The sequence below is a fragment of the Streptococcus sp. 27098_8_113 genome, assembly GCF_041432545.1.
Taxonomy (GTDB): Bacteria; Bacillota; Bacilli; order Lactobacillales; family Streptococcaceae; genus Streptococcus.
On record NZ_JAPVZU010000012.1, the window covers coordinates 1 to 57,671 of the forward strand.

A 57,671-nucleotide genomic window follows, 5' to 3' on the forward strand; every position below is an offset into this window, starting at 1 on the left:
GATTCAGCAGCCTAATGTCATCGATCAGGATATATTTGCGGCAGCGCTTGAGAATGTCCGCAAGAAAAAGCCTAATTCTTTCTACGACGACATTTGTTTTCAAAGATTACCAGAGGAGCGGGCCATTCAGGTCTTACACATAGGAAGTTATGACAGTGAGCCAGCCTCTTTTGAGAAAATGGATGAGCTGGCAAGCAGCTTGGGACTGGAAAGATGCGACCAAGTTCACAGAGAGATTTACTTGAGCAACAAAAATAGGACACCAGAAGAAAAGTTGAAAACCATCTTAAGGTATTCCGTCAGATAGGAGGAATTTGTCATGCCAAGACCTACAACAAAAAACGATTTGCTAGTTGCTGCTACAGAAAATTTTGAAAAACTCAATCTGCTCATTTCGAACATGACAGCGGACGAGTTGGCGAGACCCTTTGATTTTTCAAAGGATGAGAAAAAGAAAGAAGCCCACTGGAAGCGTGATCGGAATCTGAGGGATGTCTTAATCCATCTTTATGAATGGCACCAACTGCTACTTAACTGGGTGCAGGCCAATCAAAGGGGAGAAGAGAAGCCTTTCCTACCAGCTCCCTACAATTGGAGAACTTATGGTGATATGAATGTCGCATTTTGGGAAAAGCACCAGCAGACCTCTCTTGAGGAGGCAAGTTCTTTACTGGCTAGTTCACATAAAGCTGTCCTGGACCTAGCCGCAACCTTAACCAATGAAGAATTGTTTTCCAAGGGAGTTTATAAATGGACGGGCGGAACGACCTTGGGTTCTTATTTTGTCAGCGCCACATCCAGCCACTATGATTGGGCTATGAAAAAGCTTAAAGCTCATCAAAAGAATTGTAAAAGGAATCCTATCTAATAAAGTTTTCTAGGACTTGAGACTGATTTTTAGCACTCTTGCAAAAAGAGTGCTAATTTTTTGGTTTTTTGTCTTGACATTCATTTTTAAGAGTGTATAATAGAATCATAACTTAGCACTCGATGTATTAGAGTGCTAAATATAAAAAATAAAATCTCGCCAGTGGCTGGAAATTTTCTAAAGAGAGGTGAGGTCCTTGGTAACAGAACGCCAAAATGAGATTTTAAATCTAATTATTGATATCTTTACCAAGACGCATGAGCCTGTCGGTTCTAAAGCCTTGCAAGAGTCTATCCAGTCCTCGAGTGCCACCATTCGAAATGATATGGCAGCCTTGGAAAAGGAAGGGCTACTAGAAAAGGCTCATACATCGAGTGGCCGCAAGCCCAGTGTCGCTGGTTTCCAGTATTTTGTCCGCCATTCCTTGACCTTTGATCAGCTGGCGGAAAATGAGCTCTACGAGGTTGTCAAAGCTTTCGACCAAGAGTTCTTCAAGCTGGAGGATATCCTGCAGCGGGCAGCGGACGTCTTGGCAGAGTTGAGTGATTGCACGGTTGTAGCTCTTGACGTCGAGCCTAGTCGGCAACGGCTGACGGCTTTTGATATCGTTGTTATTAGCCAGCACGCAGCCTTAGCTGTCTTTACTCTGGATGAGTCCAATACCCTGACCAGTCAGTTCATGATTCCTAGGAATTTTCTCCAGGATGACCTACTGCGCTTGAGGGATATGATTCAGGAGCGCTTTCTGGGACAGACGGTCTTAGATATTCACTACAAGATTCGGACGGAGATTCCGCAGATTATCCAGCGTTACTTTACGACGACGGACAATGTTCTCGATCTCTTCGAGCATATTTTTGCTCAGATGTTTTCGGAGAAAGTAGCTGTAGCTGGCAAAGTCCAGTTGCTACGTTTTGCGGATCTTGAGGCTTATCAGTTCTTTGATGATCGTCAGAAGGTGGCTTTTGAAATCCGTGATAGTCTAGCTGAAGATCAGATGCAAAATGTCCGAGTCGCAGCTAGTCAAGAGGACTGTCTGGCCAATCTAACCCTGATTTCCAGCAAATTCCTGATTCCCTATCGGGGCTTTGGTATGCTGGCGGTGGTCGGTCCAGTCAATCTGGATTACCAGAAGGTAGTCAGCCAACTCAATGTTGTCAATCGAGTCTTGACGATGAAACTCACAGATTTCTACCGATATCTGAGTAGCAATCATTATGAGGTGAGTTGAACATGAAATTACATAAATTCCTAAAAAGGAGGCGAAAAATGTCTGAGGAAATAAAAAACGAAGAAGTAAAAGAAGAGGAAGTGGTAGAAGCTACTGAAGAAAAGGTAGAAACCGCTGAAGAAGCTGATGAAACCACTCCTGAAAAATCAGAACTAGAACTTGCAAATGAGCGGGCAGAAGACTTTGAAAATAAATACCTTCGCGCTCATGCAGAAATGCAAAATATCCAACGTCGTGCCAATGAAGAACGTCAACTCTTGCAACGCTATCGTAGCCAAGATTTGGCAAAAGCGATTCTCCCTTCTTTGGACAACCTAGAGCGTGCCCTTGCCGTTGAAGGATTGACAGACGACGTCAAAAAAGGATTGGAGATGGTGCAAGAAAGCCTAATTCATGCTCTTAAAGAAGAAGGCATCGAAGAAATCGCAGCGGACGGAGCATTTGACCATAACTACCATATGGCTATCCAAACTCTCCCAGCAGACGATGAACATCCAGCTGATACCATTGCACAAGTCTTCCAAAAAGGCTACAAACTCCATGACCGCATCCTACGCCCAGCCATGGTGGTAGTCTATAACTAGGCTAGAAAACTTAAATAATCTTGTCCGAAATGACAATAAACTATGAAGAAAGATAAAAAAGTAGTTCAGCTTTGCAATAGTGAGCGAAGCGAACAAAAGACGATACTCTTCGCCGTGGCGCTATTTGCGCAAACTTTGAGACCTTAGGATCAAAGTTTAGTCAAAGAGATTGACGAAGTCAAGCTCTGACGGCGCCGCCACTTAAGAAGAGTATCAAAAAGAAAAAACAACAAGGAGAAAAATACATGTCTAAAATTATCGGTATTGACTTAGGAACAACAAACTCAGCAGTTGCAGTTCTTGAAGGAACTGAAAGTAAAATCATCGCAAATCCAGAAGGAAACCGCACAACTCCATCTGTAGTGTCATTCAAAAATGGTGAAATCATTGTTGGTGACGCTGCAAAACGTCAAGCAGTCACAAACCCAGATACAGTGATCTCTATCAAATCTAAGATGGGAACTTCTGAAAAAGTTTCTGCAAACGGTAAAGAATACACTCCACAAGAAATCTCGGCCATGATCCTTCAATACTTGAAAGGTTACGCTGAAGAATACCTTGGTGAAAAAGTAACCAAAGCAGTTATCACAGTTCCAGCTTACTTCAACGATGCTCAACGTCAAGCAACTAAAGACGCTGGTAAAATCGCTGGCCTTGAAGTAGAACGTATCGTCAACGAACCAACTGCAGCGGCTCTTGCTTACGGTTTGGACAAGACTGACAAAGAAGAAAAAATCTTGGTATTCGACCTTGGTGGTGGTACATTCGACGTATCTATCCTTGAACTTGGCGACGGAGTCTTCGATGTATTGGCAACTGCAGGGGACAACAAACTCGGTGGTGACGACTTTGACCAAAAAATCATCGACTACTTGGTAGCAGAATTCAAGAAAGAAAACGGTATTGACTTGTCTACTGACAAGATGGCAATGCAACGTTTGAAGGATGCAGCTGAAAAAGCTAAGAAAGACCTTTCAGGTGTAACTTCAACTCAAATCAGCTTGCCGTTCATCACTGCTGGTGAGGCTGGACCTCTTCACTTGGAAATGACTTTGACTCGTGCTAAATTCGACGATTTGACTCGTGACCTTGTAGAACGTACAAAAGTTCCAGTTCGTCAAGCCCTTTCAGATGCAGGTTTGAGCTTGTCAGATATCGACGAAGTGATCCTTGTCGGTGGTTCAACTCGTATCCCAGCCGTTGTTGAAGCTGTTAAAGCTGAAACTGGTAAAGAACCAAACAAATCAGTCAACCCTGATGAAGTAGTTGCTATGGGTGCTGCCATCCAAGGTGGTGTGATTACTGGTGATGTTAAAGACGTTGTCCTTCTTGACGTAACGCCATTGTCGCTTGGTATCGAAACAATGGGTGGTGTCTTCACAAAACTTATCGATCGCAACACTACTATTCCAACATCTAAATCACAAGTCTTCTCAACTGCGGCAGACAACCAACCAGCTGTTGATATCCACGTTCTTCAAGGTGAACGCCCAATGGCAGCAGATAACAAGACTCTTGGACGCTTCCAATTGACTGATATCCCAGCTGCACCTCGTGGTATCCCACAAATCGAAGTAACCTTTGACATCGATAAGAACGGTATCGTATCTGTTAAGGCCAAAGACCTTGGAACTCAAAAAGAGCAAACAATCGTTATCCAATCAAATTCTGGCTTGACTGACGAAGAAATCGACCGCATGATGAAAGATGCAGAAGCAAACGCTGAAGCAGATAAGAAACGTAAAGAAGAAGTTGACCTTCGTAACGAAGTTGACCAAGCTATCTTTGCGACTGAAAAGACCATTAAGGAAACTGAAGGCAAAGGCTTCGACGCAGAACGCGACGCTGCTCAAGCTGCCCTTGATGAACTTAAGAAAGCCCAAGAAGACAACAACTTGGACGACATGAAAGCAAAACTCGAAGCTCTTAACGAAAAAGCGCAAGCATTGGCAGTGAAACTCTACGAACAAGCCGCAGCAGCTCAACAAGCCCAAGCCCAAGCAGGAGCAGAAGGCGCACAAGCAACAGGAAATGCAGGCGATGACGTCGTAGACGGAGAGTTTACGGAGAAATAAAATAGTCCAGTGGACTATTTTATCCCGAGCTTTAAAATCAGAAGAGCGAGGGCGTTAAGAATGACGAATCACTAAAGTGATTGTCATTCTACGGCAATCGCTATGGCGACTTGCCTAAACGCCTTACTAGTTCAAAAACAAAGTATAATCGACTTTGTTTTTGAACGTCGTAATGATAGGAAGAAATCCAGAGGTTGCAACCCAGCCTCTGTTTTTCGGTAAAAAGAGTTGGAACGTAAATTTTTGGTTTTTCTTTAAACTAAGTTAGAAGGGAACTGAACCCGACCTAAATCGAGGTTTCGTTCCGCAATATTAACAGAAAGGAACAAGGGTGTTCGTAATTGAACCCGAGCGGAAAGCTTGGAAATTAGATAAACCTCCTAAGAAATCAGGATTTCTTGTCGGTTTCCTAAATTTCAGTCGCTTTCTGTTCGCTCTTGGTATCTTAAATGAACAATACTGAATTTTATGATCGTTTAGGTGTCTCTAAGAATGCTTCTCAGGATGAGATTAAGAGAGCCTATCGGAAATTATCTAAAAAATATCACCCAGATATCAATAAAGAGCCTGGGGCGGAAGATAAATATAAGGAAGTCCAGGAGGCTTATGAAACGCTGAGCGATGAGCAAAAGCGGGCGGCCTATGATCAATACGGCGCAGCGGGTGCCAATGGTGGCTTTGGCGGCGGTGCAGGCGGTTTCGGAGGCTTTGATGGATCTGGTTTTGGTGGCTTCGAAGATATCTTTTCTAGCTTCTTTGGCGGTGGTGCGACTCGTAATCCAAACGCTCCGCGGCAAGGAGACGATCTCCAGTATCGGGTAAATCTCCGCTTTGAAGAGGCTATTTTCGGTACAGAAAAAGAAGTGAAATACAATCGTGAGGCTAGCTGTCGGACTTGTCATGGTTCAGGTGCCAAGCCAGGAACTAGCCCAGTAACTTGTGGCCGCTGTCACGGCTCTGGTGTTATTAACGTCGATACTCAGACACCGCTGGGCATGATGCGTCGACAAGTGACTTGTGATGTCTGTCACGGTCGCGGACAAGAAATCAAAAGTCCATGTGAAACCTGCCATGGAACAGGACACGAAAAGCAAGCGCATAGCGTTCATGTAAAAATCCCCGCTGGTGTGGAAACAGGTCAACGAGTTCGCTTGGCGGGTCAAGGTGAGGCAGGCTTTAATGGCGGTCCTTACGGAGACTTGTATGTAGTGGTGAACGTTGAGCCAAGCGATAAATTTGAACGTGACGGTTCTACCATTTACTACAAGCTCAACCTCAACTTTGTACAAGCAGCTCTGGGCGACAGTGTGGAAATCCCAACTGTGCATGGAAATGTTGAATTGACAATCCCAGAAGGAACCCAGACGGGCAAGCGTTTCCGTCTGCGTGGTAAGGGAGCACCAAATCTGCGCGATGGAAGTGTAGGTGACCAATATGTCACTGTCAATGTCGTAACGCCAACAGGCCTCAATGACCGTCAAAAGGCGGCTCTTAAGGATTTTGCAGCGGCTGGAGACATCACAGTGAGCCCTAAGAAGAAAGGCTTCTTTGATAAGATGAAAGATGTCTTTGAAGGGGAATAAAGAAGGATAGGCTAGGGCAAAAGTCCTAGCCTATCAATTGTCTTTGGAATGTCGAGCAAGACGCAGTGGTTGAGTGGGCTCTACTACGCTGATTTTATCAGCTTTTACAGCCCTACTCAACTGTGCGGAGGTGGGACGACGAAATCGAATTCTAACGAATTACCGATTTCTGTCCCACTCTCTTTTTTTGTACTATTTTTAGAGATTTAATCTCTATTTATAGGACAAGATAGAATGAATTGACAAGGCAAGCTCGTGCAAGGTAGAATGATTTTAAGTGAATCTTTCTTTTTTTATGCAAAAATGTAAGCGATTACCTTTTGAAAGGAGCGACTAGGGAGGAGGCAGCAAGTGCACGAAAAAAGAAAAGAAGAGAAGGAGTTAAGGTAAAAATGCAATTTGATAAGAAACAAAGATTTAGTATCCGTAAGTTGAGTTTAGGCGTTTGCTCTGTTTTGGTCGGAATAGCGCTGTTTGGGGCTGGTCATGCGTTAGCAGATGAAAACAGTTCAGCAGCCTCACAAGCTACTACTAGCGTCCTTGCCAAGGAGGAGGCTCAGACGGAAGCAGCAGCTGAAGAGACGAAAGTCAGTGAAGCACCTGTCGAGGCTGTCCAAGGTCTGGCGACAGAAGCTGAAAAGCAAGCTCTTGCTTCTGAGGCTCCAGTAGCTGAGAGCAAGGAAGTAACGGCTGGTAAGGAAAAAGAAGTCAAGGAAGAAGCGCCTGCCAGCAAAGAGACAAAAGTCGTAGAGGACTTACCAAGCCAAGAAGATAAAAAGCTCAAACCGAAAGAAATCAAGTTTGATACTTGGCAAGAACTGCTTGACTGGAAGCCGGGAGCTCGTGAAGATGACGAAATCAACCGGGCTAGCGTGCCTCTGGCTGAGCGTTATCAGGGGCACCAAATCAACCAGCAAGCCAATCCAGAGGCGAAAGTACAGGCTCTGTCCAATATGAACTCTAAAGCCAAGGATCATGCTTCCATTGGGGGCGAGGAATTCAAGGCCTATGCTTTCGATTACTGGCAATATCTACATTCCATAGTGTACTGGGATGGTTTAGTTCCGACGCCAGATGTTATTGATGCGGCTCATAGAAATGGTGTACCAATCTACGGAACCCTCTTCTTCAATTGGTCGTCAAGCGCTAAGGATCAAGAACGTTTTGCAGAAGCCTTAAAAGAAGATTCTGAAGGCTCAAAGACTTTTCCAATTGCTCGTAAATTAGTCGAATTGGCTAAATATTATGGCTATGATGGCTATTTTATTAACCAAGAAACGACAGGTAGCCAAGTAGAACCACTCGGTCCTAAAATGCGTGACTTCTTGCTCTATACCAAAGAGTACGCACGTTCTTTGAATTACCCCGTTAAATATTCTTGGTATGATGCCATGACCTATGAATATGGTCGTTACCATGAAAATGCCCTTGGCGAATATAATTATCAATTTATGCAGCCTAAAGATGGAGAAAATCCAGTGGATACCTTCTTTGCTAACTTTAACTGGGGCAAGGCAGAGACAGACTATTCCATCAGTACAGCAAAATGGATCAAACGGGATCCTTACGATGTTTTGGCGGGGATAGAGCTGCAAAAGGGTGGTTCTTACAAGACTAATGTGGACTGGGATGCGATTTTGGACGAAAATGGCAAACTTCGTCTGTCTTTAGGTTTGTATGCGCCTGATACGATCACTGGTCTAGGTAAGACAGGTGAGGGCTACCATACTCATGAAAACTACTTCTGGACAGGCTTTCAAGGCGATCCTAGCAAGGGTAAACCAGCAGACCAGTCTTGGTATGGGATGTCCAACTTGGTGGTTGATAAGACCGCTATCACCAAGCCTGATTTTAATACTTCCTTTAATACAGGACACGGAAAACGTTGGTTTGTAGATGGGAAAGTCTCAAAAGATGGCGAATGGAACTATCGTTCTGTGTCTGGATTCTTGCCGACTTGGCGCTGGTGGATTCGACATGCGGAAGGCAGTGCACCGCTCAAAGGACGCTATGACTTTGACGAAGCGTATAACGGAGGAAATTCACTGGCTTTTGAGGGCGATTTGGCTGCCAATAGCAACCAGAATGTCATGCTCTACTCGACCAAGATTCCAGTTAGTGACAAGACCAAGCTGACCCTGACCCATAAGGGTGGCCAAGGAACAAGCACTTGGGTGGCTCTTGCGACGAAGCCAGACTATTCTGAGTACGAGTGGAAAGAACTCAGTCCGAGCAAGGACTGGAAGACAGAGACCTTTGACTTATCTTCATTAGCAGGTAAAACCATTTATGGCGTGAAAATGTACTTCGACCCTGACCAGGATGTCAAGGACTATAAGTTTAACCTAGGTCAATTGTCCATCTATGCCAATCAAGAGAAGCCAGCTGCACCAAAAGATGTGGTGGTCAAGGCTAAGCGTCTTCAAAATGCGCAGGAAGCAGAAGCTTTACTACAGTTTAAAGGCAGTGCAGATGCGGATTACTACGAAATCTATGAAAAAGACGGCGACCAATGGCGTCTAGTGACAGGAACCTCTAGCACATCCGCTTATTTGGCTAAGGTGAGTCGTTCAGCTAGTGCTAAGGGCAGCAAGCAAGAGTTGAAAGTCGTTGCAGTAGGAAAGAATGGTTTGCGTTCAGAGGCTGGGACAGTTGACTTTGACTGGGGTATGCAGGTTTCTGATACAAGCTTGCCAAAACCTTTGGCAGAAAATGTGGTGTTGGGTGCAAAAGTAATTGGTACAACTTTCTCTGATGCGGATGGTAGCGAAGGCGTCGAAGGAATGCTGAATGGCACCATTACCAGTCTGTCAGACAAGTGGTCTTCTGCCCAACTCAGTGGTACGGTAGATATTCGTTTGACTCAGCCTCGGACAGTGACTCGCTGGGTTATGGAGCATGCTGGAGCAGGCGGAGAGTCTGTTGACGACGGCAAGATGAATACACGCGACTTTGACCTGTATTATAAGGATGAGGCGGGCGAATGGAAATTAGCCAAGGCCGTTCGTGGCAATAAAGACCATGTGTCAGATATCGTCTTGGATAAGCCAATTCGAGCACAAGACTGGCGTTTGGATGTCATTACAGCCGACAATGGAACTCCATGGCGGGCAATCCGAATCTACAACTGGAAGATGTATGAAAGCTTGGATACGGAAACAGCTAACGTGCCGATGAAAGATGCTGCTGCGCGGGTTCTTGGAAATGGACATGTCCAAGTAGGCTTCAAAGATGTGCCAGCTAAGACGACGGTATCCCTCTATGACAGCAGCGATGCGACAAAACCGATTGCAACTATGACGGCGGATAAAGACGGCAATCTCATCTTCAAACCACTTGCTTTTGCTAAACTCCCTAGCCTCTTGTATTACCGCTCACAAGTAGCTGGTAAAGATATTAGTAATGTACTAGCTATTGAAGTGCCTAAAGAAGACAAGGAAATTTCGAAGGTTGAGCTGGAAACAGCACCAGAAAGAAAAGTCTATCGTCAAGGAGATGCTCTGTCTCTGAAAGGCGGTACAATTCGTGTCAGCTTTAAGGACGGCCAGCCAGATCAATTGGTTCAGCTTTCAAACAGTGGGGTGGAAGTGACGGGCTATGATCCATCTAAGCTAGGAGAGCAGCATTTGCAACTGTCCTATCTGGGACAAAAACTGGATCAAGTGCTGACGGTCTTTGTTGTTAGTCATAGCGAAGCAGGCGAAAAGACTCCTGTAGGCCTAGAAGTGATCGAAAAACCTAAAACAGAATATATCGTGGGAGAAAGCCTTGAGACTACAGGAGGACGTTTCCGTCTGGTCTTTGATGATGAAACGACCGAAGAGCATAGTTTTGATGAAGCCGATGTCCAAGTCTCAGGCTATGATAGTCACAAAGAAGGCCGTCAAACTATTTCGGTCAACTATCGTGGTGTGACGACAACGTACGATGTGTTTGTATCATCAAAACCAGCCTTGAACGATGAATATCTGAAGCAAAAACTAGCAGAAACAGCGGCTGTTCAAAATAAGATCGACTTTAGCTTTGCGACTCCAGAAGTCAAAGAAGCCTTGCTCAAGGAAATTGCATCTGCTGAGCAGATTCTAAAAGATCACGATACAAGCACACAAGACCAAGTCGATGAAAGTCTAGCAAAACTGACTCAGGCATTTAAGGCTCTGGACGGACGCAAGAATTTTGCGGACAAGACGGCTGAATTGGATACTTTGAGCAAAGAAGCGCAAGCCTTGCTGGAGCAAAAACCAAACCATCCATCAGGCGATGCCCTCCTCAGCCTGTTGAGCAAGAATAAAGACTTGTTGGCTTCAGCTGAAGTGACACCAGCCTCACTTGAAACTGCTAAAGCCTCTCTGCAAGCTCTTATTACCCAGCTTCAGGAAGATAAGCCAGCTGTATTTGTAGATGAATCTACGGGTGTGGAAGTTCAATTCTCAAACAAGGAGCCAACTCCGATCAAGGGCTTGAAAGTAGCAGTTGTTGAGCTAAATGCTGCCGAAAAAGAAGCCTTGGGTAGCAGACTTGGTAAGGTTTATGATGTGGCAGGAGTGGATAAAGCCGGGCACGACGTTGCTACTCAATACACTAGTCTGGTTAAAATCCCTGTAGAAGCTGGCAAGGAAGTCGAGCAAGTTCTTTCCTTCGTAGACAATCAGCCAGGCCAGCCTCTTGACTTTGAGCGTGTCGGTGATACAATTGTCTTCACAGCGTCTCACCTTGCTCACTATGCTGTGATTTACAAGGCTGAAAAGAGTGATTTGCCAGGACAAGATAATCCAGCAGAAACTCCAAAACCAAGTCAACCACAGGGACCAGAAACTACTCAGCCAGCAGGGGAAAATAAACCAGCAACTGAAGGACAAAAACCAGAGCTAGGTCAGACAAAACCAAGTGATGAAGTCGAAAAACCAGAGCTAGGTCAAATAAAACCAAGTGCTGAAGCTGAAAAATCTGAAAGAGGTCAGAAAGTGCAAGAACCACTGGCACATTCTAAGGAATCAGGCTTGGCAACAGCTTCACCAGAGCAGGCAGAGGCTCCTAAGGCGCCTCAACTGCCGAAGACAGGTACATCTACTAGCCTTTTGGCTTCTGTATCAGGACTTTTAGCCCTTGTTGCTAGCTGGCTTCTATTCACACGAAAAAAAGAAGACCGATAATTTAGCGCTTTTGTCCAGTTTAGAAAAGTAAGCTAGACAAATCGTTAATCTAAATGTTCTTGCCCTGAAAGGAAGCTAGAATTTCCTCTTGGCAGCGGTGGCAGGACAATTTAATCAAAAACTTGGAGAAGACTATTTAGTCTTCTCTTTTTTGATTTTGGTGGCTTATCTAGTTTGCCTCAGGCTTTCAAACGAGATGAATAGAGCAAAATGGCTCGATTGTTTTGCCCCCAGCTTTAGTGATAAATCACCTTATAAAAATATGGCTCTAGATTTAATCTATTTGTCATTTAACTATAGAATCTTGTGGAGACAATATTGATGAAAGGCAGGGGATACACTATAATAGAAGAAAAAGAAATCGCTTACATAATAAAGTGGAACATTTTAAAAGGAGATTTTATGATGATCTTTAATAGAAAGCAACGTTTTTCTATTCGGAAACTTTCAATCGGGGCAGCATCTGTCCTGGTCGGCTTTTGTTTGGCAGGACAAGTCGTTTCAGCTGACGAGGTACAAACAGCGCCTACAAGTCTTGTAGCTACGACAGGACCGGCTGTAGCCAGTGCAGGAGAAGGGGTGCAGGAAGTTGTTCCTGTGGAAGCCCAGGCTAGCAGTGAGACCTTGCCAGAAGCAGTTGCTAAAAATAGTGAGGAAGTTAAGCCTCAAGCTGTGCCAGCAGAAAAACCAGTAATAGAGGAGCCAAAACTAGATACAGTCGCTGAAAAATCAGTGACTGCAACAGAAAGTGCTTCTACGAATTCTGATGAGTCTAAGGTAACCCTGCCTAGTGAAACTCCTAAAACGGAGAAAGCTAGTCAGGTCGATGAAAAGCTGGCTATGCGGAAAATGGTTTCGATTGATGCAGGCCGTAAGTATTTTAGCCCTGAGCAGCTGAAGGAAATCGTAGACAAGGCGAAACGCTTTGGCTTCACGGACATGCATTTGCTGGTGGGGAATGATGGCCTACGCTTCCAATTGGATGATATGTCCTTGACTGTTGGTGATAAGACTTATGCCAGTGAGGATGTCAAGAAAGCCATTGAAAAAGGAACCAATGCTTATTACAATGATCCAAATGGCAATCACTTGACGCAAGCTCAAATGACGGACTTGATTGACTATGCTAAAAAGCAAGGTATCGGTCTCGTTCCGACCATCAATAGCCCTGGCCACATGGATGCTATCTTGCATGCTATGAAGGAGTTGGGAATTCAAAATCCAAACTTTAACTACTTTGGTAAGGAATCTGCACGGACAGTTGATCTAAACAATCAGACAGCTGTTGATTTTACCAAGGCTTTGATTGACAAATATGCAGGCTATTTTGCAGGGAAGACGGACATTTTCAATATTGGTTTGGACGAGTATGCCAATGATGCGACCAATGCGAAGGGATGGCAGGTTCTACAAGCAGACAGGTACTATCCAGGAGAAGGTTATCCAGAAAAGGGCTATGAAAAATTCATCGCTTATGCCAATGACCTAGCTAAAATTGTTAAGAGTCATGGCTTGAAGCCAATGGCCTTTAATGATGGTATTTACTATAATTCTGACCAAACTTTTGGTGAGTTCGACAAGGATATTATTGTTTCTTACTGGACTGGTGGCTGGGGCGGTTATGATGTAGCTTCTTCTAAACTTTTGTCTGAAAAAGGCCATCAAATCTTGAATACCAATGATGCTTGGTATTATGTCTTGGGACGCAATGCAGATGGCCAAGGCTGGTACAATTTGGATCAAGGCTTGAAGGGAATTGCCTCCACTCCAATTACCAGCGTTCCTAAATCAGAAGGGGCAGATATTCCGATTATGGGAGGCATGGTAGCTGCTTGGGCTGATGAGCCTTCTGCTCGTTTTTCTGCATCTCGACTCTATAAATTGATGCGTCGCTTTGCTGATCGTAATGCAGAATATTTTGCAGCTAATTACCAAGATGCAGCTGCAGAGTTAGAAGCTATTCCAAGTGACTTGGCAGCTAAATATACAGAGGAAAGTATTGCTCGACTCAAGGAAGCTGAAAAAGCAGTTAGAGCCTTGGATGAAAACCTGAGCCGCGCGCAACAAGGCACCATCAATCAGGCTGTTGCTGAGTTAAAAGCAGCCCGTGAAAATCTAAAACCAACAGAAGCTTACCAAAAGATTTTGGACAAGCAAGCAGAACGTGAAAAAGTAGCCAAGAACAAGGTTATTTCCATTGATGCAGGCCGTAAGTACTTCTCGCTAGATCAGCTCAAGAGAATTGTCGACAAGGCTAGTGAGTTGGGCTACTCTGATGTGCACTTGCTGGTCGGAAATGACGGTATGCGCTTCATGCTGGATGATATGACCATTAAAGCCAATGGGAAGACTTACCAGAGTGACCAAGTCAAGGAAGCTATCACTGAGGGTACTAAATCCTACTACGATGATCCAAATGGCAATGCTCTGAGCCAGAAAGAAATGGATGAGTTGATCAGCTATGCCAAACAAAAGGGCATCGGGGTGATTCCAGCACTCAATAGTCCTGGTCACATGGACGCTCTTCTGGTGGCTATGGAAAAATTAGGCATTCAGAATCCGCAGGCTTATTTTGACAATCTTTCTAAGACCACTATGGACTTGGAAAATGAAGAGGCAAAAGCCTTCACCAAAGCCTTGATTGGCAAGTACATGGATTACTTTGCAGGAAAATCAAAGATTTTCAACTATGGTACAGATGAGTATGCCAACGATGCGACCAATGCTCAGGGTTGGTATTATCTGAAATACTACAACCTCTATGGCAAGTTTGCAGAATATGCCAACACGCTTGCTGCTATGGCTAAAGAGCGAGGCCTTCAACCAATGGCTTTCAACGATGGCTTCTACTACGAAGACAAGGATGATGTTGAGTTTGACAAGGATGTCTTGATTTCTTACTGGTCTAAGGGATGGTGGGGTTACAACCTTGCCTCACCTCAGTATCTAGCAAGCAAGGGCTATAAATTCCTCAATACCAATGGGGACTGGTACTATATCTTAGGGCAAAAACCGGAAGATGGTGGTGGTTTCTTACAGAAAGCACTTGAAAATACTGAAAAGACACCATTTAACCAACTAGCCTCTACCAAGTATCCAGAAGTCTCTCTCCCAACAGTCGGCAGCATGCTTGCTATCTGGGCAGATAGACCACAGGCTGAGTACAAGGAAGAAGAGATTTTCAAATTGATGACAGCATTTGCTGATCACAATAAAGACTACTTCAAGGCCAACTATGAGTCTGTCCGAGATGAATTGGCCAAGGTTCCTAGCGATTTTAGCATCTATACGCCAGAGTCTGTTGCTAGTCTGAAGGCTGCCCAAGCTGATATCGACTGGGAATTGAATCGGAATAAACAGGCTGAGGTAGATAAACTGGTCGCTAAACTTCGAGCTGCGCGTGAAAATCTGAAGCCACTTAGCCACAATGGCAGCACAGCTCAGGATGAGAAAGCTGCTTTAGTTGAGGATAAGCCATATCTGGATATCCAAACAGAAGAGCTTGCTTTTGAGACAAAAGAAATATTGAATCCAGAGCTTGAAAAAGGCCAACGAAAAGTTGTTCAAACAGGAAGCAAGGGCGAAAAAATGAATCTAGTGGAAGTATCTGCGCTAGATGGCAGCCGAAAGGTTGTTGAGTCTTCCGTTTCTAAAGCACCAGTGGATGAGCTAGTAGAAGTGGGCACTAAAGAAACGAAACCTAGTCTTGGTCAAATCGAAGTGCCGATTGTTCAGCCTGCTCCATCAGTGACTCCTCTTGTCAAAGATAAGCCAGCTGAGCGCCCAGTAACCCCAGTAACCCCAGCAACTCCAACTACTTCAGCGCCTTCAGCAGAGCAGAAAGTAGCTGAGACAAAGGTTGCTAAATCTTCAGAGTCTTCTGTTTCTAAAGCCGCTAAACTTCCTCAAACTGGAACATCATCAGATTGGGCGATGACTTTACTAGGCACTGTCCTGGCCTTCCTAGGCTTAGCTGGAAGCAAGAAAAAGGAGCAATAATCCTTCTGACGGATTATCTATGATCTACCATTCGGGCTTGGCGTGTTAATAGCTGAGCCCGATTGTACTTGATTTGACAAGTAGGATTTTCCTATACCAGTGTAGGGAAATGCGATAAGGATTCTGAAAGGAGCAAAAATGACAGAACTTCAAGATTTTATCGAGCAAGTTTTCAAGGAGCAATATGAGGCTTCTTTTGGGTCAGCTAGGCTTGAAGAACTGGAGCCCAAGGATTATTATCTGACACGGGAAGAGGAAGGGCGCTTAATCGCCTTGCTCCATGCTCAGCAGGTGTTGGAAAACATCCATATCAAGACCTTAGTGGTAGATAAGGGACACCAGAAAAAGGGCTTGGGAGCTAGTCTGCTGGCAGAATTAGAAGAAAAGGCTGAGAAAGCGGGAGTCAGCAGCATCACCTTGTCCACCAAATCTTATCAGGCCAGGGATTTTTACATCAAGCAAGGCTATGAAATCTATGCCAGTCTGGAAGATGTGCCCCAAAAAGGTGTGACCAAATATCATTTTATCAAGTGGTTAAAGTGAGCTATTCTAAGATGAATGGAAGTCAATGGCAATCACCATTAAAGTTTACAAAAAATAAGCTTTGCTAGTCTAGCAAAGCTTATTTTTTAGTTGTCTTCGTCTGGTGTAAGCACCATCGGAATGATAATCGGTTCGCGCTCGGTGCTTTCGTAGAGGAAAGGACGCAAGGCGTTGACGATAGCGCCGCTGACAGATTGGACGCTGGCGTCTTTATTCTTGAGTGCAATGCGAATAGCATTGAAGAGGATACGCTGGCTTTGGCGGATGAGATCACCTGATTCGCGCATGTAGATAAAGCCACGGCTGAGAATATCTGGACCGGCTAAAATCATCTTGGACTCAAAATCAACTGTTGCGACAGCAAGAACCACACCGTCCTCTGACAGGTCTTTACGGTCGCGCAGGACTGCAGCTCCGATTTCACCAATGCGGTTCCCATCAACATAAATATCTTGAGCGTTGAAGCTACCAGCAATACGAGCTGAGTCAGCTGTCAGAGCCAGCACGTCACCATTGCTCATGATGAAGATATTGTCTTTTGGTACTCCGGTATCAACGGCTAGACCTGCATGGACTTTCTGCATGCGGTATTCACCATGGACTGGCATAAAATATTTAGGTTTGATCAAGCGAAGCATGAGTTTCTGCTCTTGCTGGCCACCGTGTCCAGAGGTGTGGATGTTGTTAATCTTACCGTGAATCACTTCGACGCCAGCCTCGGAAATGATGTTAATCAGCTTGTTCACGCTGGTCGTATTTCCAGGGATTGGGCTGGATGAGAAGATGACCGTATCTCCCGGCTGCAGCTGAACCTGACGGTGGGTACCATTAGCAATCCGTGACAGTGCTGCCATGGGCTCACCCTGACTTCCGGTACACATAATCAGCACTTCGCCAGCTGGATAGTCCTTGAGTTCATTTGGCTCGATGAAGGTATCTTTAGGAACCTTGATATAGCCCAGCTCAATCCCGTTGACAATGGCCTTTTCCATGGAGCGGCCAAAGACCGCAATCTTACGCCCTGTCTTGACAGCAGCTTCAGCAGCTTGCTGGAGGCGGAAGATGTTTGAAGCAAATGAAGCGAAAATAATCCGTCCATGAATGCCTTCGATAATCTTCATGATAGACTGTCCAACCACTTTTTCGGAATTGGTAAAGGTCGGAACTTCAGCATTGGTCGAGTCGGACAGGAGGCAGAGGACGCCTTCCTCGCCCAGAGCGGCCATGCGGTGCAAGTCTGCTGGTTCGCCGACTGGTGTAAAGTCAAACTTGAAGTCACCGGTACAGACAATCTTACCTTGCGGCGTATGGATGACAATCCCCAAAGGTTCTGGAATCGAGTGGGTTGTGCGGAAGAAGGTCGCCTTCAGATTTTTAAAGGTCAACTCTGTATTTTGATTGATTTCATAGAGCTTGGCATCACGCAAAAGTCCATGCTCTTCTAGCTTGCCCCGAATGAGAGCCAGAGCCAAAGGGCCAGCATAGATGGGAACATTGGCTTGCTTGAGCAGGAAAGGAATGCCACCGATGTGGTCCTCGTGCCCGTGGGTGATGAGGACAGCTTTCACGCGGTCGATATTTTCTACGATATAAGAGTAGTCGGGGATAACATAGTCGATACCCAAGAGGTCGTCTTCAGGGAATTTAATCCCAGCATCAACAATGATAATCTCATCTTGATACTCAATTCCGTAGGTGTTTTTACCGATTTCGCCCAGACCGCCGATGGCGAAAACACCAACTTCTTCTTTCTTTAAGTTATATGCCATAGGTTACAACTCCGTCAATTCGAAGGCGCCTGACTCTTTTTCGTATTCAAGGTGTTTGTCAGACAAGAGCTCGATAAATTCGATATTGTAAGGAGTCTTTTCTTCGACCAATTTGCGGGCTTTGATACGACCTTCTAATTCATTGGATGCTTCTACATCTAAATAGAGGGCACGTGTTTGTTCACGGCGTGGACTGCGTTCTTTTGTTTCTTGATAAAAAACTTTGTAAATCATTTTATTTCCTTCCATTTTTCACGATCAAGCTATAGAAAACGACAGCTAATCAGCTGTTTTCTTTTATTCAGTTTTATGAGTAGTAGATTGACCTTGATTCGATATAATTCTACCCAATTATATCATAAAACCAGCTTTTAGTAAAAGACATAGCCGAGAAAATCTTGTGGAGATTTTCAGAAAAGCTTTTGAGGACAATCTGGGTCATCAAATGACTGCCTCTCTCTATCCTTGTCGCTGCTTTTGTAGTATAATAAGAAGCAAACACTCGAGTAAGGAAGAAAATGATGAACATTTTAGCGATGGATACGTCAAATAAGGCTCTATCTCTAGCGATTTTAGAGAATGAGGAGCTCTTGGGGCAGGTGACGCTCAATATCAAGAAAAATCATAGCATCACCCTTATGCCGGCTATCGATTTTCTGATGAATAGTCTGGATATGAAGCCGACGGATTTGGATCGTATCGCGGTGGCGCAGGGACCGGGCAGCTACACAGGTCTGAGAATTGCGGTGGCGACAGCCAAGACTCTGGCTCATACCCTCAAGATTGAGCTGGTCGGTGTGTCTAGTCTGCTGGCTTTAGTCCCAGAGCAGGCGGAAGGTTTGGTTATTCCCATCGTGGATGCCCGCCGCAATAATGTCTATGCTGGTTTTTACCAGTCTGGTCAGGCTGTACGGCCTGAGGCTCATCTGCCTTTGGCAGAGGTTTTGGAAATGGCTGGCGCTGCTAATCAGCCAGTTACTTTTGTCGGAGAGATAGCAGTTTTTGTGGAGCAGATTGAAGCGGCTCTTCCTCAGGCTGCCATTCGGTCAACGTTGCCAGATGCCGCAGCTGTTGGTCGTCTCAGTTTAGACCTGCCAGCCCAGTCTATTCATGACTTTGTTCCTAACTATCTCAAGCGTGTAGAAGCCGAGGAAAATTGGCTCAAGACCCATCAGGAATCCAGCGATTCTTACATTCAGCGCTTATGATTGAAATGAGAAAATGGAGCGCTGACTCGGATGCGGACGCGGTACCTCTCGCAAAAGAGCTGGAACAGCTCTTACTTGCAGTCTATGAGGTCAGTCCTTGGACTGCAGGCCAAGTAGAAGAAGTTCTGCGCTCGAATGTGAATAGCTGTGCGCTAGCAGAAGATGGGAGTCAGCTTGTTGGTTTTTTAGTCTGGCAGGAGACCGATTTTGAAGCAGAAGTTCTGCAGATTGCTGTATTGCCTAGCTATCAGGGGCAGAAAATCGCAACAGCCTTGTTTGACTTTTTGCCAGCTGACAAAGAAATTTTCCTCGAAGTGAGGGAGTCAAACAAGCCAGCTCTGCTATTTTACAAAAAAGAAAAATTTGAAGAAATCGCGCGGCGGAAGGCCTACTACCATGCTCCGGTGGAAGATGCGATTGTTATGAAAAGAGAGATCCATGAAAGATAGATATATTTTAGCTTTTGAGACGTCTTGTGACGAGACCAGTGTGGCGGTTCTGAAGAATGAAACCGAGCTTTTGAGCAATGTCATTGCCAGCCAGATTGAGAGCCACAAGCGTTTTGGCGGAGTGGTACCAGAAGTGGCCAGTCGTCACCATGTGGAGGTCATTACGGTGTGCATTGAGGAGGCCTTGGTAGAAGCAGGGATTAGCGAGGAGCAAGTCACAGCGGTGGCCGTCACCTACGGTCCTGGTCTGGTTGGGGCGCTTTTGGTCGGCTTGGCAGCGGCCAAGTCCTTTGCCTGGGCTCATGATATTCCCTTGATTCCGGTCAATCATATGGCTGGGCACCTGATGGCTGCCCAGAGTGTGGAGCCCTTGGAGTTTCCCTTGCTGGCTCTCTTGGTCAGCGGCGGCCATACTGAACTGGTCTATGTCAGTCAGGCTGGTGACTATAAGATTGTGGGGGAGACCCGCGATGATGCGGTCGGTGAAGCCTATGATAAGGTCGGTCGCGTCATGGGGCTGACCTATCCAGCAGGCCGTGAAATCGATCAGCTGGCTCATGAGGGGCAGGACATTTATAATTTTCCGCGAGCTATGATCAAGGAGGACAATCTGGAATTTTCTTTTTCCGGTCTCAAGTCGGCCTTTATCAACCTGCACCACAATGCCCAGCAAAAGGGAGAAGACTTGTCTAATCAAGACCTGTCAGCAAGCTTTCAGGCGGCGGTCATGGATATTCTCATGGCCAAGACTAAGAAAGCGCTGGAAAAATATCCGGTCAAGGCTCTGGTCGTGGCGGGCGGTGTTGCGGCCAATCAAGGCCTGAGAGAACGCTTGGCAGCTGAGATTCAGGATGTCAAGGTGATTATTCCGCCACTTCGCCTCTGCGGTGATAATGCTGGTATGATTGCCTATGCCAGCGTCAGTGAGTGGAATAAGGAAAATTTTGCCAGTTTGGATCTGAATGCAAAGCCAAGTCTAGCTTTTGAAACGATGGAGTAAAGGAGAAGAATGCGCGGACAGACATTTAAACAAGGGGCACAAGCGGCAGTACCAACGGCTCTGGGCTATATTGGGATTGGTCTAGCTTGCGGCATCATGGCGGCACCTCATATGAATCCCTTGGAGATGGGGCTGATGAGTATTTTGGTTTATGCCGGCAGTGCCCAGTTTGCCATGATTGGCTTATTTGCCCAGCAGGCGCCAGTCTTGGCCATCGCACTGACTGTTTTTCTGATAAATATTCGGCATCTTTTGCTCTGTCTGCATGCATCGACTCTTTTTCGTAAGGCTAGCTTGATGCAGAATATTGTCATTGGCTCTTTTTTGACGGACGAATCTTATGGGGTCTTGATGGGAGAGCAGGTGCATACAGAAGAGATTGCGGCTAGCTGGATGATGGGTAACAATTTCATGAGTTATACTTCTTGGATTTTGGGTACTATTTTAGGAACTGCCCTCGGCGCCCTTCTGCCCAATCCTGAGAGCTTTGGCCTAGACTTTGCCCTAGTCGCCATGTTTATTGGTATTTTCTCCTCTCAGTTTACAATCATGCTGCGACGGGTCAATATAAAGAAGCTCTTTTTGGTCTTAGGTGTGGTGGGCCTTGCCTACTTGATCCTGACCATGCTGCTTCAAAATTCGCTGGCGGTGCTTTTTGCAACCTTGCTAGGCTGTACAGTGGGGGTGATTTTGGATGATAAGTAAGTATATTTTGTTGGCTATTCTTTTGTCAGCCCTAGTCACTTGGATTCCGCGGGTTTTACCCTTTATCCTAGTCAAGTACAAGGGGCTTCCGCCTATGGTAGAGCGTTTCCTCAAATATCTGCCAGTTTCTATTATCTTTGCCCTTATCTTATCCAGTGTTACTAATGCTAAAACAGGTCAGTTGCCGAGTTTTAAATGGCTGGATTTGCTGGCTGTTTTTCCGACGACTTATGTGGCTTTTAAGTATAATAACTTAATTGCAACTGTTGTATTTGGTGTAGTCTTGGTGGCCTTGCTGCGCTATTTGGCCGGATCTCTTGGGCTATAAAGAAGGAAAAAGACAGATTGAATCAGTCGATTCGGTCTATTTTTTTGTCAAATTCTAAGAATTATCTGAAAATATAATATTTTATGCTATAATGGAACCAATCAAAATCATGGAGGTTCGGAAATGGCAGAAGCAGGGCATAAATTTTTAGCAAAATTAGGAAAGAAACGTCTTCGTCCTGGTGGTAAGCTGGCAACCGACTGGCTGATTGAGCAGGGGCAGTTTTCCAGCGATAAGAAAGTTCTAGAAGTTGCCTGCAATATGGGGACTACAACAATCGAGCTGGCTAAAAGATATGGCTGCCAGATTACTGCAGTTGATTTGGATAAGGCTGCGCTGGCTCAGGCTAAGCTTAATGGAGACAAGGCTGGTGTGAGTGAACTCGTCACATTTGAGCTGGCGAATGCTATGAAGCTGCCTTATGATGACAATTCTTTTGATATTGTTATCAATGAAGCCATGCTGACTATGCAGACGGATAAGGGGAAGGCCAAATGTATGGAGGAGTACTACCGGGTGCTGAAGCCAGGTGGAGTGCTCCTCACCCACGACGTCATGCTCAAGCAAAAAGATGAGAATGTCCGAGAAGAGCTATCTCGTGCGATTAATGTCAATGTGGGGCCTCTAATCGAGGGATCTTGGATTCAGCTGGCACATTCTCATGCTTTTGACCGTGTGGACACCTTTGTCGGTGAAATGACCTTGATGAGCCTTCGAGGGATGATATATGACGAAGGACTGGGTGGCACACTGAAAATCTGCTTTAATGCCCTCAAGAAAGAAAATTACGGCCAATTTATGAAGATGTTTAAGATGTTCCAAAAGAATCAAGAAAAACTGGGCTTTATTGCTATGGTTTCTCGTAAGTAATTGCTAGCCACTTTGGAAAATTTAAAGTGATTTAAAAAATTTCATAATAAAGCTTGACTCTGCCCCAAGGTCAGGGCTTATACTATAAGGGCAAGGAGGTTTTTTATGTATCATATCAAAGAAGCTGCGCAGCTTTCGGGTGTCTCTGTCAAAACCCTGCACCATTATGATAAAATTGGTCTTTTGGTCCCTGCCAAATCAGAAAATGGCTACCGAACTTACAGCCAAGCTGATTTAGATCGCCTGCAGGTTATCCTATACTATAAATATCTAGGCTTTTCCTTAGAGAAAATAGCAGAGCTGCTGAGTCAGGACGATCAAGCCTTATTGCCGCATCTGGTGAGGCAGTTAGAGTATTTGCAGCAGGAAAGAGACCGCTTGGATACCTTGATTTCTACCTTGCGAAAAACCATCCAAGAAGAAAAAGGAGAAAGAAAGATGACAATGAAAGAAAAATTCGCAGGATTTACCTACGAAGACAATCAAAAATACCACCAAAAAGCAGTCGAAGAATACGGTCAAGAAGTCATGTCGGAAGCACTAACTCGTCAAAATGGACGGGAAGAAGAATCTGCCGCAGCCTTCAATCAAGTTTTTCAAAGTCTGGCAGAGAATATGCAGCAAGGCTTGCCAGTTGAGGCAGCAGAAAATCAAGAACAGGCAGCTCAACTCTTGCAGGCCATCCGTACTTATGGCTTTGACTGCTCTATAGAAGTATTCGGTCATATCGGTAAAGGATACGTCTACAATCCAGAGTTTAAGGAAAATATCGACAAATTTGGCCCAGGCACAGCCCAGTATACATCAGATGTCATTGCAGCTTACGTTCGGACAAATGCAGAAAAAATAGGCTAGGAAATTCCTAGCCTATTTTTTACTTCAAATCATAAAGCCAGTCGTCACCGTCTTTGTAGTAAAAGAATTCACTTAAATCGTTTTCTAGAAAAACGCGAAGCATGTCAGACATATCATCGGTTGCAAGTTTCAGATGAGACAGATTTTGCAAATCTTCCCACCAAACCTTTCCTTCATCTGAGGCTTGCAGCACACCAGAATAGTGCTTTGTCTTGTAGAGCAGAACGACATAGCGAAAATCCTTATCATCATACCAATCCTTTATGCCACAAAGTTGGGGTTTGGATATGGTCAATCCAGTTTCTTCTTTGACTTCTCTGATAACTGCCTCGGTAAAAGATTCACCGCGCTCTACATGCCCGCCGGGAAAGTAGTGCTAACATATTAGAATTTTTAACACTTAATTCAAATTTTATATTTTATTAATCAAGTCGACGTGATGGAATCCATTTATTTAACTCTTCAACTAATTTATATACATAAGTCACAGGACATTGTGTTGCGGATGAAGGTTTTGACTCACTTTCATAATGTTTGGATAAATTCTTAGCATTTTTTAGAGCTGTATGTTGATAGGGTTTTAAAATTCTGTATATGTCAGGATCATTCTTTTTATAAGAATCGGGAAAACCTTCATCTTTTTTAGATTTAAAGATGTCATTTAATTTTTTAATGTATTGATCACGAGTAATCTGAGAATTTAAAAATTCAAAATGTAGAATATACCAGAGTTCGAAAGATTCATTGCTATAAGCAATTCCGAAGTTATTGTTTTGAGCCGATTGCACTGCGCTATTAAAATTATCTTTTGGGAAACTATCTCTATCAAATACACACCAAACTTGATCATAATCATTTGTTTGTGATTCACTGATGGCATATTCTACAAGCCTTTTAGTATTATCTCCAATTCCCCTTGATTCTATTTTTATATTTGTTACTTCAAATTGATTAAAATAATTTGGTTCTGTTCTTTCTCCTTCGCATACAATCAATATTATCGGTAATTGTTCTTTTGTACCAGTTTTTATGTCTCTTGAGAATTTCTTCTTACCCATAACAAATTAATCTCCCGAATTAGCTTTGAAAATTTTATGAATCATATCATTTCTAACGTAAGGAATAGCTCCATACTTGCCTTTTAAATAGTTTTTCGCATATCTTTCATCACTACGAACAACGGAACCATTAAATTTATATTCTGACAGAGCAGTCAAATGACTAATTTCAAGTTCATCTTTTTCTACAAACCAGATTTGGTCTCTTCTTAATAATTCCTGATCAAGAATATTTGAATTATGGCTCGTGATAATTAATTGAGAATGAGTGTTTTCAATATCATTAAAGAGTTCAATTAAATATTTAGTAACTAGAGGATGCAACAATGCATCTGCTTCATCAATTACTAAAACTCCCCCTTTTTCTAATACGGTAATAATTGGACCTGCTAAACTTAAGAATACTCGAGTTCCACTAGATTCAAACCTTTCTACATCAAATAGCTTGCTATCAACAATCATTCCTTCTGAATCATAAATATTATGCTTTGATAAAAGGCGAGTCGCTTCGTTTCGTGCTTCTTCTCGTGCTTTTTCAACAATCTCTATAGGGATTTCTGCATCGGAGTCACCAAAAGGTTTTATTTCAAATTTGTGTTGTTTGATATCCAAATCAGTAATATTGAAATCAACAACCTTGAGTAAATCTAGTACCTTTGATTTATAGCCTTTATTTTCTTTAATTATGTTTTTAGTAAATTTAGCATTATTTCCATAACCAGATAAAAAATTAATATTTTCTGTAAGATATTCAATAATATCTTCTGCTATTTTTGTATTTGTTACAGAAAGAACAGTTAAAAACAGTGAATTAGAATTTGTTAGGCTAAACTTTAAATTTAACTCCTCTTCAGTCTTAAAGAAATCAGAGGAGTAGGCTAGAATCTCATCAGAATTTCTTTTAAAAATTAGGTCATCATCTATAACTAAACTTTCTGATGTTACATCTCCTTGAAAAAGAGAAAAATTATACGTTATAATTTTTTTATTCATAAGAAAGGAAATTTCAAATTCTATAGGACTATCTTTGCTCGAGTTATCTAAAGAAAAGGTCAAATTTTTAAAATTTCGTTTACCTTCTTGAGATTCTAACATTGAACGTTGAAGAAAGGTAATAATAAATCCTAAAGCGTTCAACAAATTACTCTTTCCGCTAGCATTTGCTCCAAAAATACTAGCAGATTTTAGTAAATGAAAATCTGCTTCAATTTCAATTCGGTTATTTAATAGTTCCTGTAATTTTTCTGAAGATACCATACTAAATGTCACTTCATTTTTGAAAGATGTAAAATTTTTTGCTTTAAATTCTATTAGCATATTTAACCTCCGAGATTTTTTCTCGCTATAATTGTAACATTTTTTAAAAAAATTAGATAGTATTCTATTTGTTTAATTCGAAGCTTTTTCTAATAATTTTATTTATAATGGTAGTGTAAAATAATGTAAATGAAAGTAATTATAAGTTTTAAAATATTTTACAATATCTTTCGCCAGGAAAAGTGATGCCAGGCCAGTCGGGACTAACTCGGTCTTGGACCAGAACTTTTTCTCCGTCATAAATCATACACATGTTGACGAATTCGACTGTTTCGCATCTGTTCATCTTGTTCTCCTATTTTGTTAGTAACTTTTCCACTACGTTTAACTTTCGCATGGTCAGATCCACGCCAAACAGCTTTTCAAGATAGTTGGTATTGAGCTTTTTTCGTTTTGCAGTTCTAGGGAGATAGAGGTAGAGACAGTGATCGCCTACACAAATTTCTTCCTCACCGTAGTCAGCTTTCAATTTTTCTAATGGCAGACTTTGGATAAATCCCTGATAAAGAATCACATGTACACGATCATGAAGATAGCCTTCTTTAAATGGATTCTCATGAACAATCTTTTCAAAATCGTTCTTATTCTTGATAACCATTTTTAAGTCGGCCCCAATTTTTTCCTTTATCAGAGTATGAACGCGTTCTCGTATTTCTTCCAAGTCCAAGTCACTTTCAAGAATGATATTCCCACTTTGAATATAGGTTCGAACGTGTTGAAAACCAGCTTCTGTCAAAATATCTACCAAATAAGACATTTTCGGGATAGCATTTTTTCCACTAGGAGTAACGCCTCTCAGTAAAATAATATGTTCCAAAGGACTTCCTTTCTTAATTGGTATTTATTGGATTTGAGCCTGCTACCCAGCCGGTACAGAGGGCAGAAGTGATATTAAAGCCGCCTGTGTGGGCATTGATATCCAGTACCTCGCCAGCAAAGTGGAGCCCAGGTACTAGCTTGCTTTCCAGAGTTTTGGGATTGATTTCCTTGAGACTGATGCCACCCTTGGTAACAAAGGACTTGGCAAGGGACATTTTGCCAGTGACAGGGATTTCGAGTGCTTTGATAGACTGGATGAGCTGGTCGCGTTCTTTCTCAGTTAGTTGTTTGACTTTTTCAGGATATCCTTGAACAAAAAATTCTGCCAAGCGTTCTGGTAGCAAGGTTTTTAAAGCATTTTTTAAGGATTTTTCCCGATTTTCTTCTAGAAATGCCACCAAGTCGCTCTCAGAAAGTTGTGGCAAGACATCCAAAGAAAGGACTTCCCCGCCCTTGACAAAACTAGACATACGCAGGGCAGCAGGACCTGACAAACCAAAGTGGGTAAAGAGCAGATCATGAGTGATAACATGCTTGCCATAACTTAAAGTCACATCGTCCAGCGAAATTCCCTGAAGCGCTTTGTGAGGAAAATCTGTCAACAATGGACTTTCAGCGGCTTCAAGCTCAGTAATGGTATGTTTAAAATGACGGGCAATCTCATGACCAAAACCAGTCGAGCCAGTTGAAGGGTAGGACTTGCCGCCAGTTGTCACAATCAATTTCTGGCAGGTCCAAGTCTGGTCGCTGGATCTGACAGTGAAAAGCTCATCAGATTTTTTGACGGAGACGATTTCAGTATTGGTGATAACAGTGCCACCCAGCTCTGCAATCTTCTTTTCCAAAGCTTCGATAATGGTGCGGGACTTGTCTGTCGCGGGGAAAACACGGCCGTGGTCTTCGACCTTGAGTTTGATGCCGTTTTCCGTAAAAAAGTTGATGATATCATGGTTATCAAACTGGGAAAAGACGCTGTAAAGAAAGCGTCCGTTGCCAGGAATGCCGGCCATGAGTTCATCTAGGTTTCCGTTATTGGTGACATTGCAGCGCCCGCCGCCTGTACCCGCTAGTTTCTTGCCCAGTCGTTTATTTTTCTCAAGAAGTAGGGTCTTCTGCCCGTAGAAAGAACTGGAAATGGCAGCCATCATACCAGCTGGTCCTCCGCCGATGATGATTGTGTCGAAATGGTTCATTTGTTTTTTCCTTTCGTAAAATAGGAATTTTATGTGCTAGTTAATCTTGCGCAAGGTGATTTTGCCTTCTCGGCTATACAGTGGACATGCTCTGGACAGCTTTTCTGCCAGTCCTTTAGCTAGCATCTTGGTAGAAGATTGATCGGATTTTAGGCTCATTTTTTAAGGAAGATCTTTTCCAGAGGCCCAATAGATTTCGTACCATTCTTTTCTAGTCAGTTCAATATCTGTCGCCTTGGATGATTCGATGATGCGGCTAGCCTTGGTCGTGCCGATGACCGCCTGCATGTGGGCTGGATAGCGTAGCACCCAAGCAATAGCCACTGCCGATGGTGATATTTGGTATTTATCGGCCAGTCGGTTTAAGACGGCATTGAGCTTGGGGTATTTATCCGAACCGACAAAAACGCCTTCGAAATAGCCATGCTGGAGGACAGACCAAGCTTGAATCACGACATCGTTGAGGCGGCAGTATTCGAAAATACTACCGTCACGCATATTTGCGGCTGTTCCCTCCATGTTGACGTGGAAGCTGGACTCAAAGGCAGGTGAAAAAGCTGCACTCAGTTGGAGCTGATTTGCCACCAAGGGCTGCTTGACCTCTTTTTTGAGTAGCTCCATCATCATAGGATTCTGGTTGGACACTCCAAAATCAAGGACCTTCCCTTGGGATTTGAGTAGATCGAAAGTCTCAGCGATTTCATTAGGTTCCATCAGGGCATCTGGTCGGTGCAAGAGCAGAGAGTCCAGATGATCCACGCCTAAGTGCTGTAAAATACCGTTTGTTGCCTCTAGGATATAGTCTTTGGAAAAGTCAAAGTAGGTGAATTCTTCTATGCGGATCCCCACCTTGGACTGGATCCACATCTTAGCCCGCAGGTCAGGGCGATTTTTGAGCACTTGTCCCAGAATTTCTTCGCACTTGCCTCCACCGTAGATATCGGCTAAGTCAAAAGCGTTAATACCGACTGACAAGGCTGTTTCGACCAGTTCTTCCACCTCTTTGGGTGTCATTTGGGCAATTCGCATAAGCCCTATGATAATCTGGGAAATTTCTCTCTTGCTTTCCCCAAATTCAAGATATTTCATAAGCTCTTCTCCTCGTGTCATTTTAATCTCAGTATAAGCTAAACCCGCTCCAAAGTCAAAAAGCGACTAGCTAGATCGAGCCTTGGAGCAAATGTGTAGAAAATCCTCATTTTGGCTAATGAAATTTGGCTGACTTTGTCGGAAAAGTAGAAGATTTGACAAAAACTTGGCTTCCTGATAGAATAAGAATGTCTTAAAGACAAATAACTTCTTCTTGGTTGCAGGAATTGCCAAGCCTGTCACTCGGATGAAGCGTAAAGAAAAGGAGCTTATCATGGCAATCTCAAAAGAGAAAAAAAATGAAATCATTGCACAATATGCACGTCACGAAGGTGATACAGGTTCAGTAGAGGTTCAAGTTGCTGTCCTTACTTGGGAAATCAACCACCTTAACGAACACATCAAACAACACAAAAAAGACCACGCTACTTACCGTGGTTTGATGAAGAAAATCGGTCGCCGTCGTAACTTGCTTGCATACTTGCGTAAAAACGACGTTAACCGTTACCGTGAGTTGATCAACTCTCTAGGACTTCGTCGTTAATCTGCTTTATTTTCCACTTACATTGCGTTGTCACCTTACCTCGATATACTCAAGTATAATCTTCGGTTACGTTTCCTAGCACTGTAAGGTAAAATAAACCAGATCATCTCCCTTCGGGGAGATTTTTTGTTTCACTAAAATTTTCGTACAATCTTCGGCTCGTCGCCTAGTCTATAAACGTTTTATCCAGCAAGAAACAGGATGCTAAGGGCGTTAAAAATCCGTATGAAAATAGGGAAACGACAAAGTGTTCGATGAACACAAGGAGTTTCATCTTTTTCACTAGGATTTTAGCCCGAGCTCAAATTAGCTCTCTGACTTTATAGGTTTTTCGTTAGTCTTACTTTGTCTTCTATCAGTACAATTTTTAGCCCTCCTTGAATTTTTTAGAAAATCTTGCTAGACTGTAGCTACTAAGATAAAAACACAGTTCTGGTTGGTAGTCCAGACGCAAAAAATCCATTTTTTGTCAGTAACCTTCCTCCTTGGTTGTCCATTCTTAGGGATTTTTAAAGGAGGTGCTGTCATGGACACGATTTCAATGACGCTGACAGTTTATTTTGAAGAGGGATTTTGGCACGGTCTTTTCGGGCAGGAACATGCTCAATCTTATAGAGTCTGCCGAGTCACCTTTGGTGCAGAGCCTAGTACGCAGGAATTGTTGGATTTTCTAAACCGTTATTATCACCGATTGCAGTTTAGTCCTAGCATCAGGGTGAAGGAGAAGACTAAGTCGGTCAGTCCTAAACGCCTGCAGAGACAGGCTAAAAAAGAGCAGCTGGCTTCACGTTCTTCAAAGTCTCAGGAAGCGCTGCAACTGCAATTTGAAGAGCAAAAGCAAGTTGCTCGAGTCAAACGCAAGCAGCAGAAAGAACTGGCTAAGCAAAGGAAATTCGAACTCAAACAGCAAAAACGATTGGAAAAGCAAAAGGGGCATTGAGCCTAGTTTTTCTTATTTTTATGGAAAGGCCTTCCGTAGGGAGGCTTTTTTGTTTCTTGAACAAATTCCCCTGTCTTGCAACTATACCAATTTTTTATTGACAAATGTCAACTTGCTGTGTATAATGTTTTTGTCTCTTAATAAAAAGATAAATAAGACTATACCAATTTTCAATAAAGGAGGAACTAGCTTTTTGCCAGCAAAAGGCTAGAAATAAATCTATGTGTGGAATCGTCGGAGTTGTGGGAAACCGCAATGCAACAGATATTTTGATGCAAGGACTTGAAAAGTTAGAATACCGAGGCTATGATTCGGCTGGAATTTTTGTGACAACAGGAGAAAAATCTAGTCTGGTCAAGTCTGTTGGCCGGATTGCAGATCTTCGTGCCAAGATTGGTATGGATGTGGTAGGTTCAACAGGTATTGGGCATACCCGCTGGGCGACTCACGGAAAACCAAGTGAGAATAACGCCCATCCTCACACTTCTCAGACAGGTCGTTTTGTTTTGGTTCACAACGGTGTGATTGAAAATTACCTGGATATCAAAAATAACTATCTTGCTGGCCATGATTTTAAAGGGCAGACAGATACAGAAATTACAGTTCATTTGATTGGGAAATTTGTGGAAGAAGACGGTCTCTCTGTTCTTGACGCTTTCCGCAAGGCCCTTCACATTATCGAAGGTTCCTACGCTTTTGCTTTAGTAGACGCTCAAGATCCTTCTACAATCTACGTTGCCAAAAACAAATCGCCGCTTTTGATTGGCTTGGGAGAAGGCTACAACATGGTCTGCTCCGATGCCATGGCTATGATTCGTGAGACCAGTGAATACATGGAAATCCATGATAAAGAGCTGGTCATCGTGACGGCTAATAGCGTAGAAGTGCAAGACTACGAAGGCAATGTTCTTGAACGTGGCAGCTATACTGCTGAGCTGGACCTGTCTGATATCGGCAAAGGCACTTATCCTTACTACATGCTGAAGGAAATTGATGAGCAGCCGACCGTGATGCGTAAGCTGATCAAAACATACTCTGATGAAAATCAAAAAGTTGTTGTAGATCCAGAGATTATTAAGACTGTTCAAGAGTCGGACCGAATCTACATTATTGCTGCTGGAACTTCTTATAATGCAGGTTATGCCTCTAAGACTATGCTAGAGGAATTAACAGATACACCTGTAGAACTAGGGATTGCCTCTGAGTGGGGGTATACCATGCCTTTGCTCAGCAAGAAGCCAATGTTTATTTTCCTTAGTCAGTCAGGTGAAACAGCTGATAGTCGTCAGGTATTGGTTAAGACTAATGAACTGGGCATTCCAAGTTTAACGGTAACAAATGTTCCAGGTTCTACGCTTTCTCGTGAAGCAACTTATACTATGTTATTGCATGCCGGTCCAGAAATTGCCGTAGCTTCAACTAAGGCTTATACAGGACAAGTAGCGACTCTAGCATTTCTTGCTAAAGCAGTTGGGGAAGCCAATGGTAATGAAAAAGCAAAAAAATTCGATTTAGTGCATGAACTTTCAATTGTAGCTCAGTCTATTGAGTCAACTCTTTCTGAAAAAGAGTTAATTGAAGAAAAAGTTCGTGGACTCTTGGAAACGACCCGTAATGCTTTCTATATCGGGCGCGGTCAAGACTATTATGTAGTTATGGAAGCCAGCCTCAAGCTTAAGGAAATTTCTTATATTCAATGTGAAGGATTTGCGGCTGGAGAGCTCAAACATGGAACCATCTCATTAATAGAAGATGGTACACCTGTTATTGCGTTGATTTCTGATAATCCAACCGTTGCTTCTCATACTCGAGGTAATGTTTCTGAAGTAGTAGCTCGCGGTGCGAATACTTTGACTATTGTGGAAGAAGGGGTAGAAAAAGAAGGTGATGACATTATTGTCAACAAAGTTCACCCGTATCTATCTAGCATTTCTATGGTTATTCCTACTCAATTAATTGCCTACTATGCTTCACTGCATCGTGGACTGGATGTAGATAAGCCACGTAATTTAGCAAAAGCTGTTACAGTTGAATAAGAACATATGAGCAAATAGGTGTGAGACTGATAGGCTATTCTTTCAGTCTTACGGCCTATTTTTTTATAATTCGTAATTTGAATTTTTAATGTAATTTTTCAGTGCATTTTTATTATTATAGGCTATAAAAGAAATATTTGTGACAAAAGTTGATTTTTTGGCACAAAATCTGTGACAAAGCTTTAGTTTTAAGCGTTTTCATTTTTGTATATACTAGATTCAAAGAAAAGGAGGAAAATCCTAATGGAAGAAAAAGTATCTTTGAAGGTTAGAGTTCAAAAACTTGGAACATCACTTTCAAACATGGTTATGCCCAATATTGGGGCTTTTATTGCTTGGGGAGTGTTAACTGCCCTCTTCATTCCTGATGGTTATCTACCAAATGAACAATTGGCTGCTATTGTTAGTCCTATGTTGACTTATCTACTACCGACTCTAATTGGTTACACGGGCGGTTATGTAATTCATGGACAACGTGGTGCCGTTGTAGGAGCTATTGCTACTGTTGGTGCGATCACAGGCTCTAGTGTTCCTATGTTTATCGGAGCTATGGTAATGGGGCCACTAGGTGGATGGGCTATCAAGAAATTTGATGAGAAGTTCCAGGAGAAAATTCGTCCCGGCTTTGAAATGTTAGTTAATAACTTCTCAGCTGGTCTAGTTGGTTTTGCATTACTGCTTTTGGCTTTCTACGCGATCGGTCCAGTCGTATCGACTCTTACTGGAGCTGTTGGAAATGGTGTTGAGGCTATTGTCAATGCTAAACTTCTACCTTTGGCAAACATTATCATCGAGCCAGCAAAGGTACTTTTCCTTAACAATGCTCTTAATCATGGAATCTTTACACCTCTGGGAGCTGAGCAAGTATCTCAAGCTGGTAAATCTGTTCTCTTCCTCTTAGAGGCTAACCCTGGACCAGGTCTGGGTATCCTCTTGGCTTACGCCTTGTTTGGCAAAGGTTCTGCTAGATCTTCTTCTTGGGGAGCAATGGTTATCCATTTCTTTGGTGGGATCCATGAAATATACTTCCCATATGTTATGATGAAACCAGCTCTCTTTTTAGCTGCGATTGCTGGCGGTGTATCGGGTACTTTCACATTCCAACTCTTTGATGCTGGTCTTAAATCTCCAGCTTCACCGGGTTCTATTATCGCTATTATGGCTATGGCACCAAAAGGTGTTTGGCCTCATCTGAATGTTCTTCTAGGTGTTTTAGTGGCAGCGGTAGTTTCTTTCTTTGTAGCATCCATTATCCTTCGTGCAGACAAGTCAACTGAGGTTTCTCTTGAAGATGCTCAAGCTGCGACTCAAGCTGCAAAGGCCAAATCTAAGGGACAAGTACTTTCAGATGATGTAAACAAAAACATTTCAAGAGATTCAGTAGAGAAAATTATTTTTGCTTGTGATGCTGGCATGGGAAGCTCTGCGATGGGAGCTAGTATTCTTCGAGATAAGGTTAAAAAAGCAGGTCTGGGAATTCCAGTATCTAATCAGGCCATCTCAAATTTGGTTGATACACCGAAAACATTAATTGTTACTCAGGAAGAGCTGACACCAAGAGCTAAAGGCAAGAGTCCAAGTGCTATTCATGTTTCTGTTGATAATTTCTTGGCGTCCCCTCGTTACGATGAAATTGTAGCTTCATTAACAGGAGCTTCTCCAATAGTAGAAATTGAAGGAGATATACCAACTTCAGCACCAGTAGATAGTCAGGAAATTGACCTTAATCATATTGATGCTGTAGTAGTTGCTTATGATAAGGCTCAGGGGTCAGCTACTATGGGGTGCGAGACGATTCGGGCTATCTTTAAACATAACAATATTCGAATTCCAGTTTCTACTGAAGCTATTTCAGAACTAAGTGGATATAATGCCAAGAATATTGTGATTGTGACAACAATTGGTCTGCAATCAAAAGTACAGCAAGCAGCACCGAATTCTCAATTTCTTATTGTGGATAGTTTAGTAACAACACCAGAATATGATAAAATGGTTGCTAGAATGTACAAATAGAACTAGAAGGTTGCTAAAAAACGAATGCTATTAACAAAACGAGAAGAACAATTATTGAAGGCTTTCCTACATGTAGGGAAGCTTTCAATGCAAGACATGACTGAGATCTTGCAGGTATCTTCTAGAACAATTTATCGGACTTTGGCTGATTTGTCAGATAGTTTGGCGTCACAAGATATTAAAATTATAAAACAAGGCAAGTATCATATTTTGTCGGGTAACATAGCTGATTTACCCGCAAATTTGGAAGTCTTGATTGAATATAGCCGACAGGAAAGGTTGGAGCTAATTACCTATCGTCTCTTAACAGAAGAAGGTTTTATCACCAATGAGTCCTTACAGGAATGTATGAAAGTCAGTAATGTGACTATTATCCAAGATATCGCAGACATTGATAAGCGTCTCTTGGACTTTGATATGAAGATTGAGAGACAAAAAGGTTACCGAATTTCTGGGGATTCAATTTGCAAAAGGCGATTTTTAGCTATTCTATTGACTAACTGCATCTCGGTAGCTGATTTCTCAGCTGGTCATTTTGCAAGTTTTAATATTTTAGACGCCAATAGAGTCCGACAGGCCGCTCAGATTCTTGAGAATTATTTGACGGATTTTTCGGACATGGATGCTAAGATGAGAATGTTTTTTGCTATTTTGCTGTCTCTAATTGGTCAGGAACAAAATATTGAAAATCTACCGAATACTAGTAAGCAAGCTCTAGAAATTTCTCAAAAGATCTTTCAGGATTATTCCAAGAAAACTTCTCAATACTATAGTATTCAGGAAATTATTTATTATGCTAGTATTTTGGATGAACTCATTATCAAACGCCAAGACAACCCTCTCTTCACAGAGAAATTTGATGGAGAATTCTTCTATGATATTTCGAATCTGATTGATACAGTTTCAATGTATACTAAGATTGATTTTTTTAAGGATAAGGTACTATTTAGCTTTCTGTTCCATCATATTCGACTTAGTCTAGGCATTCCTATATTGTTTCAAGAGGAGAGTCTACCAGAGCCTATACAGCTTTTGGTTGAAAGAAATAAGTTTCTTTATACGGTCATCAGTCTTTTAGTAAATGACATTTTTCCGAAATACCTTCATACAGAGTATGAGTATGGCATGATTGCCCTACATTTTATCTCTAGCTTAGGTCGTAGCCCAGAAATTTATCCAATTCGCATTCTACTTTTAACAGATGAAAGGCGGGTTACTAGAGATTTGTTGGTCAGTAAGATTAAGAGTGTCGCCCCTTTTGTAGAATGGATAGATATCCAGTCTTTAGTAGCTTATCACAGTATTGACCTTAGTCGATATGACTATATTTTATCTACTAAGCCATTGGCCAATCAAGAAATAGATGTGATTTCTAGTTTTCCAACAGTCAAAGAATTATTGGAATTGCAGGAAAAGCTTCAGTATGTACAGGCACATCGTACGATTGTAGTACGTGACGCACTTGTTCCAGAGCAAAATTACGATCTGCAAGATTATTTGGAGTCTAGTGGTCAAATCTTAAGCCAGTTTGAATTGATTCCGCTAGAGAATGAACAATCGTTTGAGCAGACAGTGGAGCAAATTATTCAGTACCAGAAAAATATAAGTGATAAAGTCTATTTGACAAAGAAACTTTTGTCTCGCTTCCAGACAAGTCCGATGGCTATTCCAAATACTGGTCTAGTACTCCTACATACTCAGTCAAGAAAGATAACCACTAGCAGTTTTACGATGTTTGATCTAAAGCAGCCTATTATAGCTTTATCTATGAAACGAGAAAAAGAAGAGGTCACAAGATGTTTGCTCATGCTGATGCCTACTAATGCCAGTGAGGAAGTAAGAGATTTGATGACGGCTATTAGCCAGTCTATTATTGAAAACCATCTGTATACAGAGATTTACAAAACAGGGAATCAATCTATCATTTACCAAATGCTGAATACTATTTTTAATGAAAAAATTAAGAAATTGGAGAACTAAAATGAAACTTGAAGAACAATTAATTAAGCTGAATAAGCAATTTTCTGATAAAGAAGAAGCTATCCGTTATTGCGGGAAAGTCCTTTATGAGGGGGGCTATGTTAATGAAGATTATATTGATGCTATGATTGAGCGAGATAAAGAATTATCTGTCTATATGGGGAACTTTATTGCGATTCCGCACGGAACAGATGTAGCTAAGAAGGATGTGCTTAAGTCTGGTATTACAGTTGTTCAGGTACCAACAGGAGTTGATTTTGGAACAGAAGATAATCCTCAAGTAGCAACTGTGCTTTTTGGAATTGCTGGTATTGGAAATGAACACTTAGAAATTATCCAGAAGATTTCAATCTTTTGTGCCGATGTAGACAATGTCATCAAGTTGGCAGATGCTCAGTCAGAAGAGGAAATATCTAGCCTACTAGACAGTGTTGAATAGTGATGTACTGATTACTAACGAATATATTTTTTAGAGCTGAATCAGTAAAGGAGAGAATCAATGAAGAATGCAGTACATTTTGGAGCTGGGAATATTGGCCGTGGTTTTATTGGTGAAATCTTATTTAAAAATGGTTTTCATATTGACTTTGTTGATGTAAATGATCGTATTATCCAAGTCTTAAATGAGAAAGGTAAGTACGAAATTGAAATTGCTAAGGAAGGGCAACCTCGCATTGAGATAACGAATGTGGCAGGGATTAACAGTAAGGAACATCCTGAGCAAGTTATTGAAGCGATTCAAAAGGCGGATATCATTACTACCGCAATCGGACCTAATATACTCCCTTTTATTGCTGAACTTCTAGCTAAGGGAATCGAAGCTCGACGGGCTGCAGGAAATACGCAAGCATTAGATGTTATGGCCTGTGAAAATATGATTGGCGGATCTCAATTTCTCTATCAAGAAGTCAAGAAATATTTAAGTCCGGAAGATTTGACATTTGCTGAGAACTACATAGGTTTTCCCAATGCTGCAGTAGACAGGATTGTTCCAGCACAAAGTCACGAAGATCCTCTTTTTGTTGTGGTCGAGCCCTTTAATGAATGGGTCGTAGAAACCAAGCGTCTTAAAAATCCAGATTTACATCTAGAATACGTGCATTATGAAGAAGATTTGGAACCTTTTATTGAGCGAAAACTTTTTTCAGTCAATTCTGGACATGCAACTTCAGCTTACATTGGTGCTCATTATGGTGCCAAGACAATTTTGGAAGCTCTCCAGAATCCTGATATCAAGTCTCAGATTGAAGCCGTTTTAGCTGAAATTCGCAGTCTCCTGGTTGCCAAATGGAACTTTGATAAAAAAGAATTGGAGAATTATCACAAGGTTATTATAGAACGTTTCGAAAATCCTTTCATAGTAGATGATATTAGCCGAGTAGCTCGTACTCCAATACGCAAATTAGGATACAATGAACGCTTTATTCGACCGATTCGTGAGCTGAAAGAACGCAAACTGTCCTATTATAACCTACTTAAAACAGTTGGTTATGTCTTTAACTACCGTGATGCGAATGATGAAGAAAGTATTAAACTAGAACAGCTTTTAACTAGTCAACCGATCAAAGACGTTGTTGTTCAAATTACAGGTTTAGACGATAAAGAATTGATTAATCAGATTGTAGAGCTGATATGAAGTTAATTAGTGCCCCCAAAATAAAATGATAGCTGATGATCTTTAGTTCATCAGCTATCATCTTATTGTTGTCAATTAATTTATATTTTATTTACAATTTTAGAGAGAGTATTGTGGCGCGTGGAGCCAAGGTGTTGACCATTGCGGAGGAAAATGTGGCTAAGGATGGAGACGATATTGTCTTGAGCCAAGTTCACCCTTATTTGTCACCAATCTCTATGGTGGTGCCAACTCAATTGATTGCTTATTTTGCAGCTAAGGGTAAGTAAGATCGAAGTAGAGGTCTTTTGATAAAGATTGCCTATCTCTCCCATAGAAAATATATATCTTGCCTTTCTAAAAATAGTAAGAAAAACAAGTTTTTCATGGAAAGCTGAAAAACCTTGGTAAAGCTAGCTTGAGCTAGCTTTTTTAATTTACTCTTATAAATATTTTTAATCGGGCTGATAGGAAATATATATTTGGAAAGCTCACTTTTCAGTGATATGATAATAGCAATCAAATTGAAAAGGAGCAAGTTATGTCTAAAAGAGAGTTGGTTTTAAAGGCCTTTAAGGGGGAAAAAGTTGACCGAGTGCCAGTTGGTTTCTGGCATCATTTTACCAGCGAGGATGAGTGGCTGGCTGGTTTTGGCAATCAGACTATTATTGAGAAAAATCTAGCAGGCCATCAAGCATTTCTATCAGAAGTCAAGCCAGACTTTGTCAAATTGATGAGCGATGGTTATTTTGCCTATCCGAATGAGCGCTTGAAAAAAGTTCAATCTATCAAGGACTTGGCAGGTATCGAGCCTTTAGGCGCCGACCATCCTTGGATCAGTGAGCAGGTGGAGCTGGTTCAAAAGATTAGGGCCGGCTTCACAGAGGACTTGGTTGCTATTTACAATATTTTTGCGCCAGTGACCTACTTCAAATGGCTGGTTGGCAAGGTTGCTGGAGGAGATGACATTATTGCAGATTTTCTAGCAGAAGATGCGGAAGTGACAAAGCGGGTGCTGGATGTGATTGCTCAAGATATTGCGGCTCTGACAGAACGCATTATCAAGGAAGCTGGTGCGGATGGAATTTACCTCAGCGTTCAGAGCATTCAGGATGCGCGGGTGTCGGCTGAAGACTATAAGGCTTTTATTGCTCCTAGTGAATTGGCGGTGCTGGAAGCAGCCAATGCAGCTGGCGGAGTAAATATTCTGCATATTTGTGGCTACGAAGGCGCGCGAAACGATGTTCATCTTTTCACCGATTATCCAGCTCAGGTTATTAACTGGGCAGTGGGACCAGAAGGCATCAGTTTGGCAGAAGGTCGCAAATTATTTGGCGGTCGGACCGTTCTAGGTGGCTTTGAAAATGGCAAGACTGGTCTGCTCTACACAGGTAGCCAAGAAGCTATTCAAAATGAAACCAAGCGCTTGATAGCAGAGGCTGGCAAGGATGCTTTGATTATCGGGGCTGACTGCACCATCCCAAGCGATATTGATCCAGAGCGGATTGGGTGGGTTCGCCAAGCAGCAAGTTTAGCATAAAAAGGAGAGGAAAGAATGAGTAAGAAAAAATGGATTATCGGTGGAGTAGCTGTGATTGCTATTGTTGCCGGAACTTATTTGGGACGGACCTTGACGGGGGCTTCATCCAGCAAGGCGAGTAGTTCGACATCAGGCAGTGACAAGGTCACGACTTTAAAAGTAGCTCATACGCAAAACTACGTTCCTTACGACTTTTTGGACGAAAAAGGCAAGTCAGATGGCTATGAAGTGGCTGTACTCAAGGCCATTGATGAAAAATTGCCAGATTATCAGTTCGAATATACTGGCACCAGTGACGAAGATCTTTTGATTGGTTTGGAATCTGGGAAATATGATATCGGAACCAAGGGAGCTTGGTACACGGAAGAGCGGGCTAAGAAGTTCATCATTCCAGAAAGTCCTATCGGAGCTAGTATCATCGGCTTCACCATTCGAAAAGCAGACGCAAATAAATTTAAAAATATTGATGATTTTGCCAAAGAAAAAGGGAAATTGGTGCCGATTTCACCACAGAATGCTCAATGGACAGTGATTGAAGAGTACAACAAAAAGCACAATGCTAGTCCAATTGAGTTGACCGCAGCAGAGTCTTTTCAGATATCGGATGCCTATGCTTGGGTCTTGGAAGGTCGCTATGATGCCTTCTTTGATATCAAATTGTCCTTTGAAAAAGCTGTCACAGACAAGGTAGGTTCCTATCATCAGTATGCGGACCAGTTGAGCTGGTTCCCTTATAAGGGTATCCCTACCTATCCACTCATTCATAAAGATAAAAAGAATGAAGAGTTTGCCAAAGCCTATGAAAAGGCTATTAAAGAGCTAGAAAAAGATGGGACACTCTCTAAATTATCGGAAAAATACTTTGGTGAAGATGTCTTTTCTTATGTAGATAAAGACTAAAAGCTGGAGAAAGGAGACCGTATGGTCGCTTATGATTTGTCCCGTGTTTTTGGCCTGCTGCCTGGTTTGTTACAGGCCTTGCCGACTACTTTATGGATTATGTTCGTGACGGTTTTAATTGGCTCCTTGCTAGGTGGTCTGTTGGCCTGGGCTCAGGTTGTGGAGGAGCCGACTTTTGCTGGTCTGGCTAGAGGATATATATTTATCCTTCGGTGTACACCGCCTATTGTCTTGCTCTTCTTGGTCTTCTATGGCATTCCAGAGTTTTTAAAATGGTGGTTGGGACTGGATATCAACAATTGGTCACGGACCGTATTTGTCATCATTACCATGATTCTGCTCTTTGCGGCCATGATTGCAGAAGTCTTCAAGGCAGCCTATCTTGCTGTTCCCAAGGGACAGACCGAGGCAGGACTCAGTATTGGCTTGACACCAGTGCAGACTTTTCTTCGGATTATTCTGCCACAAGCTTTTCGTATTGCCCTGCCCAATTTGACTACCGCCTTTCTTAATCTCATGCGGGATGCTGCGCTGGCCTATACGATTGGGGCAGTGGATGTTATGGGAGCGGGGCAAAATCTCATCAGCCGGAATCTGGGCAATTATTCCCTAGAAACCTATACAGCGGTGGCCTTGATTTACTGGGGGATTGCCCTAGTGGTTTCGCTAGCTTCCCAGCTTCTGGAAAAAAGTCTGACAGTCAAGGAGAGGTAAAGCATGGATTTGAATTATATTGTAAATACCTTTCTGGTTACTTTGAAAGGCATACCGGTAACCCTAATTATTATGGTGGTGGCTATTCTACTCAGCTTTATTCCGGCTCTGCTTCTAGCTCTGGGGCAGATTTATAAAGTTCGAGGTGTGCGGACCTTTTCGGTGGTTTATCTGGCCTTCATTCGGGCAACGCCGCCCATTTTACTTATCCTCTTTTTCTACAGTCTATTTCCTAGCTTGCTGAATCAATTTTTCAAAAGTCTAGGCAGTCAGGTAGATGTCTTTAAGTTCAATCCGCTTTACTATGCTTTCATCATTTATAGTTTGATGACAACAGGGAGTTTATCGGAAATCTTGCGCTCTGCTATTTTGACAGTGGATAAAGGACAGTTAGAAGCAGCTCAGGCGATTGGGTTAACGAATTTTCAAGCTTATCGGAGGATTGTTTTTCCTCAGGCTCTGCGTTCTGCCCTGCCCAATCTCGCCAATCTGGTTATCAATTTGGTTAAGGGGACCTCACTGGTATTTGTCATGACGGTCAAGGATATTACAGCTTTGGCTAAGGTCGAAGCCTCTCATTCTTACCAGTATTCAGAGTCTTACTTAGTAATTTTTGTTATTTATCTCATTATCTGTGGCTTGATTCAGTGGATGTTTAGGGGCTTGGAAAAGCGCTACGCTCTTGCTTAGGAAGGAAAGATTATGTTAGAAGTAAAACATATCTCCAAACGATTTGGAGAGCAACAGGTGCTGGCAGATGTCAGTCTCAGGGTCAATCAAGGCGACGTTGTGGTAATTCTTGGTCCCTCAGGCTCTGGGAAAACAACCTTTCTGCGCTGTCTGAATCACTTAGAAAAAGCGGATGGCGGCCAGCTGACTTTGGCTGGTAAGGACTATGATTTGGCTAAACTTAGCAAAAAGGAGATTTTGGAAATTCGTAGAAAGACAGCCTTTGTCTTCCAACATTATAATCTCTTTGCCAATAAAACAGCCCTTGAAAATATCTTAGAGGGCTTAGTGATCGCTCGTAAGATACCGAGGGAAGAAGCGCTTGAGATTGCGGAAGATGCCTTGAAGCGCGTTGGACTTTTAGCTTACAAGGACTATTATCCTTCTCAGCTATCGGGCGGCCAGCAGCAGCGGATTGGGATTGCCCGCGCCATTGCTGTCAAGCCAGATGTCATCCTGCTGGATGAACCAACTTCGGCTCTAGATCCGGAACTAGTCGGTGAAGTTCTCAGTGTCATGAAACAGCTGGCTCAGGAGGGAGTGACCATGGTCGTTGTGACCCACGAGATGAGCTTTGCCCGTGATGTGGCCAACCATGTCATTTTTATGGACGGAGGTCACATCATCGAAGAAAATCCTCCGCAGGAATTCTTCACTAGTCCCAAAGAAGAGCGAACTAAGCAGTTTCTGTCCCGCATTCTGTCGGATGCCAGCTATAGTGTAGAGTATATGATTTAACTTGTATCAAAATAGAGAAACTTTCTCCATATTTTAGTGTGGAGGAAGTTTTTTGATTTTTAAAAAATTATGTAAATTTTTTATTAAAACCTATTGACAAGGGGGTAAAAAGGATGTATAATTACAACTGTAAACAAAAAGTTTACACAGAATTTATTCAGAAGATGAGGATATAGCCAGTAGGCGATTATTTTTGGGAGGATTAAAAATTATGTAACATCAATTCTTCTGAAATAGATCCGACTCATCCATAAAACAAGAGACTGAAGGAGTCTTAATTTTTGGAAATCGAATAAGTTATGTAAAGTAATAGATAGGAGAAGATCTCCCAAATGAATATTTATAGTAGATAAGGAAGAAATTTCTTATCTGAGACTTTAGCAAATGAAAAAATGATATAAAAACGTATAAAAAGTGAGGAAAAATGATGAACAACAATTACAACAATTTTAACAGTATGGACGACCTTTTCAACCAACTCATGGGGAGCATGGGTGGCTACAACAGCGAACATCGACGCTACTTGATCAATGGTAGAGAGGTCGCACCGGAAGAGTTTGCTCAGTACCGAGCTACTGGCAAGCTCCCTGGTCAGGTGGTTGGCGAACAGGATGTGCAAGCTGGAGCGCATGGGCCTAAGCAAGATGGCATTCTGGCTAAGCTAGGTCGCAATTTGACTCAAGAAGCGCGTGATGGTAAGTTAGATCCGGTCATTGGACGCAATAAGGAAATCCAAGAAACTGCAGAAATCCTTTCTCGTCGGACCAAGAACAATCCTGTATTGGTCGGAGACGCCGGAGTTGGTAAGACAGCTGTCGTAGAAGGTTTGGCTCAGGCTATCGTTAATGGTGATGTGCCGGCGGCTATCAAGAACAAGGAAATTATTTCTGTTGATATTTCCGGTCTGGAAGCTGGTACCCAATATCGTGGTAGCTTTGAAGAAAATATCCAAAACTTGGTCAATGAAGTCAAGGAAGCTGGCAACATTATCCTCTTCTTTGATGAAATCCATCAAATTCTGGGAGCAGGTAGCACAGGAGGAGATAGCGGTTCTAAGGGCTTGGCGGATATTCTTAAGCCAGCGCTTTCTCGCGGTGAGCTGACCGTTATCGGGGCTACCACTCAGGACGAGTATCGCAATACTATCCTTAAAAATGCTGCTTTGGCTCGTCGTTTCAATGAAGTTAAGGTCAATGCACCATCTGCCGAAGATACCTATCAGATCCTTCGAGGCATTCGGGACTTGTACGAAAAGCACCACAATGTCATCCTGCCAGATGAAGTGCTGAAAGCGGCTGTGGACTACTCTGTTCAGTATATTCCACAACGAAGCCTGCCAGACAAGGCGATTGACCTGGTCGATGTGACTGCTGCCCACTTGGCAGCCCAACATCCAGTAACTGATGTTCATGCGGTTGAGCATGAGATTGCTGAGCAGAAGGCTAAGCAGGAAACAGCTGTCGAAAAAGAAGATTATGAAGCAGCTCTGAATGCCAAGACCCGCATTGAAGAGCTGGAAAAGAAGATCCAAAATCACACTGAGGATATGAAGGTAACAGCTACAGTAAACGATGTAGCAGAATCTGTTGAACGGATGACGGGTGTGCCCGTATCTCAAATGGGTGCTAGCGACATTGAGCGCCTCAAGGGCATGAATGACCGTCTCAAAGCCAAGGTGATTGGTCAAGACAAGGCTGTAGAAGCTGTGGCTAGGGCTATCCGCCGTAACCGTGCAGGCTTTGATGAAGGCAACCGTCCGATTGGCAGCTTCCTCTTCGTTGGTCCGACAGGGGTTGGTAAGACTGAGCTGGCTAAGCAACTAGCTCTAGATATGTTCGGTACCAAGGATGCTATCATCCGTCTGGATATGTCCGAATACAGTGACCGCACAGCCGTTTCCAAGCTGATTGGTACGACTGCGGGCTATGTCGGCTATGATGACAACAACAATACCCTGACTGAGCGTGTGCGCCGCAATCCTTACTCTATCATCCTCTTGGATGAGATTGAAAAGGCGGATCCACAGGTGATTACCCTTCTCCTTCAAGTTCTGGATGACGGTCGTTTGACGGATGGTCAAGGGAATACCGTCAACTTCAAGAACACTGTCATCATTGCGACTTCCAATGCTGGCTTTGGATATGAAGCGGGCTTGGAAGAGGATGCAGAAAAGCCTGATTTGATGGATCGACTCAAAGCTTATTTCCGCCCAGAATTCCTCAATCGTTTCAATGCGGTTATTGAGTTCTCTCATCTCAAGAAAGAAGATTTGATGGAGATTGTGAATCTCATGCTGATCGAAGTAAATCAAACCTTGAGCAAGAAAGAAATTGATCTGGCTGTATCTGATGCAGCTAAGGAATTCCTGCGCGATGCTGGTTATGACCAAGTCATGGGTGTCCGTCCGCTCCGCCGTGTCATCGAGCAGCAAATCCGTGATAAGGTGACTGACTTCCACTTGGATAATCTAGATGCTAAGCACCTGACTGCAGATATGGAAGATGGTGTCTTGGTTATTCGTGAAAAATCAGCAGAATAACTACCTATAACTTTCAAAATCCCGTAAAACGAACAGATATCTAGTCTGTTCGTTTTTTTATTAATCATATTCAGATAAAAAATCTCCAATCAGCTGACTGGAGATTTTATTACTTTCTTCTATATTGACTGGGTGTCATTTGATAGTATTTTTTAAATTGTCGGTTGAAATTAGAAAGGTTATTAAAACCAGACTGGTTTGAGATTTCTAGAACTGACAGAGTAGAGTGCTGGAGGAGCTCGGCAGCCTTGCGCAGGCGAAATTGAATCAGATATTCAATGCAAGAAACACCCAGATGTTTTTTGAAGAAATTCATGAAGTGCGTAGGACTGTAGCCACAGATGCCAGACAGCTGATCAATAGAGAGTTCTTCCTGATAATGCTCATTGATATAGTCGATGATGGAGCGGATTTTCTCTTCCTTGCGGTAGCCCTCGGCAGATAGCTCCTTGGAGACGATATAGCCGTTTTCAAAAAGCAAGTAGAAGAGCTGATTGAGCTGGGCCTTGAGCTGAAATTCATAGTATTTCTTTTGGCAATAACCCGTTTCCATAGTAGCCAGCAGGCATTGACGAATTTCCTTATAGGCTTGATCAGTCGGCTTGATGACATGGACAAAGTCCAGTTGGCCATTGTAGAGAGGCTGTAAGTAGTGGATACTAGCATGGTCCATGGCCGAATAGCCCATTAAGTCCAAATGAAAGTTAATGGCATCCATGTAGTGACGCTGCTGCTCAATCGGATGAATGGAGTGGAGGGCATTGGGACGAATCAGGACAATATCGCCCTTGTGACTGTTAAAATAATGATCGTCGATATGAAATTGAGCACTTCCTTCGTGAACGTAAATGATTTCAACATCTGTGTGCCAGTGGAAGAGGATGTCAGGTTGGCCGTTTTCCGTAATGGTCCGCGTCAAAGAATAGGGGGTCCCTTGATTCTTATATTCAGTAGTTTTGTGCAATTGGCCCAAATCCATCATAACGCCCTCTTTCGTAGAATACTATCATTTTTTAAAGTAATTAGATTAGAAAATGTGTTTGCCAACTATTATAATATAATTAAAAAGAAAATGAAAGTAGGAAAATAAAGAAGAGAAAATTTTCTGAAAGTCTAGTTTAGGCTGGCAGCGTGGGCGAATCATTTAAGAATTTTCAGCTACCATCCAGCTCCTTATAGAATAAGAAAAGTGTGGAATCCATGGCTCTTTCGAGCTCATGTTGCTTCCACACTTTTTATTGGATAGCTTTATCTAGCGGTTTTTTGTTCTTTATGTTTGTGAAGGATAAAGGAGTTTGAAAAACTCAGGCTTGCTAGTACAAAAAGAAGAAGGGTTGTTGCTGGATAGCTAAGGGAGATATGATTGGTTTTGATGATAAAGAGAAGGGCAAAGGCAAGAATGGCAAAGAAGATGCTAAGGCTCCAAGTCATTCGGCGACTGAATAAATGCTGCTCAAAGAGCAGAGGAATGAGGAGACAGCCTAGAAGAAGGCTCGTTGGGAAAACGACATACTCGGCAGAAAAAATTGTCAAGATACTCAGAGTGACAAACAGGCAGCTAAGTACATGATGGGTATAGTTGAGCCAATTTATTTTCATTGGAAAACCTCCTTTTGATGATGATTGTTTGGATACGGTTGATGGTGTAAACACCACACTTTCACACCTTTATTATAAGTCTTTAAAAGTAAAAAGCAAGCGATTACAATCGTATTTACTCAGTCTATCAATCTTTTTCATTACTCTGAATTATCAGATATTTTCAAGCTTTCTGGGACTTCTTTTTCTTTCAAAAAATAGATTTTTTCGGTATAATAGTCAAAGATAGTCAATGTTAGAGAAGACTTGAATGCTTATTTTTAGATATAACAGATAGAAAGGTATATCATGGGCATCAAAAACACCTCGGATAGTATAGAAGAATATATCAAAACAATTTTGGCGCAGGCGGGTATGGTCGAGCTGAAGCGCAGTGAGTTAGCCGATGTTTTTCAGGTGGTTCCGAGTCAGATCAATTATGTGATTAAGACACGCTTTACGGAGAGTCGGGGCTATATCGTCGAAAGCAAGCGCGGTGGCGGTGGCTATATCAGGATTGGTAAGATTGAATTTTCCGATCGGCACCAGATGCTGTCTGATTTGTTGGCCAATGTCGGTGAGTCGCTCAGCCAGCCAGTTTTTTCAGATATTTTGCAGCTGCTCTTTGATGAAAAAATTATTAGTCAGCGTGAGGGAGATCTGCTCCTAGCGAGTGCCAGCGATGCTGTCCTGGGAGCAGAGGCTCCGAGGATTCGAGCTAGAATGTTACGGAAAATTTTGCAGCAATTAGATAGAAAAGGAAATTAAGAATATGAATTATTCAAAAGCTTTAGTAGAAAGCTTAGAGGCGGCTCAGCTCTTAGCTGGTCATTTTGCTACTGATTATTTAGAATCGTGGCAGGTGCTGATGGCTCTGGCTAATAATCCCTACAGCGTGGCAGGCTCGGCTCTAAATGAATTCCCTATTGAAGTGGATAAACTGGAAGAAGCAGCCTTTGACATTACTGGAAAAGAGTACCAAAAAAAGGGTGGTTTTGACTTATTGCCTTTCTCTCACCGTTTGGAGGAACTCTTTACTCAAGCAGGGCAGATTGCGGAAGCCGTCCACGCTAAAAGCCTAGGAACAGAGCACCTGCTCCTAGCCATGCTATTTGACCGTGGGACCTTGGCAGCTCGTGTGTTAGAAGCTGCAGGTTTCGGCTATGATGATAAGAGTTCAGCCCCTCGATTCAGTGATTTGCGAAAGGTTTTAGAGCAGCGTGCTGGCTGGGGCAGAGAGGAAATCAAATCGATCCGTTCGATAAATAAAAATACGGCCTCTGCTAAACAAACCATGGCGAATATGATGGGCATGCCTCCTTCAACTAGCGGTGGCCTGGAAGACTATACTCGGGATTTGACAGAACTGGCTCGGGCTGGTCGTCTGGAACCAGTTATCGGGCGAGATGAAGAAATTTCTCGAATGCTTCAGATCCTCAGCCGCAAGACAAAGAATAATCCAGTGTTAGTTGGTGATGCGGGGGTTGGCAAGACAGCTCTGGCTCTTGGCTTGGCTCAACGCGTAGCAGCTGGGCAGGTTCCGGCAGAACTTGCCAAGATGCGCGTCTTAGAATTAGATTTGATGAATGTCGTTGCTGGGACTCGTTTCCGCGGAGACTTTGAAGAGCGGATGAACAATATCATCAATGACATCGAAGAAGACGGCCATGTCATCCTCTTTATCGATGAGCTGCATACCATCATGGGCTCTGGTAGCGGGATTGACTCGACCTTGGATGCGGCCAATATCCTGAAACCGGCTCTGGCTCGGGGAACCTTGCGGACAGTTGGTGCTACGACGCAGGAAGAGTACCAGAAGCATATCGAAAAAGACGCTGCTCTGTCTCGGCGTTTTGCCAAGGTGACCATTGAAGAGCCTACTGTGGCCGACAGCATTGCTATTCTGCAAGGTCTGAGAAAGAGTTATGAGGATCACCATAAGGTGCAGATTAGTGATCAGGCCATTGAAACAGCGGTCAAGTATGCTCATCGCTATCTGACCAGCAAGCATTTGCCAGACTCTGCTATTGACCTTTTGGATGAGGCCAGTGCAACTGTGCAGAACAAAGGACCGCAGAATTATAAACAGTCGGATTTGACGCCTGTGGATCAGGCTTTGATGGCTGGAAAGCTGAAAAAAGTCAGCCAGCTACTAGCAAAAGAGCAGGAGCCAACTGTTTACAAGCTGAAAGTGGAAGAAGGAGATATCCTGGAGACTCTCAGCCGCTTGTCTGGTATTCCTGTGCAGAAATTGACTCAGACAGATGCCAAAAAATATCTCAACTTGGAAAAAGAATTGCACAAGCGGGTTATCGGACAGGATGCGGCAGTTTCGGCTGTCAGCCGAGCTATTCGTCGCAATCAGTCAGGCATCCGCACCGGCAAACGCCCAATTGGTTCCTTTATGTTCTTAGGGCCAACGGGTGTCGGAAAGACTGAGCTGGCTAAGGCCTTGGCAGAAGTTCTCTTTGATGATGAATCAGCCCTGATTCGCTTCGACATGAGTGAATATATGGAGAAATTCGCAGCGAGTCGTCTCAACGGGGCGCCCCCAGGCTATGTAGGCTATGAGGAAGGCGGCGAATTGACGGAGAAGGTGCGCAACCGTCCATATTCTGTCCTCCTCTTTGACGAGGTAGAAAAGGCTCACCCAGATATTTTCAATGTCCTCTTGCAGGTCTTGGATGACGGCCAGTTGACTGATAGCAAGGGCCGCAAGGTGGACTTCTCCAATACCATCATTATCATGACCAGCAATCTGGGGGCAACGGCCCTGCGGGATGATAAGACGGTTGGTTTTGGCGCGCGTGACATCCGCTTTGATCAGGCCAATATGGAAAAACGCATTCTGGAAGAATTGAAGAAGACCTACCGGCCTGAATTTATCAACCGGATTGACGAAAAGGTGGTCTTCCATAGTCTGTCTGCTGAGGATATGCAGGAAGTGGTCAAGATTATGGTGCAACCGTTGATTAGGAGTCTGGCAGAGCAAGGCATCGTGCTTAAATTCCAAGCTAGTGCCCTGAAATTGCTGGCTCAGGAAGGTTACGATCCAGAAATGGGAGCGCGGCCGCTGCGCCGTACCCTGCAGACGCAGGTGGAGGACAAGCTGTCTGAGTTGCTCCTGACTGGAGATTTGGCAGCTGGTCAAACGCTCAAAGTTGGTGTCAAAGGTGGCCAACTCAAATTTGAAATGGCTTAGGGAGGATGTGTGCAATGGAAATTCGTGTGATGACAGAAAAGGATTATGCCTCTGTTTACCAGCTGTGGCTCTCTTGCGCTGGTATGGGGCTCAATAACTTAGATGACTCTGAAGAAGGGATTGCCCGCTTTTTGAAGCGCAATCCTGAGACCTGTCTGGTTGCCTTGGAAGGGGAGAGCTTTATAGGTGCTATTCTAGTTGGCACAGATGGACGTAGAGCGTACATTTATCATACAGCTGTCCATCCATATTTTCGTAGAAAAGGAGTAGGCAAAGCTCTGGTCGAACAGGCCTTGTCAGCAGTGAAAAGACTTGGTATCCATAAAGTATCGCTGGTCGTTTTTGAAAGAAATGAACTGGGCAACCGTTTTTGGCAGGAACTGGGATTTTCAGTTAGAAATGATCTGCTTTACCGAGATCAAGGGCTAACGGAGATGATTCGACAGGATACATAAAAAAGCTGATTCACTTGGCATTCTTGCTAGGCTAATCAGAACCGTGTTATCATACTGAAGAATATGTTTAGAAAGGCAGAAACTGTGTCTCTTCGTTATCTTGCTCGAATAGCTCTTCTGGCGGCTGTCTGCGTCGTGCTTCGTTATGCTTTTGCCGGCCTGCCCAATATCAAGCCGATTACAGCGCTGTATTTTCTCTTGGTGGATTTTGAGGACTTGAAGGGCTCTCTTCTAGTCATGTCTATCAGTATCTTTGTATCTTCTTTCCTCTTTGGAATGGGACCATGGGTTCTTTTCCAGATCTTATCCTTTACGGTGGTTATTTTCCTATGGTACCTACTGTATCGGCGACTAGGCTTGTTTGGCCAGAGTATGTTGGCCTTGCTTTTAGCCTTTAGCTATGGTCTTGTGATTGATGGTATCACAGCCTTGCTTTATCAAATGCCTTGGTGGACTTATGTGGCGGCAGGAGCAGGCTTCAATCTAGCTCATGCCTGCTCAACCATGCTCTTTTATCCTATTTTGTATTTTATTTTAAGGAGACTTTATCATGAAAAAAATCTTTAGCTTACTTACGCTTGCCTTTGCTCTCTTCTTAGTGGGTTGTAGCAATAGCCAAACAAAAACGGATACTAGCTCTAGTTCGGCTGCTTCTTCTGTCAAAAAGGAACTGAAAATCAGCATCAGTATTGCACCAGAAGGTCAGGAGAAGAGCGAGAAAACGGTGGCTGTTGAAGAAGGAAAAACAGCGATGGATGCTTTGAAGAAGGCCTATAAGGTCGAAGAAAAAGAAGGTTTTATCACTTCGATTGATGGACATGCTCAGGATGAAGCAAAGGGCCTCTACTGGATGTTTAAGGTCAACGGAGAAATGGCTCCTAAGGCAGCCAATCAAATCACTGTCAAGGATGGAGACAAGCTGGAATTCTACCAAGAAGTCTATCAGCAATAATCTTGTAGAATAAGAATCTGATGTTTAAGGCATTAGGTTCTTTTTTTGTGCCCTTGATACAGTTTTAAAGTGTCTGAAAAATATTTTTATAAATTCTTATAAAAAACTATTGACAAAAGAAAAATATAGTTTATAATAAAACCACAGAAAGAATAAATTATAAAAAATGATAAAAAGGTGAGGTCATGAAAAAACAAATTGCAATCGTCTTTGGAACCTTTGCTCCCTTGCATCAGGGGCATATCGATTTGATTCAGAAGGCTAAGCGTTCTTATGACAAAGTGCGCGTGGTGGTTTCTGGCTATCAGGGTGACCGTGGCGAGGAAGTAGGCTTATCTTTGCAGAAGCGATTCCGTTATACGCGGGAGACATTCGCCGATGATGAATTGACTCAGGTTTATAAACTAGACGAAACGTCTTTCCCTCGCTATCCTCTGGGTTGGGATCAGTGGTTGCCAGCTTTATTGGACTTGGTGGACTATGATTCAGAAGTCGAGGAGTTGATTTTCTTTGTCGGAGAGGCTGATTATCAGGCAGAGTTAGAAAAGCGAGGCTTCAAAACTTCTTTTGAGGAGCGGCAGTTTGGGATTTCAGCTACGATGATTCGGGAAAATCCTAGCCTTTATTGGAAATATATCGCCCAACCTTTCCGCCGTCACTTTACCAAGAAAGTGCTGATTATGGGAAGTGCCAGCAATGGTAAAACGACCTTGGCCAAGGATTTGGCTCGCTTCTATGATGCTCCAGTCAGTCTAGAATATGCTCGGGAATACCAGATTCAAAATAATGTGCGAGATGATGAGCTGACACCCAAGGACTACTATTATCTGCTCCTGGGACAGTACGCTCAGACTTCCCGCTTGATTGACAGCAGCGCCAACCGTGGTCTGGTCGTGGCCGATACAAATTCGTTGGTAACCAAGGCCTACTATGATTATTATCTGAAAGAAAGTCCAGTTCAAGACGAGGAGACAGACACCTTTGACAACCTCTTTGCTAGTATTTTGGCCAAGGAAAAATGGGATTTGATTCTCTTTGCTGAGCCGGTCGGAGCCTATGTCAACGATGGCTTTCGCGATATGAGCATGGCAGACGAGGCTATCCGCAGTGATTTTTCAAGCTATCTGAAAAAGCTGAAAGAGCAGTGTTTGGCTCATATTCCGACGGTCTATCTGGCTGGCAGTTATTTGGACAATTATCAGGCGGCTAAAGAAGCAATTAACAAGATTTATCAAGCAGATTAAAAAAGAAAGTGGTAAAATAGAATGGTAGTAAAAAATCAAAAACTCTCTCCTGCAGCTCTCTACGCAGGACTAAAACAAAAATCTCAAACCTTTGCTCGGAATTTCCAGAATGTCTGTGCAGCAGCAAAAGAACAGGGCTTTAGCGGTATCGCCAAATTGCTCTGGCAGGATTTATTTGGCGGGCGCAGCTTGACTCAATGGCTATACTTGATTGCTCTTTCTAGTCTGCCCTTCATTCTGGAGTTTACCAGTGGGCAGGAACAACATGACTGGCTGGGACTCTTTGCTTCCTGGACAGGCATCGTCTGCGTCATCCTAGTAGCTGAGGGGCGGGCCAGCAATTACCTCTTTGGGGCTGTTAATTCGGCCATTTATCTCATCTTGTCCTTCCAGGCTAGCTTTTATGGAGAAGTGCTGACAACAATCTACTTCTTTATCATGCAGCCAATCGGCCTTTACACTTGGCTGTCCAATCGGGTCAATGAGCAAGATAAGGCAGAGCCCTCTCATTTTGAGGCTAAGAAGTTAGACTGGCGTGGCTGGCTTAAATATTTGGCCTTGACTGCTCTGATTTGGATTGGTATGGGCTTTGCTTATAAGAGCATTCACAGTCACCGGCCTTTCCGCGATAGTGTGACAGATGCGACCAATGGTATCGGTCAGCTTCTTATGACGGGTCTCTACCGCGAGCAGTGGATTTTCTGGATTGCGACCAATCTCTTCAGTATCTACCTCTGGTGGGGCAGCAACCTTCATATCCAGGCCATGTACTGGGTTTATACCCTCAATAGTATCGTCGGCTGGTATCAGTGGACCAAGGCAGTGAAGAAAGCTTAGAGCAAGATTTGGAGGATTTTTGATCGAAATGATAGCTTAGGAAAGGAAGAAATATTCATGACCAAACAGGATATCCCAGCGGGAATGTCGGAAAAAGAGTATTACGAAACAATGGCAGATGAGTCCGCCTTTTTGGCATGGTACAAGACACAGGATTTGCCTAAGTATGAGACGCCCAGCGTAACAGCGGATATGGTGGCCTACTGCTTCGTAGAAGGCCAGTTGAAACTCTTGGTTATCAAGCGCAAGGCCCATCCTTATCAGAATAAATATGCCTTGGTTGGAGGCTTTGTGGACAAAAATGAGGATGCCTATCAAGCCTGCATTCGCGAGGTCAAGGAAGAAGTAGACCTCGAGATACCGCTAGAAAAGGTGGAGCAGCTGATGACGGTCTCCACTCCAGGACGCGATCCGCGTGGTTGGGTCATTACCATTGCCCATTTGGTCTATCTGCCGGCAATCGCTATTAACCAAGTCAAGGCTGGCGATGATGCCAAGGAAGTCACTTTTCTTGATGTGGATTTTAAGACAAAGAGCTTTAGGGATGGCGAGCGTCTTCTGACAGCAGAGGACTTTGCCTTTGACCACTACCAAATCCTGCTGGAGTCTATCAAGCGGATTCAGGGGCGACTGGACTGGAATCCAACTTTTCTTCATTTGCTAGAATCGCCGTTTACTGTTTATGAAGGGACTGAGTTGGTCAATCTCATCACGCCTAGACGCCCCATCGTCAGCAATAATTTTCTCGTAAAATTTGGAGAATATTTGGAAGAGGCCGGTGTCAAGCGCGTGCCAAAGAAGAAACCAAGAAAAGTTTATAAACTGAAGACAGAAAAATCGGATTAAAAGAAAATTGATGATATAGTTTACTTGCAGGACAAAAATGTTCTGCTTTTTTTATTTTTATTACGAATATAAAAGTAGCGACATATCTGCTGAAGAAGAGAGGAGGCCTAAGTTCCGGATGCTATTTGCTTCAAAAATTTTTGAAAAATTCCATTTATCTAGTTGACATACTTTATTGCAAGTGTTACAATAATATTACAAAAAGATTTCCGAATGTTACAAAGGAGAAGAAAAAATGAAAACTAAGACTTATACAAAATTGATGGCCGCTACTGTTCTAGCTTCTAGCTTGCTTTTAGGGGCTTGTGGTCACAAAGAAGAAACCAAGACTAGCGCAAGTGCTAATAAGACAGTACAGACTTCTTCTAGCTCTAAAGTTGCTTCATCTAGCAAAACTAGTAGCGCTCCAAAAGCCAGCAGCAATACTTCTTCAAATAAAACAGTAGGGCAAGCAGAACAAGTACAGAAAGCTGTGGAATCTGTTCAACCTTCACAAAACCAAACACAACAAGGGGTGGATCAGCAAGTTCAATCTCAACAAAATACACAGGCTCAACCAAGCCAATCTCAACAAGCTCCTAGTCAACAAGCTACGCCGACTCAACCAACTAAACCAAATAAAGCGACTCAGCCAGCCCAACCGAGTCAACCAGCTCAAAATCCAGCCACTGATCGTCAGCTTCAAAACAAGCAGGCAGAAACAAATGCTCGCTATAAAGGCGTTTTGAATATGGTGGATGGAGATTTCTCTGCAGCTGCAGGTAATTGGACAGATGCAGGAGGTAGTACAGTGACTGTTTCAGCAGGCGGACAATTTAGCGTCAAGTCAGCGAATGGAACTGTCAATACTTACCATATTGCTTCATATGCCTATACTTTGGATGATGGTCGCTATACAGCTCAACTGGGTTCTGCTGAACCGTCTGCTCCTAAATTGGGCATCCAAATCACTACTGGCGCTGACGGTAAAGTAGCTAGTGTTCAATTAATCAAATAAGAAAAAAGAAATAAAAAAGGAGGCACCTTTGTAAATGCTTCCTTTTTTATTGCTTTAATGTTGGAGTTGCAAGAGTTCTTCAATCTCTGCCAGGGTGCTAGCTTGTGAAATGGCACCGCGAAGTTTAGCTGCACCAGATGTTCCACGAAGGTAGTGAGGAGCGAGTCCGCGGAATTCACGAACGGCTACGTTTTCTCCTTTGAGGTTAATCAAGCGTTTGAGATGTTCATAAGCAATCTTCATCTTGTCTTCAAAGGTCAAGTCTGGCAGGATTTCACCCGTTTCAAAATAGTGGTTGATTTGGTTGAAGAGGTAGGGATTTCCCATAGCTGCACGGCCAATCATGACAGCATCAGCACCGACCTCTTCGATACGTTGCTTGGCTTCCTGCACGCTGCGGATATCACCGTTGGCGATGAAAGGAATCTTGGTCAAGGCTTGAGCTACGTCGTGCAAGGTCTCGAGGTCAGCATGCCCTGTGTACATTTGCTCACGGGTGCGACCGTGCATGGCCAAGGCTGAAACACCAGCCGCTTCGGCTGCCAGAGCATTTTCTACAGCCAGTGAGCTGTCGGACCAACCTGTTCGCATCTTGACTGTCAGAGGAATATCTAGAACGGACTGGACCTTGTTGATAATTTTATAGATTTTCTCAGGATCCTTGAGCCACATAGCACCAGCTTCGTTTTTGACGATTTTGTTAACAGGGCAGCCCATGTTGATATCGACGATATCCGTCTTGGTGTTTTCTTGGATAAATTCCGCTGCGCGGGCTAAGCTGTCTTCATCACTACCGAAAAGCTGGATAGAAACGGGATTTTCGCCTTCATCGATGTGAAGCATGTGAAGGGTTTTTTCGTTGTTGTATTGGATGCCCTTGTCAGAGACCATTTCCATCACGACCAGGCCTGCTCCCAGCTCTTTGGCAATGGTCCGGAAAGCAGAGTTGGTTACACCGGCCATAGGCGCTAGAACTGTGCGGTTGGGAATTTCAACATTTCCAATCATAAAAGGGGTATTAAGATTTGTCACGAATCAGTTCCTCCAAGTCATTTTGGTCAAAGTGATAGGCTGTCTGGCAGAATTGACAGATGATTTCAGCTCCGTGGTCTTGGTCACGCATCTCTTCTAAGTCAGCCTTTGGAAGTGTAGCCAAGGCATTCATGAAGCGCTCTTTGCTGCAGTCGCACTGGAAGCGAATTTCTTCTTCAGACAGGCGTTTGTAGGGCTCATCTCCATAGATGGCAGCCAGCAGAGCTTCAATGTGATCATCGGATTCTAACAGCTTAGAGATAGCAGGCATTTCTTGGATCCGCTTCTCAAAGCGAGCAATATCAGCTTCTTTGGCACCAGGCAGAACTTGTACCAAGAAACCACCAGCAACCTTAACTTTATCATGCTCATCCAAGAGAACGTTGAGACCAACGGCAGAAGGAGTTTGCTGACTTTCGGTCAGGTAGAAGGCTAGGTCTTCACCGATTTCACCAGAGATGAGTGGCGTCATAGAATTGTAGGGATTGCCAGTGCCGTAGTCCGTGATAACCAAAAATTGACCAGAGCCGACAAAAGGGCCGACCAGAACTTCGCCAGTGGCTGTCTTTTTAATATCGACACCGGGATTTTGCACATAGCCCTTGACATTGCCCTCAGTATCCGCCACGGTGATGATGGCGCCTAGCGAGCTAGTACCAAGAACCTTGACGGTGATCTTGGTCTGGCCCTTTTCATTAGCCGCCAAAATTTGACTGGCAATCAGTGTGCGCCCCAGTGCCACGGTAGAGCTTGCTTGAGTTTGATGTTTTTCTTGAGCGGTCCGAACCGTCTCTGTGCTATCCAGCACATAAGCGCGGAAAGAACCGTTTTCTGAGATAGTTTTAATAATTTTGTCCATACCTTTTATTTTAACATAAAAATAAAAACAAACGTAGCCTTTGTGCTTGTTTCGTCAAAGATTTCTTCTTTACATTGTGCTAGAATCAAGTTAAACAAAAAGGAGAAGATTGATCAATCAGGATTCAAAGGCATCCATCTATGATCTAGCAGTGTCGGATGCGTTTGATTTGACAAATGTAACACAATTAGTTACAATTAAAACATAAATTACGAATGGAATCAAAAAGGAGAGCTTATGATTGAAATTACCTATCTAGATGCAGCTAAGTCAGAACGGAAGATAACTTTCGAGTCTTATGAGGAGTTTGAACTATCCCAGCAAGCCTGCCTGATCGGGGTGGCGGATTATCATCCAGTTAAAAAGTTAGTTTATAATGGTCATGATTTGGGCTACCATGGGACTTATGGAGATGTTTACTTTTTCCTGATGAAACAGGATTTGAGCCAATATAACTAAAAAGGAGAACTACAATGGCAAAAGCAATTACAGATGCAACATTTGAACAAGAAACAAAAGACGGTTTGGTCTTGGTAGACTTCTGGGCAACTTGGTGTGGGCCATGTCGTATGCAAGGTCCAATCTTGGATAAATTGTCTGAAGAGCTTTCAGAAGATGTCTTGAAAATCGTCAAAATGGATGTGGATGAAAATCCAAACACAGCTCGTGCCTTTGGAATCATGTC

General features: G+C 43.1%; 52 protein-coding genes and 3 pseudogenes (1 of these 55 running past the window's edge). 42 read left to right on the forward strand and 13 right to left on the reverse strand.

Annotation, left to right across the window (positions count from 1 at the left end):
• The 10 genes from O3644_RS07440 to O3644_RS07485 form a co-directional block, all read left to right on the forward strand.
• Positions 1 to 307, forward strand: a 307-nt coding sequence (locus tag O3644_RS07440; RefSeq protein WP_371595392.1) for a GyrI-like domain-containing protein, incomplete at its 5' end; no start/stop codon positions are given.
• A 12-nt stretch (positions 308 to 319) separates the two neighbouring features.
• Entirely contained in the window at positions 320 to 868 is a 549-nt protein-coding gene (locus O3644_RS07445; protein WP_048765400.1) for a ClbS/DfsB family four-helix bundle protein, read from the forward strand.
• Positions 869 to 1,064: 196 nt separating this feature from the next.
• Entirely contained in the window at positions 1,065 to 2,099 is a 1,035-nt protein-coding gene (hrcA, locus tag O3644_RS07450) for a heat-inducible transcriptional repressor HrcA (protein WP_061910670.1), read from the forward strand.
• Between the two features lie 38 nt (positions 2,100 to 2,137).
• Positions 2,138 to 2,683 (forward strand): nucleotide exchange factor GrpE, encoded by a 546-nt coding sequence (gene grpE / locus O3644_RS07455; protein ID WP_288932546.1) that lies wholly within the window; start codon positions 2,138 to 2,140, stop codon positions 2,681 to 2,683.
• Between the two features lie 245 nt (positions 2,684 to 2,928).
• Positions 2,929 to 4,758 (forward strand): molecular chaperone DnaK, encoded by a 1,830-nt coding sequence (gene dnaK, locus O3644_RS07460; protein ID WP_371595393.1) that lies wholly within the window; start codon positions 2,929 to 2,931, stop codon positions 4,756 to 4,758.
• Positions 4,759 to 5,207: 449 nt separating this feature from the next.
• Positions 5,208 to 6,341: a molecular chaperone DnaJ gene (gene dnaJ / locus O3644_RS07465; protein WP_045497925.1), complete on the forward strand. Its 1,134-nt coding sequence runs from the start codon at positions 5,208 to 5,210 to the stop codon at positions 6,339 to 6,341.
• A gap of 392 nt (positions 6,342 to 6,733) precedes the next feature.
• Positions 6,734 to 11,494, forward strand: a complete 4,761-nt coding sequence (locus O3644_RS07470) for a bacterial Ig-like domain-containing protein (RefSeq protein ID WP_371595394.1) — start codon at positions 6,734 to 6,736, stop codon at positions 11,492 to 11,494.
• An 88-nt stretch (positions 11,495 to 11,582) separates the two neighbouring features.
• Complete coding sequence (locus tag O3644_RS07475; protein WP_371595395.1) at positions 11,583 to 11,816, forward strand: hypothetical protein; 234 nt, start codon at positions 11,583 to 11,585, stop codon at positions 11,814 to 11,816.
• 83 nt (positions 11,817 to 11,899) lie between these two features.
• Positions 11,900 to 15,493 carry an LPXTG-anchored beta-N-acetylhexosaminidase StrH gene (gene strH / locus O3644_RS07480; protein ID WP_371595408.1) on the forward strand — a complete coding sequence of 1,198 codons (3,594 nt, stop codon included), beginning with the start codon at positions 11,900 to 11,902 and terminating at the stop codon, positions 15,491 to 15,493.
• Positions 15,494 to 15,631: 138 nt separating this feature from the next.
• Entirely contained in the window at positions 15,632 to 16,036 is a 405-nt protein-coding gene (locus O3644_RS07485) for a GNAT family N-acetyltransferase (protein ID WP_048765387.1), read from the forward strand.
• Positions 16,037 to 16,122: 86 nt separating this feature from the next.
• On the opposite strand, the gene rnjA is transcribed toward O3644_RS07485, so the two are convergent.
• Complete coding sequence (gene rnjA / locus O3644_RS07490) at positions 16,123 to 17,805, reverse strand: ribonuclease J1 (protein ID WP_048765385.1); 1,683 nt, start codon at positions 17,803 to 17,805, stop codon at positions 16,123 to 16,125.
• 3 nt (positions 17,806 to 17,808) lie between these two features.
• The gene (locus O3644_RS07495; RefSeq protein WP_048765383.1) at positions 17,809 to 18,039 is read right to left on the reverse strand and encodes a DNA-dependent RNA polymerase subunit epsilon; all 231 of its coding nucleotides are present in this window, start codon (positions 18,037 to 18,039) and stop codon (positions 17,809 to 17,811) included.
• A gap of 287 nt (positions 18,040 to 18,326) precedes the next feature.
• Here O3644_RS07495 and tsaB point away from each other — a divergent pair, with 287 nt between their 5' ends.
• The 7 genes from tsaB (at position 18,327) to O3644_RS07530 (ending at position 23,220) form a co-directional block, all read left to right on the forward strand.
• Positions 18,327 to 19,013, forward strand: a complete 687-nt coding sequence (tsaB, locus tag O3644_RS07500) for a tRNA (adenosine(37)-N6)-threonylcarbamoyltransferase complex dimerization subunit type 1 TsaB (RefSeq protein ID WP_371595409.1) — start codon at positions 18,327 to 18,329, stop codon at positions 19,011 to 19,013.
• Positions 19,010 to 19,462: a ribosomal protein S18-alanine N-acetyltransferase gene (gene rimI, locus O3644_RS07505; protein WP_048765379.1), complete on the forward strand. Its 453-nt coding sequence runs from the start codon at positions 19,010 to 19,012 to the stop codon at positions 19,460 to 19,462. Before tsaB ends, rimI begins: the two co-directional genes overlap by 4 nt.
• Positions 19,452 to 20,462: a tRNA (adenosine(37)-N6)-threonylcarbamoyltransferase complex transferase subunit TsaD gene (gene tsaD, locus O3644_RS07510; protein WP_048765377.1), complete on the forward strand. Its 1,011-nt coding sequence runs from the start codon at positions 19,452 to 19,454 to the stop codon at positions 20,460 to 20,462. The genes rimI and tsaD overlap by 11 nt, the downstream gene beginning before the upstream one ends.
• 9 nt (positions 20,463 to 20,471) lie before the next feature.
• Positions 20,472 to 21,167, forward strand: a complete 696-nt coding sequence (locus O3644_RS07515; protein WP_371595396.1) for an AzlC family ABC transporter permease — start codon at positions 20,472 to 20,474, stop codon at positions 21,165 to 21,167.
• Positions 21,157 to 21,495 (forward strand): AzlD domain-containing protein, encoded by a 339-nt coding sequence (locus tag O3644_RS07520; RefSeq protein ID WP_371595397.1) that lies wholly within the window; start codon positions 21,157 to 21,159, stop codon positions 21,493 to 21,495. The genes O3644_RS07515 and O3644_RS07520 overlap by 11 nt, the downstream gene beginning before the upstream one ends.
• A gap of 123 nt (positions 21,496 to 21,618) precedes the next feature.
• Positions 21,619 to 22,365, forward strand: a complete 747-nt coding sequence (locus tag O3644_RS07525; protein ID WP_148888882.1) for a class I SAM-dependent methyltransferase — start codon at positions 21,619 to 21,621, stop codon at positions 22,363 to 22,365.
• Positions 22,366 to 22,470: 105 nt separating this feature from the next.
• Positions 22,471 to 23,220, forward strand: coding sequence for a MerR family transcriptional regulator (locus tag O3644_RS07530; protein WP_371595398.1), 750 nt, complete (start codon positions 22,471 to 22,473; stop codon positions 23,218 to 23,220).
• Positions 23,221 to 23,239: 19 nt separating this feature from the next.
• Here the strand turns inward: O3644_RS07530 and O3644_RS07535 are convergent.
• The 7 genes and pseudogenes from O3644_RS07535 to O3644_RS07565 form a co-directional block, all read right to left on the reverse strand.
• A pseudogene (locus O3644_RS07535) lies at positions 23,240 to 23,590 on the reverse strand (8-oxo-dGTP diphosphatase); the annotation flags it as partial.
• A gap of 52 nt (positions 23,591 to 23,642) precedes the next feature.
• Complete coding sequence (locus O3644_RS07540) at positions 23,643 to 24,278, reverse strand: RloB family protein (RefSeq protein ID WP_048765365.1); 636 nt, start codon at positions 24,276 to 24,278, stop codon at positions 23,643 to 23,645.
• 6 nt (positions 24,279 to 24,284) lie between these two features.
• Positions 24,285 to 25,595: an ATP/GTP-binding protein gene (locus O3644_RS07545; RefSeq protein WP_048765363.1), complete on the reverse strand. Its 1,311-nt coding sequence runs from the start codon at positions 25,593 to 25,595 to the stop codon at positions 24,285 to 24,287.
• Between the two features lie 172 nt (positions 25,596 to 25,767).
• Positions 25,768 to 25,881: pseudogene (locus O3644_RS07550) on the reverse strand (DNA mismatch repair protein MutT); the annotation flags it as partial.
• Between the two features lie 9 nt (positions 25,882 to 25,890).
• A complete protein-coding gene (locus tag O3644_RS07555; protein ID WP_048765359.1) occupies positions 25,891 to 26,412 on the reverse strand; it encodes a DUF1697 domain-containing protein in 522 nt (173 codons plus the stop codon).
• Between the two features lie 13 nt (positions 26,413 to 26,425).
• Positions 26,426 to 27,607, reverse strand: a complete 1,182-nt coding sequence (locus O3644_RS07560) for an NAD(P)/FAD-dependent oxidoreductase (protein WP_048765358.1) — start codon at positions 27,605 to 27,607, stop codon at positions 26,426 to 26,428.
• Positions 27,608 to 27,769: 162 nt separating this feature from the next.
• A complete protein-coding gene (locus tag O3644_RS07565) occupies positions 27,770 to 28,696 on the reverse strand; it encodes an aldo/keto reductase family oxidoreductase (protein WP_371595399.1) in 927 nt (308 codons plus the stop codon).
• 274 nt (positions 28,697 to 28,970) lie between these two features.
• On the opposite strand from O3644_RS07565, the gene rpsO reads away from it, so the two are divergent.
• The 14 genes and pseudogenes from rpsO to O3644_RS07635 all read left to right on the forward strand — a co-directional run bounded on the left by rpsO (position 28,971) and on the right by O3644_RS07635 (position 44,984).
• Complete coding sequence (gene rpsO / locus O3644_RS07570; RefSeq protein ID WP_001018251.1) at positions 28,971 to 29,240, forward strand: 30S ribosomal protein S15; 270 nt, start codon at positions 28,971 to 28,973, stop codon at positions 29,238 to 29,240.
• 526 nt (positions 29,241 to 29,766) lie between these two features.
• Positions 29,767 to 30,180 carry a YjdF family protein gene (locus O3644_RS07575; RefSeq protein ID WP_148878261.1) on the forward strand — a complete coding sequence of 138 codons (414 nt, stop codon included), beginning with the start codon at positions 29,767 to 29,769 and terminating at the stop codon, positions 30,178 to 30,180.
• Between the two features lie 221 nt (positions 30,181 to 30,401).
• Positions 30,402 to 32,216: a glutamine--fructose-6-phosphate transaminase (isomerizing) gene (gene glmS, locus O3644_RS07580; protein WP_148878260.1), complete on the forward strand. Its 1,815-nt coding sequence runs from the start codon at positions 30,402 to 30,404 to the stop codon at positions 32,214 to 32,216.
• Between the two features lie 243 nt (positions 32,217 to 32,459).
• The gene (locus O3644_RS07585; protein WP_148878259.1) at positions 32,460 to 34,229 is read left to right on the forward strand and encodes a PTS mannitol-specific transporter subunit IIBC; all 1,770 of its coding nucleotides are present in this window, start codon (positions 32,460 to 32,462) and stop codon (positions 34,227 to 34,229) included.
• A gap of 24 nt (positions 34,230 to 34,253) precedes the next feature.
• Positions 34,254 to 36,209: a BglG family transcription antiterminator gene (locus tag O3644_RS07590; protein ID WP_148878258.1), complete on the forward strand. Its 1,956-nt coding sequence runs from the start codon at positions 34,254 to 34,256 to the stop codon at positions 36,207 to 36,209.
• A gap of 1 nt (position 36,210) precedes the next feature.
• On the forward strand, positions 36,211 to 36,648 hold the full coding sequence (locus tag O3644_RS07595) for a PTS sugar transporter subunit IIA (RefSeq protein WP_148878257.1): 438 nt from the start codon (positions 36,211 to 36,213) through the stop codon (positions 36,646 to 36,648).
• Between the two features lie 60 nt (positions 36,649 to 36,708).
• The gene (locus O3644_RS07600) at positions 36,709 to 37,845 is read left to right on the forward strand and encodes a mannitol-1-phosphate 5-dehydrogenase (RefSeq protein WP_148878256.1); all 1,137 of its coding nucleotides are present in this window, start codon (positions 36,709 to 36,711) and stop codon (positions 37,843 to 37,845) included.
• 104 nt (positions 37,846 to 37,949) lie between these two features.
• Positions 37,950 to 38,114, forward strand: a pseudogene (locus O3644_RS07605) (SIS domain protein); the annotation flags it as partial.
• Positions 38,115 to 38,365: 251 nt separating this feature from the next.
• The gene (locus O3644_RS07610; protein WP_148878254.1) at positions 38,366 to 39,364 is read left to right on the forward strand and encodes a uroporphyrinogen decarboxylase family protein; all 999 of its coding nucleotides are present in this window, start codon (positions 38,366 to 38,368) and stop codon (positions 39,362 to 39,364) included.
• Positions 39,365 to 39,379: 15 nt separating this feature from the next.
• Positions 39,380 to 40,264, forward strand: a complete 885-nt coding sequence (locus O3644_RS07615; protein ID WP_148878253.1) for a transporter substrate-binding domain-containing protein — start codon at positions 39,380 to 39,382, stop codon at positions 40,262 to 40,264.
• A 21-nt stretch (positions 40,265 to 40,285) separates the two neighbouring features.
• Positions 40,286 to 40,978, forward strand: coding sequence for an amino acid ABC transporter permease (locus tag O3644_RS07620; RefSeq protein ID WP_005591156.1), 693 nt, complete (start codon positions 40,286 to 40,288; stop codon positions 40,976 to 40,978).
• A gap of 3 nt (positions 40,979 to 40,981) precedes the next feature.
• Positions 40,982 to 41,668, forward strand: a complete 687-nt coding sequence (locus O3644_RS07625) for an amino acid ABC transporter permease (protein ID WP_125387943.1) — start codon at positions 40,982 to 40,984, stop codon at positions 41,666 to 41,668.
• 12 nt (positions 41,669 to 41,680) lie between these two features.
• Positions 41,681 to 42,445, forward strand: coding sequence for an amino acid ABC transporter ATP-binding protein (locus O3644_RS07630; RefSeq protein ID WP_148878252.1), 765 nt, complete (start codon positions 41,681 to 41,683; stop codon positions 42,443 to 42,445).
• Positions 42,446 to 42,872: 427 nt separating this feature from the next.
• Positions 42,873 to 44,984 (forward strand): ATP-dependent Clp protease ATP-binding subunit, encoded by a 2,112-nt coding sequence (locus O3644_RS07635; RefSeq protein WP_371595410.1) that lies wholly within the window; start codon positions 42,873 to 42,875, stop codon positions 44,982 to 44,984.
• Between the two features lie 109 nt (positions 44,985 to 45,093).
• Here O3644_RS07635 and O3644_RS07640 read toward each other — a convergent pair whose 3' ends face one another.
• On the reverse strand, positions 45,094 to 45,966 hold the full coding sequence (locus O3644_RS07640; protein ID WP_371595400.1) for a helix-turn-helix domain-containing protein: 873 nt from the start codon (positions 45,964 to 45,966) through the stop codon (positions 45,094 to 45,096).
• A 266-nt stretch (positions 45,967 to 46,232) separates the two neighbouring features.
• Positions 46,233 to 46,583 (reverse strand): hypothetical protein, encoded by a 351-nt coding sequence (locus O3644_RS07645; protein WP_125407352.1) that lies wholly within the window; start codon positions 46,581 to 46,583, stop codon positions 46,233 to 46,235.
• Between the two features lie 288 nt (positions 46,584 to 46,871).
• On the opposite strand from O3644_RS07645, the gene O3644_RS07650 reads away from it, so the two are divergent.
• The 9 genes from O3644_RS07650 (at position 46,872) to O3644_RS07690 (ending at position 55,095) form a co-directional block, all read left to right on the forward strand.
• Positions 46,872 to 47,330 (forward strand): CtsR family transcriptional regulator, encoded by a 459-nt coding sequence (locus O3644_RS07650; protein ID WP_048765325.1) that lies wholly within the window; start codon positions 46,872 to 46,874, stop codon positions 47,328 to 47,330.
• Between the two features lie 4 nt (positions 47,331 to 47,334).
• Entirely contained in the window at positions 47,335 to 49,764 is a 2,430-nt protein-coding gene (locus O3644_RS07655) for an ATP-dependent Clp protease ATP-binding subunit (protein ID WP_371595401.1), read from the forward strand.
• 14 nt (positions 49,765 to 49,778) lie between these two features.
• Complete coding sequence (locus O3644_RS07660) at positions 49,779 to 50,219, forward strand: GNAT family N-acetyltransferase (protein ID WP_148878246.1); 441 nt, start codon at positions 49,779 to 49,781, stop codon at positions 50,217 to 50,219.
• An 84-nt stretch (positions 50,220 to 50,303) separates the two neighbouring features.
• Complete coding sequence (locus O3644_RS07665; protein WP_371595402.1) at positions 50,304 to 50,786, forward strand: ECF transporter S component; 483 nt, start codon at positions 50,304 to 50,306, stop codon at positions 50,784 to 50,786.
• Positions 50,770 to 51,171, forward strand: a complete 402-nt coding sequence (locus tag O3644_RS07670) for a DUF4430 domain-containing protein (RefSeq protein WP_371595403.1) — start codon at positions 50,770 to 50,772, stop codon at positions 51,169 to 51,171. The genes O3644_RS07665 and O3644_RS07670 overlap by 17 nt, the downstream gene beginning before the upstream one ends.
• Before the next feature lie 185 nt (positions 51,172 to 51,356).
• The gene (locus O3644_RS07675) at positions 51,357 to 52,415 is read left to right on the forward strand and encodes an AAA family ATPase (protein WP_371595404.1); all 1,059 of its coding nucleotides are present in this window, start codon (positions 51,357 to 51,359) and stop codon (positions 52,413 to 52,415) included.
• Positions 52,416 to 52,436: 21 nt separating this feature from the next.
• A complete protein-coding gene (gene pnuC / locus O3644_RS07680) occupies positions 52,437 to 53,252 on the forward strand; it encodes a nicotinamide riboside transporter PnuC (RefSeq protein ID WP_371595405.1) in 816 nt (271 codons plus the stop codon).
• Between the two features lie 57 nt (positions 53,253 to 53,309).
• Complete coding sequence (locus O3644_RS07685; RefSeq protein ID WP_371595406.1) at positions 53,310 to 54,098, forward strand: NUDIX domain-containing protein; 789 nt, start codon at positions 53,310 to 53,312, stop codon at positions 54,096 to 54,098.
• Between the two features lie 235 nt (positions 54,099 to 54,333).
• On the forward strand, positions 54,334 to 55,095 hold the full coding sequence (locus O3644_RS07690; RefSeq protein WP_048765304.1) for a hypothetical protein: 762 nt from the start codon (positions 54,334 to 54,336) through the stop codon (positions 55,093 to 55,095).
• Between the two features lie 54 nt (positions 55,096 to 55,149).
• On the opposite strand, the gene dusB is transcribed toward O3644_RS07690, so the two are convergent.
• Positions 55,150 to 56,127, reverse strand: a complete 978-nt coding sequence (gene dusB, locus O3644_RS07695) for a tRNA dihydrouridine synthase DusB (protein WP_045497813.1) — start codon at positions 56,125 to 56,127, stop codon at positions 55,150 to 55,152.
• A complete protein-coding gene (gene hslO, locus O3644_RS07700) occupies positions 56,114 to 56,986 on the reverse strand; it encodes an Hsp33 family molecular chaperone HslO (RefSeq protein WP_048765301.1) in 873 nt (290 codons plus the stop codon). Before hslO ends, dusB begins: the two co-directional genes overlap by 14 nt.
• A gap of 237 nt (positions 56,987 to 57,223) precedes the next feature.
• On the opposite strand from hslO, the gene O3644_RS07705 reads away from it, so the two are divergent.
• Positions 57,224 to 57,445, forward strand: coding sequence for a DUF4649 family protein (locus O3644_RS07705; protein WP_048765298.1), 222 nt, complete (start codon positions 57,224 to 57,226; stop codon positions 57,443 to 57,445).
• A gap of 14 nt (positions 57,446 to 57,459) precedes the next feature.
• Positions 57,460 to 57,671 carry the 5' portion of a thioredoxin gene (trxA, locus tag O3644_RS07710; RefSeq protein WP_001029581.1) on the forward strand. The gene runs 103 nt beyond the window's last position, so only the first 212 of its 315 coding nucleotides appear in the window; the start codon lies at positions 57,460 to 57,462; its stop codon lies off the right edge, out of view.

Coding starts and splice junctions, on each gene's coding strand:
- O3644_RS07660 (WP_148878246.1), top strand. CDS start 49,779: ATGGAAATTCGTGTGATGACAGAAAAGGATTATGCCTCTGTTTACCAG.
- O3644_RS07470 (WP_371595394.1), top strand. CDS start 6,734: ATGCAATTTGATAAGAAACAAAGATTTAGTATCCGTAAGTTGAGTTTA.
- O3644_RS07705 (WP_048765298.1), top strand. CDS start 57,224: ATGATTGAAATTACCTATCTAGATGCAGCTAAGTCAGAACGGAAGATA.
- tsaB (WP_371595409.1), top strand. CDS start 18,327: ATGAACATTTTAGCGATGGATACGTCAAATAAGGCTCTATCTCTAGCG.
- O3644_RS07655 (WP_371595401.1), top strand. CDS start 47,335: ATGAATTATTCAAAAGCTTTAGTAGAAAGCTTAGAGGCGGCTCAGCTC.
- O3644_RS07650 (WP_048765325.1), top strand. CDS start 46,872: ATGGGCATCAAAAACACCTCGGATAGTATAGAAGAATATATCAAAACA.
- O3644_RS07610 (WP_148878254.1), top strand. CDS start 38,366: ATGTCTAAAAGAGAGTTGGTTTTAAAGGCCTTTAAGGGGGAAAAAGTT.
- O3644_RS07485 (WP_048765387.1), top strand. CDS start 15,632: ATGACAGAACTTCAAGATTTTATCGAGCAAGTTTTCAAGGAGCAATAT.
- glmS (WP_148878260.1), top strand. CDS start 30,402: ATGTGTGGAATCGTCGGAGTTGTGGGAAACCGCAATGCAACAGATATT.
- hslO (WP_048765301.1), bottom strand. CDS start 56,986: ATGGACAAAATTATTAAAACTATCTCAGAAAACGGTTCTTTCCGCGCT.
- O3644_RS07515 (WP_371595396.1), top strand. CDS start 20,472: ATGCGCGGACAGACATTTAAACAAGGGGCACAAGCGGCAGTACCAACG.
- O3644_RS07685 (WP_371595406.1), top strand. CDS start 53,310: ATGACCAAACAGGATATCCCAGCGGGAATGTCGGAAAAAGAGTATTAC.
- O3644_RS07560 (WP_048765358.1), bottom strand. CDS start 27,607: ATGAACCATTTCGACACAATCATCATCGGCGGAGGACCAGCTGGTATG.
- tsaD (WP_048765377.1), top strand. CDS start 19,452: ATGAAAGATAGATATATTTTAGCTTTTGAGACGTCTTGTGACGAGACC.
- rimI (WP_048765379.1), top strand. CDS start 19,010: ATGATTGAAATGAGAAAATGGAGCGCTGACTCGGATGCGGACGCGGTA.
- O3644_RS07525 (WP_148888882.1), top strand. CDS start 21,619: ATGGCAGAAGCAGGGCATAAATTTTTAGCAAAATTAGGAAAGAAACGT.
- O3644_RS07585 (WP_148878259.1), top strand. CDS start 32,460: ATGGAAGAAAAAGTATCTTTGAAGGTTAGAGTTCAAAAACTTGGAACA.
- O3644_RS07540 (WP_048765365.1), bottom strand. CDS start 24,278: ATGGGTAAGAAGAAATTCTCAAGAGACATAAAAACTGGTACAAAAGAA.
- O3644_RS07520 (WP_371595397.1), top strand. CDS start 21,157: ATGATAAGTAAGTATATTTTGTTGGCTATTCTTTTGTCAGCCCTAGTC.
- O3644_RS07590 (WP_148878258.1), top strand. CDS start 34,254: ATGCTATTAACAAAACGAGAAGAACAATTATTGAAGGCTTTCCTACAT.
- O3644_RS07615 (WP_148878253.1), top strand. CDS start 39,380: ATGAGTAAGAAAAAATGGATTATCGGTGGAGTAGCTGTGATTGCTATT.
- O3644_RS07645 (WP_125407352.1), bottom strand. CDS start 46,583: ATGAAAATAAATTGGCTCAACTATACCCATCATGTACTTAGCTGCCTG.
- grpE (WP_288932546.1), top strand. CDS start 2,138: ATGTCTGAGGAAATAAAAAACGAAGAAGTAAAAGAAGAGGAAGTGGTA.
- O3644_RS07495 (WP_048765383.1), bottom strand. CDS start 18,039: ATGATTTACAAAGTTTTTTATCAAGAAACAAAAGAACGCAGTCCACGC.
- O3644_RS07545 (WP_048765363.1), bottom strand. CDS start 25,595: ATGCTAATAGAATTTAAAGCAAAAAATTTTACATCTTTCAAAAATGAA.
- O3644_RS07635 (WP_371595410.1), top strand. CDS start 42,873: ATGAACAACAATTACAACAATTTTAACAGTATGGACGACCTTTTCAAC.
- strH (WP_371595408.1), top strand. CDS start 11,900: ATGATCTTTAATAGAAAGCAACGTTTTTCTATTCGGAAACTTTCAATC.
- O3644_RS07625 (WP_125387943.1), top strand. CDS start 40,982: ATGGATTTGAATTATATTGTAAATACCTTTCTGGTTACTTTGAAAGGC.
- pnuC (WP_371595405.1), top strand. CDS start 52,437: ATGGTAGTAAAAAATCAAAAACTCTCTCCTGCAGCTCTCTACGCAGGA.
- O3644_RS07690 (WP_048765304.1), top strand. CDS start 54,334: ATGAAAACTAAGACTTATACAAAATTGATGGCCGCTACTGTTCTAGCT.
- O3644_RS07575 (WP_148878261.1), top strand. CDS start 29,767: ATGGACACGATTTCAATGACGCTGACAGTTTATTTTGAAGAGGGATTT.
- dnaK (WP_371595393.1), top strand. CDS start 2,929: ATGTCTAAAATTATCGGTATTGACTTAGGAACAACAAACTCAGCAGTT.
- O3644_RS07565 (WP_371595399.1), bottom strand. CDS start 28,696: ATGAAATATCTTGAATTTGGGGAAAGCAAGAGAGAAATTTCCCAGATT.
- O3644_RS07630 (WP_148878252.1), top strand. CDS start 41,681: ATGTTAGAAGTAAAACATATCTCCAAACGATTTGGAGAGCAACAGGTG.
- rnjA (WP_048765385.1), bottom strand. CDS start 17,805: ATGGCATATAACTTAAAGAAAGAAGAAGTTGGTGTTTTCGCCATCGGC.
- O3644_RS07675 (WP_371595404.1), top strand. CDS start 51,357: ATGAAAAAACAAATTGCAATCGTCTTTGGAACCTTTGCTCCCTTGCAT.
- O3644_RS07670 (WP_371595403.1), top strand. CDS start 50,770: ATGAAAAAAATCTTTAGCTTACTTACGCTTGCCTTTGCTCTCTTCTTA.
- O3644_RS07445 (WP_048765400.1), top strand. CDS start 320: ATGCCAAGACCTACAACAAAAAACGATTTGCTAGTTGCTGCTACAGAA.
- O3644_RS07620 (WP_005591156.1), top strand. CDS start 40,286: ATGGTCGCTTATGATTTGTCCCGTGTTTTTGGCCTGCTGCCTGGTTTG.
- O3644_RS07640 (WP_371595400.1), bottom strand. CDS start 45,966: ATGATGGATTTGGGCCAATTGCACAAAACTACTGAATATAAGAATCAA.
- O3644_RS07595 (WP_148878257.1), top strand. CDS start 36,211: ATGAAACTTGAAGAACAATTAATTAAGCTGAATAAGCAATTTTCTGAT.
- dnaJ (WP_045497925.1), top strand. CDS start 5,208: ATGAACAATACTGAATTTTATGATCGTTTAGGTGTCTCTAAGAATGCT.
- O3644_RS07530 (WP_371595398.1), top strand. CDS start 22,471: ATGTATCATATCAAAGAAGCTGCGCAGCTTTCGGGTGTCTCTGTCAAA.
- O3644_RS07600 (WP_148878256.1), top strand. CDS start 36,709: ATGAAGAATGCAGTACATTTTGGAGCTGGGAATATTGGCCGTGGTTTT.
- rpsO (WP_001018251.1), top strand. CDS start 28,971: ATGGCAATCTCAAAAGAGAAAAAAAATGAAATCATTGCACAATATGCA.